The following is a 49699-nucleotide window of genomic DNA, read 5'->3' as shown; positions in this document are numbered from 1 at the left end:
ACCGAGCCGTCACCCACGACCGAGCCGTCACCCACGACCGAGCCGTCACCCACGACCGAGCCGTCACCCACGACCGAGCCGTCACCCACGGTCACCCCCTCGCCGACGGCGGCGCCGACGCTGCCGTCCCCCACGCCCTCCGCGACGCTTGCGGTCCCCTCGGCGCCGCGCGCCGTCCACCTCACCCCAGGGGTACGCCGGATCACCGTCACCTGGGACGCCCCCGGATCCGACGGCGGGTCGCCGGTCACCGGCTACACCGCCCGCGCCTACCGGGTGGCTGCCGGCGGCACCCCGGTGGCCACCTGCCAGGCCACCGGAGGCCGCGCGTGGTGCGTGCTCACCGGCCTGGCCGGAGGCGTGCGGCACCACGTCACGGTGTCCGCGGTCAATGCCGCGGGGAAGGGTCCGGAGCAGGCGCTCCGCCCGGCCGCCACCACCTGGACCGTGGCGGGCCGGCCCCGGTCGGTCGCCGCGAAGTCGGCCGGCCGGAAGGTCACGGTGACCTGGAAGGCGCCCGCCACCACCGGTGGCACGGCGATCACCGGTTACCGCGCGGAGCTGACCGGGCCCGGCACGCCGGTCCGCTGCACCGCCCCGGCCACCGGCCGCGCCTGCACCGTCAAAGGTCTCAAGACCGGCAGGACCTTCACGGTACGGGTGACCGCCGTGAACGCCGCCGGCGTCTCGTCCCCGTCGGCGGCCGTCAAGGTCAAAGTCCGCGGCTGAACCAGGAGCGACGTCATGGGAATCAGGTACGGCACCGCCGCCGCAGCAGCCGCGCTCGTCGTGGCGCTGACCCCGGCACCGGCCCGGGCCGGCGGCAAACCGGTCGCCGCCACCGGCAAGGCCTGCACGGTCATCGGCACCGTCGGCAACGACCGGCTGATCGGCACGCACGGATACGACGTGATCTGCGGCCTCGGCGGCGACGACGTGATCAAGGGCGGCGGCGGCAAGGACGTCGTCGACGGCGGTGACGGCGACGACGACATCGACGGTGAGGACGGCGCCGACACCGTGATCGGCGGTCCCGGCGTGGACACCGTCAAGGGTGGCAACGGCAACGACCAGGTCCGCGGCGGCGCCGACGCCGACGATGTCGACGGCGGTGAGGGGGCCGACCTGGCCGACGGCGGTGACGGCGACGACACCGTCGGCGGCGGGGCCACCGAGACCGACCCGGCCACCGGCGGGGACCGGGTGATCGGCGGTCCCGGCGCCGACACCCTAACCGGCGGGCCGGGCGCGGACACGCTCAAGGGCGGCGACGGCGACGACACCGTCGACGGCGGCGCCGGCAACGACGTGGCCGGTGGCGACGGCGACAGCGACACCGTCGGCGGCGGGGACGGCAGCGACCGTCTCGACGGCGGCGACGGCACCGACACCCTGGACGGCGGCGGCGGCAGCGACGGCGTCAACGGTGGTGGTGGCGACGACACCCTCGCCGGCGGGGCCGGCGACGACACGGTCCGCGGCGGGGACGGCGCCGACCAGGCCACCGGCGGCGACGGCAACGACCGGCTCAGCGGCGGCGGCGGCAACGACGTCATCGGCGGCGGTGTCGGTGACGACACCGTGGACGGCGGTGGCGGCGACGACACGGTCGCCGGTGGGGACGGCAGCGACACCCTGATCGGCGGCGACGGCAACGACGCGATGGACGGCGGCGGCGGTGACGACGCGATGGACGGCGGTGTCGGAGACGACCGGATGGACGGCGGCGCCGGCAACGACGACGTGGAGGGCGGCCCCGGCCTCAACGCCTGTGTGCCCGACGACAGCGACCTCGGCGAGGACAAGTGCACCGACCGGCACTCGCCGCGCGTCGACGTCTCCTCCCTGGAGTGGACCGCCGAGCCGGCGGTGAGCAACGACGAGGACGTGGAGGTCCGGTTGCGGGCCCACGTCACCGACGACCGCAGCGGTGTGACGGGCATGAGCGTGTCCTTCCAGAACCCGGAGGCGGAGGGGCCCGGCTTCTACCTGAGCGGTTCCACGATGGTCGGCGGCGCGATGCACGACGGGATCATCGAGCTCACCGGCACGCTGCCGAGGCAGTCGGTCCTCGGCGACTGGAGGATCTCGAGCATCTATCTGGACGACCGGGTGTACCGGAACTCGAGCTACCAGATCGCGGCGGACGGCTCCTACTCGCTTCACACCAGCGTGAACGGCTCGGTCGAGGCGAGCGATCGGTTCGCCGTCACCCCGCTGACCGTGCGCGGGGAGATCTTCGACCGGCAGCGGCCGGAGCCGGTCGCCGCCGGGGCCGCCTGGCAGACGCCGACCACCCTGGAGAACAGCACGGACCAGACCGCCACGCTGCGGATCGGCGCCACCGACGACCTGTCCGGGGTGACCTCGGTCGGCGCGCGGCTGGCCAGTCCCGACCCGCGTGACCCGTCGGTCTACCTGTACGGCGGCCTGCACTCCGGCACGCCCACCGACGGCGTCTTCGAGATCAGCGGCACGGTGCCGGCCTTCACCCGGCCCGGTGAGTGGAAGGTCGATTCGGTGTGGGCCTACGACCGTACCGGCCGGTCCGGGCAGATCTGGGCCGGGCAGGTGGAGTCCGGCTGGATCCCGTCGCTGACCGTCACCGGCGCGCAGGCCGACCTCGAAGCCCCGACGATCGACATGACCTGGGGCGAGTACGTGGGGCCCACCACCGCCGACAACAGCGCCGACCGTGAGGTGCGGCTCAAGGTCCGGGCCGCCGACGACGTCAGCGGCGTGCAGAGCATCTCGGTCGGCTACTGCACCACCGGCGCCAACTCCTACCTGAACTCGACCGGGCCCGGCGTGGACGGGGTCTGGGAGCTGAGCGGCATACTGCGGGCCACCACGACACCGGGCCAGTGGAAGGTCTGCAACATCACCGTCTACGACAAGGCCAACCGGTCCCGGAGCTACCAGGTGGACGCGAACGACGACTACACCGAGAGCAGTGGCCAGGACACCGGCCGCTCCGGCATCCCGAAGTTCACGCTCACCCTGCCCGGCGCCTGACCGCCGTGCCCGGTGCGGAGCCCGCGTTTGGCGGTCTCCGCACCGGGCAACGTCCACAGGTATGCCTGGACGTGACGAACTCCCCGACACCCTCAAGAGGTCGCCGAAGAAGGCGCAGGACACCTTCGTCAAGACCCACGACTCCGCCGTCGAGCAGTACGGCGAGGGTGAACGTGCCCACCGCACCGCCTTCTCCGCGGTCAAACACTCCTTCGAGAAGGTCGGCGACCACTGGGAGCCCAAGGAGAAGAAGGGTCCCAGCGACGCCAAGGCGGCCGGCGGCCGGGACACCAGGGCCGCGACCGCGGGCGGCGTCGACGCCAACGCGAGCAAGAAGCACCTGATGGACGTGGCCCGCCGCCTCGACGTCCCCGGCCGTTCGACGATGACGAAGCCGGAGCTGGTCGAGGCCATCCAGAAGGCCAACGCCCGGCAGACCCGCCGCGCGCGAGGCTGACACCGGCCCGTTCGCCGCTCGTGGGCGCGGCGGATCGCGCAGGATCCGGTGATGCGTACCGCTCTGGCCTCGCTCGTCACCGGGGTCCTGCTGTTGATGCCCGTTCCCGCCTCGGCCGCGGCTTCTCTCCCCGCGACCGCGGGCCCGTCGGCCACGGCCCTCATTGCCGGGACCGCGGACCCGTTGGCCACGGCGCTGGACCGGGTCCTCGCCGACGGCCGGCTGTCCGGCGCGACGGTCGCCGTCGACGTCCGCGACACCGCAGGCACGGTCCTCTACCAGCGTGATGCCGGTCGGCGGGTACTGCCCGCCTCCAACCAGAAGCTGCTGACCGCGGCCGCCGCACTCGAAGTCCTCGGTCCCGGGTACCGGTTCCGCACCACGGTCCGGGCCCGCGGCGGCGACCTGCACCTGCAGGGCACCGGCGACCCCACGATGACCTACGCCCGGTACGACCGGCTCGCCGCCGCCGTGGCCCGCGGCGCGACGCGACGGTTCCCGGGCCGGCTGATCGCCGACGACACCTGGTTCGACCGGGTGCCGCTCGGGCTGGACTGGTCCTGGGAGGACGAGCCGTACGGCTACAGCGCCCCGGTCTCCGCGCTCACCTTCGCCGCGAACGACCGGTTCGACGCCGCCGCCGTGGAGCTCCGCTACCGGGGCGTGGCCGGCGGCCGGCCGGTGCTGACGGTGTGGCCGCCCGGCGCCGGGGTGCGCCTGCTCGACCGGACCGTCACCGGCGCTACCGACACCGTCACGGCGGTCCGCGCCCACGGCACCGGCACGATCGTGGTGGCCGGGTCGGTGCCGGCCGGACGGCAGGGCGCCGCGCTGGTGTCCGTGCCCGACCCGGCGGCGACCGCGGCCCGCCTGTTCCGGGCGGCGCTGCGGCGACACGGGGTGACGGTCTCCGGTCGTACGATCAAGGGCTCCACACCCCCGGACGCCCGCGTCCTGACCGCCCAGACCTCGCCGCCGCTCACCGAGATCCTGCCGTCGTTCCTCAAACTCTCCAACAACGGCCACGCTGAACTGCTGGTCAAGGCGATGTCCCGGGCTTCCGTGCCGACGCGGCCGGGCAGTTGGCCGACCGGTCTGACCGCCGCCGTCACCGCCCTGCGCCGCCTCGGCGTCGACACCCGGCTGCTCACCATGGGTGACGGGTCGGGGCTGAGCCGCCGCAACTGGCTCACCGCCCGCCAGGTGACCACCCTGCTGCTGGCGGCTCGCCGCCGCCCGTGGTTCCCGGCGTTCCACGCCGCGCTGCCGCTGGCCGGCGACCCCGATCCGATGATCGGCGGCACCCTGCGCAACCGGCTGCGCGGCACCGCGGCCGCCGGCAACCTCCGCGCCAAGACGGGCACCCTGACCGGCGTCGACGCCCTCTCCGGTTACCTCACCGACGCCGGTGGCCGCCGGCTGGTCTTCGCCGCCGTCGTCAACGGCTCCCCCGCCCCGGCCACCGCCGTCCTCGACGGCCTGGCGGTCGCCCTGGCTCAGTCCGGGACGCGGGCGGTGACGACGAGGGCGCGGTGGGTCCAGCCGAGGGTCTCGTAGAGGGCGCGGCCGGCGTCGGTGGCCAGCAGCAGACCGCGCGACAGGCCGGCTTCGGCCCCGTGGCTCTGCAGGGCGGTCATCACCGCGGTGCCCAGACCGCGGCGGCGATGGTCCGGTGACGTCTCGACGCGGTCGACGATGCCGAAACCGCCGCCGGGGGCGAGGTACGCGGTCGCGGCCACGTCGCCGGACGTGTGGTGCGCGGCGGCCTTGACCACCGGGCCGTCAGTGGTGATCTCGATGCGGTAGCCGTCCGGGGTCTCGACCTCGGCGGGCCGGAGGACCGTGGTCATCAGATGACCGTCCTCGTCGATCACCCACTGATCGGGCAGGGCGGCGCGCAGGTCGTCCCGGGTGCCGACCACCTTGATCCAGCCGCCGGGACGCGGCTCGATGGCGGCCAGCCGGTCCGCGTCCCAGGTGTGCAGGATGTGCCGTTCGCTGTGGCCGGGCAGGTTGACCTCGGCGTACCAGCCGCCCGGCACCGGCACCGGCGGGCCGCCGCCCCGCGAGGTCGTCCAGCCGAGACCCCAGGCCATCACCAGCGCCGGAACATCAACTTCGAGATCGACAGTCACAATCGCGCAAGGGTACGGGTGAGCCAGTCCCGTTCGGCACGCGAGGTGGCCCGGGCGATCTCGAACATGCCCTGGCGGAACGGGTCGTCGACGTCGGCGGACGTCAGGCGCTGCCCGCCCCGGCTGAAGAATGTGGCGGGCGTCTCCAGGGAGTCCAGCCGCCACCCGGACGCCGATGCGGCTCGCCCTGATCGCCGGCGGGCTGCCGCTGGCCCTCGACCCGCTGCTGATCTACGGGGCCGGATGGGGCGTGACCGGGGCGCCGACGCCGACCACGACCGGACGGGCGGTCGCCCTCGAGGCCGGCGTCGTGCTGCGGCGGCGGCGCGGATACCGGGGAAGCGGCGGCGGGGCGGTGCGGGCGGTGGCCGTCACCGGCGCGCCGATCGCGGGGACTTCCTGCTGCGGATGGGCGGGGCCCTGGCGGTGGTCGCGGTGGTCCGCCGGACCGGTGATGCGCCGGCGATCGGCGATCGCATGCCGCCCGCCGGTCATGAGCGCCGGCGTCACGCTGCCCGAGCGTCGTGCCGGCCGGGCAGCGTGCGGTTCAGCCTCCTCGTCAAGGGCGACGGGACGCTCGGGGTGACACCGCGATTGCATCGGACGACCTGGAAGTACGGGAGCCGAACGTCACGAGACGATGATGATCGTGAATTCCTGATGTCCGAACACGAGAGATCGATTCCGGCGTGTATCGCGGTCAGTAGCTGGTCCAGGTCCCGGGCCTCCCCTCCGGCGCCGTCAGCGTTCCGGCCGCCTCGTACCGCAGCAGGTGCCGCCTCGGGTCCCGTCGATCGCACCGCCGTGCCGCCACAGCGGCCGTCCGTGACCGTAGCGGAGCCGAACATCGATAATGGCGCGCGTGGCTCTCTACTCCCGGTACAACAGCGCCGTGCACACCGTCTTCGCGGTCGTCTTCGGGGCGGGCGCGCTCGCGTCCGCGGTCGCCGCGTTCGTGCCGGATCGTGCCACCCTGGCGCCGCGGCTCGCGATCGCCGTGCTCGCCGCGCTGGCCTGTGCGGCGTTCCTGCGGATGAGCCGGCTGCGGGTGGTGCTGCACGACGATCACGTGGAACTGGTCAACCCGCTGCGGACCCACCGGATCCGGTGGGCCGACATCAGCGCCGTCGAGGCGTTCGTGCGCTCCGGCTGGCGGGTGCGGGTGTGGACCGGGAGCCGGGCCCGGCTCGCCTTCGGCCTGTCCCAGTACAGCAGGTACACCCCGGCACGCCTCGACGACGACGTCGATCAGCACGCCCCCGGATGGCTCCGCGACGGATACCACGAACTGGTGGCGTGCTGGCGGCGGCATCAGTCGTCAGGGGCGCCCGGACGGTAGAGCGCGGGCCCGCTCCAGAGGGGCGGTCAGCGCCGCGGCGGCCGCCGCGGCCGGGAGGGGTATGACACTTCCGGGCCGCGCCGGTCGTAGGGTGGGGCGGTGACCCGACCTCTGCTGGCCGTCGACGCCCCCAGCCTGTACTTCCGCGCGTTCCACGGGATTCCGGAGAAGGCGGCGCAGACCGCGGCCGGGGAGCCGGTCAACGCGATCCGCGGCTTCCTCGACATGCTGGCGCAGTTGATCCGCACCCGGCGGCCGGACCGGCTGGTCTGCGCGCTGGACGCGGACTGGCGGCCGGCGTGGCGGGTCGAGCTGGTGCCGTCGTACAAGGAGCACCGGGTGGCCCACGGCGACGTGGAGGAGGTGCCGGCGTCGCTGGAGAAGCAGGTGCCGGTGCTGCTGGAGACCCTCGCCGCGATCGGCATCCCGGCGTTCGGGGTGCCGGGTTACGAGGCCGACGACGTGCTCGGCACGCTCGCGGCGGGGCAGCCCGCGCCGGTCGAGGTGGTCTCCGGCGACCGTGACCTGTTCCAGCTGGTCGACGACGCCCGCGGCACCCGGCTGCTCTACTGCGGGCGCGGCGTGGCCAAGCTGGAGGACGCCGACGAGGCCCTGGTGATGGCGAAGTACGGGGTGGAGGCCCGCTGGTACGCGGACTTCGCCGCGATGCGCGGCGACCCGAGCGACGGTCTGCCGGGTGTCGCCGGTGTCGGTGAGAAGACGGCGGCGCGCCTGATCGAGCGGTACGGCGGGGTCGAACAGATCCTGGCCGCCCTCGACGACCCGGAGTCGGGGTTCGCGCCGGGCGTGCGCACCAAGCTGGACGTCTCCCGTGACTACCTGGCCAAGGCCCTGCCGGTCTGCCGGGTCGCCACCGACGTGCCGCTGCCGGACTTCGACCCGGCGCTGCCGCGGGCCCCTCGCGACCCGGATGCCCTGCTCGCCCTGGCCGAACGCTGGAACCTGGCCGGTTCGGCTCGCCGCCTGGTGGACGCCCTCGCCGGGTGACAATTCGGGTGCGGCTGCGGACCGGTGCTCAGAACGGCGCCGGAAACCCCGATACGGCGGTTCGGTAACCCCGGAACCTCCGATCGGAGTACGCATTGTCGACGCGAGCCGTGCAAGCGTGCTTCGGCGCTTGGATCCTGGCCGTGGCCGGTGTCTATTACGCCGTGCCGGACCAGCATCTCTACACCTGGGCAGCGCTCGGGTACTCGTGCGCCGCCGCGGTGCTCGTCGGTGTCCGGCTGAACAAGCCGTCCCGTCGCCTGCCGTGGTACCTGATCAGCGCCTCGATCGCCCTGTTCACCACCGGTGACAGCTATTACAACCTGCTGCTGGCGACCGGCGGCGAGCCCGGTTTCCCGGGTCTCGCCGACTGCTTCTACCTGGTGTTCTACCCGATGTTGACGGCCGGTCTGCTGATGCTGATCCGGGCCCGGGACGGCGGTGACGCCAACCGGGCGGCGCTGTTGGACGCGCTGGTGCCGACCGTCGGCCTGGGTCTGCTCGCCTGGGTGTACTGGATCGCGCCGTTCACCCGCGCCGACCACCTGTCGCTGCTGGAGAAGCTGGTCTCGATCGGCTACCCGCTCGGTGACGTGCTGGTGCTGGCGATGATCCTGCGGATGCTGACCGGCTCCGGCAAGCGCCTCGGCACGGTGGCCGTTTTCGGCATCGCCATGGTCGGGCTGCTGATCTCGGACGTCTTCTACGGCCAGTCGCAGCTCAACCAGGCGTGGGCGCTCGGCGGCCCGGTCGACCTGGGCTGGATCGTCTTCTACTCGTCGATGGGGTACGCGGCGCTCAAACCCTCGATGCGGGCGCTGTCCGAGCCGGTCGAGCCGGACCGTGCGGCCGTGGGCGGCCATCGGCTGTTCTGGCTCAGCTCGGCGGCGCTGATCGCCCCGGCGGTGCTCGCCGTCGAGTTCGTTCAGGGCCGGGAGGCGGAGATCGCGCGTGGTGGCGTGGTCGACGCGCCGGTGATCGCGGCCGCCGCGGCGGTGATGTTCCTGCTGGTCCTGGCCCGGGTGGCGGACCTGGCGACGGCGCAGCGGCAGGCGGTCGCCCGGGAGCGGGCGATGCGCGAGGCCGGCTCGCTGCTGTTCGCGGCGGCGACCGAGGAGGACGTGTCCAAGGCCGCTCGGGAGGCGGTCGACCGGCTCCTGCCGACCGACCAGCCGTACCACCTGGAGTTGCCGGCCCCGGTGCCCGGCGCCGTCGGCGACCGGGCGCAGGCCCGCCTGATCGCTGCCGCCGAACTGCCCGCGGGCATGTCGTCCGGCGGTTTCCGCAACGTCCTCTATGCCACCCAGCCGCTGCCCGACGGCCGGTCCGCGGTCGTGATCGTCGGCGCGAACGACGTGGTGCTGCGCCGGCTGCAGCCGGCGTTCGAAACGCTCGGCGAGCAGATCGCCGTGGTGCTGGAGCGGATCGTGCTGACCGCCGAGGTGAGCCGCCGTGAGGGCGAGGCCTGGTTCCGTACGCTGATCCAGAGCGCCGCCGACGTCATCCTGATCCTCGACCCGAACGGCGCCATCCGGTACGCGACCCCGTCCGCGGAGTCGCTGTTCGGCGCCGACCCGACCGGCGTCCCCCTGGCCCGGCTGATCGCCGCCGAGTCGCAGGACACGCTCCGTGAGATCCTCTACCGGGTGCGGTCCGGCGCCGGTGACCTCGACGACATCGAGCTGACCGCGATCCGGGCCGGTGGCCGCCGGGTCGACGTCGAGTTCGATCTGCGCGACCTGCGCAACGACCCCACGGTGGCCGGCCTGGTCGTGACGCTGCGCGACGTGACGCAGCGGCGCAGCCTCGAGAAGGACCTCACCCACCAGGCGTTCCACGACTCACTGACCGGGCTCGCCAACCGGGTGCTCTTCAAGGACCGGCTGGAACAGGCGTTCTGCGTGGCCGAACGGGACGGCGCCACCCTCGGGGTCCTCTTCGTGGACCTGGACGACTTCAAGGAGGTCAACGACACCCTCGGGCACGCCGTCGGCGACCAGCTGCTGCTCACCGTGGCGCAGCGGATCTCCGCGGTGACCGGCGCCGGCAGCACCGCGGCGCGGATGGGCGGTGACGAGTTCGCCGTGCTGGTCGAGCAGAGCGACAGCGTCGACGCGGCGGAGAAGATGGCGGCACGGCTGGTGGAGCAGCTGTCGGGGCCGGTCGAGGTGGTCGACGCCGCCGGTGTCACCCATGTGGTCAGCGGCAACTGCAGCGTCGGTGTCGCCACCAACCGGGACGCCGAGAACGCCACCGAGCTGCTGCGCCACGCCGATCTGGCGCTGTACCTGGCCAAGGGCAACGGCAAGGGCGGCTGGCAGCGGTACCAGAGTGACCTGCACACCGCGATGATGGAGCGGCTGGAGATGCGTACGGCCCTGCACGAGGCGATCGAGCAGGAGCAGTTCGTGTGCCAGTACCAGCCGATCGTGGAACTGGCCGACCAGCGGGTCACCGGCGTGGAGGCGCTGGTCCGGTGGCAGCACCCGGTCCGCGGGCTGCTCGGGCCGTTCCACTTCGTGGAGGCGGCCGAGGAGAGCGGCGCGATCGTCGGGATCGGCTCGTGGGTGCTGCGGGAGGCGCTGCGGCAGTTCGCACAGTGGCGTGCCGACGACCCGGAGACCACGCTGCGTTACGTCAGCGTGAACGTGTCGGCCCGGCAGTTCCGCAACGCGGACTTCGCCGAGCAGGTGCGCCAGGCCCTGGCCGAGACCGGTGCACGGCCCGAGTGGCTGCTGCTGGAGATCACCGAGAGCCTGGTGCTGCGGGACGCCGACAAGGTCCTGGCGGACCTCAAGGCGCTGCGGGCGCTGGGGGTGCGGATCGCGATCGACGATTTCGGTACGGGCTACTCGTCCCTGAGCTACCTGCGGCAGATGCCGGTGGACGTACTGAAGGTGGACAAGTCGTTCATCGACGACATCCTGCACAGCCGGCAGCAGCACGCCCTGGTCGACGCGATCGTCACCCTGTCGCACAACCTCGACCTCGCCGTCGTCGCCGAAGGCATCGAGGAGGCCGCCCAGCGTGCCGCCCTCGACGCCATGGGCTGCCAGTACGGCCAGGGCTACCACTTCGCCAAGCCGCTCTGGCCCGCCGACATCCCGGCCCTGGCCGTCCGGCCCGAACCGCATCCGGCGATGCAGACCGTGTGACCGGTGTGGGGAGTCCGGCCGTCCGGCACGCCCGCACTCCCCACACTGACGGAACCCGACAGCGAAGCGGGCGGGTGGTTCGCCCGTTATCTACTGGCGCGAACGGCGCGTTGCAGGCAGGGTCGAGGTTGTGTTGAACAACCCTGTGTGGGCCGCCCTCACCGGGCCGCAGGCGTGTTTCGCCGAGGCCGCGGGCAACGCCGCCCGATACCTGCCCGAGATCGCCCCGTTCGCCGCGCTGAGCGACCCAGCCGACCCGGAGGCCTGGCGTGACCTGGCCACCATCACCGACTACGCCGTGCTGACCGGCCCGTCCCTCACCCCGCACGCCGGGTGGGAGCAGGTCGAGGTCACGCCCGGCGTGCAGATGGCCGGCCAGAGCATGTCCGGCGTCGAGGACCCCGAGGCCGTCGTCCTCACCGAGAAGGACGTGCCCGAGATGCTCGACCTGGTCGAGCGCGCCCAGCCCGGCCCGTTCCTGAAACGGACCGTGGACCTGGGCCGCTACCTGGGCATCCGGGACGCCGACGGCCGCCTCATCGCGATGGCCGGGGAACGATTCCGGCTGCCCGGCTGGACCGAGGTGAGCGCCGTCTGCACCGACCCGGCATGGCGCGGCAAGGGTCTCGGTGCCCGGCTCACCCTGGCGGTGGCGCACGGCATCCTGGCCCGCGGCGAGCTGCCGTTCCTGCACGCCCTCCACGACAACGCGAACGCCATCCGCCTCTACGGCAGGCTCGGCTTCACCCACAGCGCCGACGTCATCTTCGCTGCCTATCGGCTGAGCTAGCTGGCTGGGCTAGCTGGCTGGGCTAGCTGGCTTCGCTTCGCTCCGCGGCAAAATGCCTGGTAACCGGTGTCGAGGCGGGCGATTTTCCGCCACCCAGAACCCCACTGGGCGTCGGAAAATCACTCGCCTCGACACCGGCGGCATTTTGCGGGCAGTTCTGTGGCCAGGGGCGCACTGAAGACAATGGGGTCATGGGCGAGGCGGCGGTTCATGGCCGTGGCCGTGGCCTGTGGGTGGGTCAGAGCTGGCCGTGGTTGGGGGGTAGTTGGTCGGCGAGGTCGTAAGCGGCGATGTGGGCGTACTTCCAGTCCATCGGATCGTGGACGCTGTGGGTGCGGGCGTTGCGCCAGTGCCGGTCCAGGTCGTACTTCGCGGCGGCCGAGCTGGTGCCGCAGAGCGTGAACAGCTCCGACCCGGCCTCGACCGCGATCTCGCTGGCGAAGGCCTTCGCCGCGGCGACGGCGAGCGATCCGCGTGCGGCGGCCTCCGCGTCGGCCGGGATCAAACCCACTTCCTCGAGGGTACGGGCGGCCGACTCCAGCAGCGCCTCAGCAGCCCGGACCCGGCTGACCAGACGCCCGTACCGGTGCCGCACGTGCGGGTCGTCGGCCGCTGCCGCCGCGCCGTGCCGCACCGCCTCGCTCGACGGCCGTGCCTTCTCCCGCAGGAACCAGCGGGCGTCCCGCAGTGCCGCCCCCGCGATGCCCACCTCGATCGCCGTGTGCACCAGCTGCGCCCGCGCGCCGAGTTGCTGCGGCACCTGGTAGGCGCCCGCGTAGTCGATCCGCAGCCCCGGCTCCACCGCCACCCGGGTGAACGTCGCCGTGCCGCTGATCGTCGCCCGCTGCCCGACCACGTCCCAGTCGGTGTCCACCGCCACGCCGTCGGCGTCGCGCGGCACCAGCGCCAGCACCAGCCGGCCGTCCTCGTCGAGCGCGCTGACCGCGATCCACGCGCTGGTCAGAGCACCTGTCGTGTAGTACTTCACGCCGTCCAGCAGTCCGCCGCTGATCCGCGTCCGCAGATCCTGGGCGTGTTTGCCGCCGCGTTCGGCGAGGGCGTTGCCGAGCCGCCGGCCGGCCGGCACCTCACCGAAGATCCGTTTGCGGGCCTCGTCGCCGCCGTGCACCGCGATCACGTCGATCATCAGGAAGTGCCCCTGCGGCACCTGGGCGATCGCCGGATCGGCGGCGGCGATGATCCGGATCACCTCGGCGAGCGTGCGCGGGCCCAGGCCGGGCCCGCCGTCGGTGGCCGGAATCGTGATGCCGAGCAGGCCGGAGGCGTCGAGGGCGGCGAGCGCCTCGGCCGGGACGACGTCCGCGCCGTCCCGGTCCCGCTGGATCGCCCCGGGTTCGAGGAGACCGGCGAGGGCACGGGCGGCGGCGAGCGCCTCGTCATGTGTCTGGGGTACGGCCATCCGCTGATCCTATGACCCCTCAAGTAGCGGTTCGCGGGACCGATCAGCACCGGCATGCTGGCGCTCACCTGGTACGAGCAGATCGCTGAAGGCACCCGGTTCGCCCTCGGCGTCTTCGGTGTGGCCGCGGCCGTCCGTGCCGCGCGGACCCGAACCCTGCCGCCCCGGCTGCGGCAGGCGTGGGGCGCGGTCGCCGCCTGCTTCGCCGTGCTCGTGGTGACCGTCCCGCTGCCGATGGTGCTCGGCGGATCGCGCTGGGACGACGTGACGCACGTGCTGTTCGTCGGCGCGCTGCTGATCGCCCTGCAACGGTTCCCGCTCGCCGTGGGCGACCGCCGCGGCCGGCTCAAGGCGGCCATCGACGCGCTGACCGTGATGGCCGGCGGCTCGGTGGTGCTCTGGTACACCACGATCGGGCCGCAGCTGCGCGACTCCGGTTCCATCCCGCTCACCGACGTGTTGTTCCCGCTGGGTGACCTGGCGCTGCTGTACAGCGCGGCGCGAGCGCTGCTGCGCGGCGCCGAGGAGTCCGCCCAGCGGCCGTTGCGGCTGCTCACCGCCGCGACGTTCATCCTGTTCACCGGCGACGCGCTGCACGGCCGTCTGACCGCGATGCCGGAGTCCTGGCAGTACGTCTGGTGGATCGCCGCGGACGCGCTGCTCGCGGCGGCCGCCGTCGCGCAGACCCGGCCCCGGGTGGGCCGGGCCCCGCGCCGGACCGTCGCCGCCGGGCGGTACCTGCCGTTCACCGCGGTCGCCGTCGCGCACCTGCTGATGCTGGCGCAGGCCTGGCAGGACGGCTCGTTCCACCCGTGGGGCGGACTGGCGCTCGGCAGTGCGGCGCTCAGCGTGCTGGTGCTCTACCGGCAGACGCTCGTGCAGCGGGAGAGCGACGAGCGGGCCCTCACCGACGGGCTGACCGGGCTCGGCAACCGGAGCATGTTCCGGCAGGTGTCGTACCGGACACTGGCCCGGGGCACCCGCACGGGCATCCTGGTGATCGACATGAACGGTTTCAAGGAGATCAACGACACCCTCGGGCACAAGGTCGGCGACCGGGTGCTGGCCGAGTTCGCCGGGGTGCTGCGCCGCAGCGTGCCCGCCTCGGCGATCCCGGCCCGGCTGGGCGGCGACGAGTTCGCGGTGGTGCTGCCCGACATTCACCGGCCCGAGGAGGCGTACGAGGCCGCGGGGCGCCTGGCCGCCGCCCTCGGCCCGGTCGTCGTGGACGGCCACCTGATCACCCTGGCCGCCAGCATCGGCGTCGCCGTCACCGACGCCGGCCGGCTCACCCACGACGAGATCGTGCACCGCGCCGACCTGGCCATGTACAAGGCGAAGTCCCTGGGCCCGCAAACCCGCTGGGCGATCTGGCAGGAGTCCCTGGAACCATCCTCCGCCGACCTCCCCCTGGCCGCCTGACGACTTCGCGGTCACCACCACACCGCCCTCCCTCAACACCGTCCTTCCACCACCGCACCGCCTTCCGCCGCGACCCTCCTCCGCGCGACCGGAATGCGGCCGGGACCGCCCGCTCCACCTCCGGCGACCCGGACCGCCCGCTCCACCTCCGGCGACCCGGGCCGGTCGCCGCGGCGGGGCGCGGGCGGCGGTCACTCGTTGTGCAGGACCCGGGCGATCGTCAGGCGGGCCGCGGAACGTGCCGGCAGCAGCGCGCCCAGCACCGCGATCAGCACCCCGCAGAGGACCATCAGGGCGAGCGTGACCGGGTTCCACACGGCCATCACCGAATCCGGCAGGGTGATCTTGGCGGAGTCGGCGGCCATCGGAATGACCAGCCGGTGTGCGGCCAGGCCGAACGGGATGCCGAGCAGGCCACCGACCACACCGAGCGCCGCCATCGACGTCACCAGCATCGTGATCACCTGGCGTGGCGTCATCCCGATCGACTTGAGCATGCCCAGATCACGGCGGCGGTCCAGGACGTCGAGGGCGACCGTGTTGAGCACCCCGAGCGCCGCCACCGTGGCCAGCAGCAGCGCCAGCACCGTGGCGAACGTGGTCACCACCGGCGTCACGTCGTCCCCGCCGCTGTTGTCCCACGGCGACAGGCCGGGATCGGCGGCCCGGACCGCCCCCATGTATCCCGCCAGGTCGGTGCCCTCGGCGACCTCCACCTGGTAGTAGTAGTCGTCCGGGGTGGCGCCCGGCACCTCCCGCCACGGCGCGAACAGCGCGTCGTCGCCGGAGCCGGGCAGCCCCATCATCGTCACCCCGACCAGGGTGACCGTCATCCGGTCGCCGGCCACCTCCAGGGTGAGCGTGTCACCGACCTTCAGGCCGCGCTCGTTCGCCATCTCGGTGGGCGCCACCACCTCACCCGGCGCCGACATCCACCGGCCCGCGATGAGCTGCCTCTCATGACCCATCGCCGCGACGTCACCGCGGACGAAGTCCACCTGGACCGGGCTGCTCTGCCCCACCATCGCATAGCTCCGGGTCACCGAGATGCCGATCCGCTCCGTGCCCGGCAGGCCGCGGAGCAGCGCCTCGACCTCCTGATGGGTGCGGGTGCTCATCGTCTCGTTGAAATCAGGGTTGCCGGGACGGATCCCGATGTCCCCGCCCGCCTCGGTGCCCAGGGCGGCGACCCGCAGGAGCGAACCGGACAGGCCGGTCGCGAACGTCACCGTGATCACCCCGAGCAGCAGCGACGCCATGGTCAGCGCGGTCCGCGCCGGCCGGGCGAACGGCAGGCCCAGCCCGAGGCTGACCGAGCGCGGCAGTCGCGTACCACTCAAGGCGCGCTGGACACGCAGACCGCGACCCCGCCGCGGAGCGCTGCCCGCGCTGATCGCCTCGGCGGCCGACAGCCGGCCGGCACGCCGGGCGGGCACCAGCGCGGTCAGCAGCACCAGCCCCGGCACGCCGAGCAGCCCGGCCACCCACACCCACGTCGGCACGCCGGTCTGCCCGTAGCCGAGATCGCGGAACGTGTCACTGAGCAGCGGGTATGCCCCGGCCACACCCAGGGCCGTGCCGAGCACCGCGCCCGTGACCGCCGGCACCGACACCATGGTCAGATAGACCGCGACGACCTGCCGCGGAGTGAAACCGAGGGACTTGAGCACCCCGATGTGCCGGAACCCGGAGACCACCGCGCCACTCACCACGTTGCCGACGATGAGCACGGCGACCAGCAGGCCGAGCACCCCGAACGGCCCCAGGAACGGCAGGTAGACCCCGGCGGTCTCGGCCGCCTCGTCCTTCATCACCTGGTACGGCTGAGCCGCGAGCAGGGACCGGCCGGGCAGCCCCGTGGTCACCCCGGACAGTCGCTGCCGCACGGCCTCCCGGCTGGAGACGTCGCCGGAGAACCGGTAGAGCATCTGGGTGCCGGCCGGATCCAGCTGCGCCACCTGCGCGGGAGTCGCCCAGGCGTCCGCGGAGGCGCTGACGCTCCACGCCCACCCGACCACCCGCAGCGTCGTCCCGCCCACGGTGACCTCGCTGACCGCGGACAGCGGCCCTTGTGCGAACCGCTCCCCGTCCGCCGGCACCGCGTTGAGCACGACCTCGCCCGGCCCGGTCGCCCATCGGCCCTGCCAGACGTCCAGGCGGTCCACGTCACCGTCCGGAGCGGCCCGCCCGACCACCCGCAGCGGCCCGCGCAGCCAGGGGCCCGGATCGTCGCTCTCCAGGCTGACGGTCGCCTGCGCGAACGGGCCCGCCGACGCCGCCACCCCCTCCCGCGCGCCGGTGAGCTGCGCGTCGCTGACCAGCGCCCGGTCGAACGCCGCCACCGCGTGCGCGCCCCGCTGGGCGGCGAAGACCCGGTCGAACGGCGTAGAGGTGGCATCCAGCAGCGCCAGCGACACCACCACGGTGGCCGTGCAGAGGAACGCCACCAGCCCGATCACGAACGTCTGCAACCGGCGCCGGCGGACCGCGGCCCGCGCGGCCGCCCACACGGCTCTCACACCCGGTCCAGGGTGGACTCGGCCGCGATCCGCCCGTCGGCGAACTCGACCAGGCGGCTGGCGCAGCGGTGCGCGAGCCGCTCGTCGTGGGTGACGATCAGCAGCGTCTGACCGATCTGGTTGAGGTCGATCAGCAGGTCCATCACCTGCTCACCGGCCCTGCTGTCGAGAGCGCCGGTGGGCTCGTCGGCCAGCAGCAGGGCCGGCCGGTTCATCAGCGCGCGGGCGACCGCGACCCGCTGGCGCTCACCGCCGGACAGGGCGGCCGGATAGAGGTCGCGCCGGTCGGCGATGCCCAGCTCGTCGAAGAGCTCCAGCGCCCGGCGCCGGGCGGTGCCGGCCGGCGAACCGGTCAGCTGGGCGGCCAGAGCCACGTTGTCCAGCGCGGACAGATCGTCGAGCAGATTGAAGAACTGGAAGATCATGCCGAGGTGGTGGCGGCGGAACAGGGCCAGGCGCGTCTCGCTCATCAGGTCGAGGCGCTCGCCGTGCACGGTCACCTCCCCGGAGGTCGGCCGGTCCAGGCCGGCGACCATGTTGAGCAGCGTCGACTTGCCACAGCCGGACGGGCCCATCACGGCCACGGCCTCGCCCCGGCGGATCCGCAGGGAGACGCCGTCCAGGGCGGCCGTCTCGCCGTACTCCTTGCGCACACCATCGAGGCGCACCACCGTCTCTGTCGTCATGTCGCTGCACGCTACGGACGTCCTCAAGCCAAGCGCATCGGCTGCCGGATGGAATCGGGCCGTGGTAGTCATACCGGGGATGTACGGGCCACCGACCACGGGATGATGCGCCCGGCCATCGCTGTCTGGCACTGTTCCGTGCGTGGGAACGTGGATGCTCGTCGTGGCGCTCGTGACGGCCTCCCTGGCCGCTGCGGGCCTCGGGCTCGCGCTGCGCCGGGCCCGGCAGCGGCACGAGCGGGCGCTGGGGGAGCGGGGCTGGCTGCTCGAGCGCGAGCGGGAGACCGCGGCGCGGGCCGCCGTCGGTGAGGAGCGTGCCCGCATCGCCCGCGAGCTGCACGACATCGTCAGCCACAACGTCAGCGTCATGATCGTGCAGGCCGGCGCGGCCCGCGAGGTCCTGGCCACGATGCCGGACGAGGCGGGCGCGGCGCTCGCCGCGGTCGAGCGCGCGGGCCGCGACACGATGACGGAGCTGCGGCATCTGCTGGGCCTGCTGGCTCCGGCCGCCGACGGCGACGATGACGACGACGAGGGTACGGTGTTCGCCCCTCAACCCACCCTGACCAGGCTCGGCCCGCTGGTGGACCGGATCGCCTTCGCCGGCCTGCCGGTCGAGGTGCGGATCGCGGGCGAGCCCCGGCCGCTGCCGACCGGCATCGACGTCACCGCGTTCCGCATCGTGCAGGAGGCGCTGACCAACGCTCTCAAACACGGTTCCGGCGGCAAGGCCGAGGTCACCATCCGCTACGCCGGCCACTCCCTCCGCGTCGAGATCCTGACCACCGGCCCCAGCGTCCTGACCGCCGGCCATCCACGCCGGCCGTCCCGGCCCACCCGCCCCGCCACTCTGTCCCCGGGGCCGGGCCGCTTGAGCGCGGGTGCCGGCAGGGAGGAGCGGAGCGGAACCACCGACGGCGCCGGCCGTCCCGGTGGCGCCGACGGCCGGGAGGAGCGCGGGACCGGGCGCGGTCTGGCGGGGCTGCGCGAGCGGGTCGCGCTCTACGGCGGCGACCTCGACGCGCGGCGCAGGCTCGGCGGCGGCTACCGGGTCCGCGCCCGCCTGCCCTTGGACGCGAGATGAGCGATATCGGGCCGCGGGTGCTGATCGTCGACGATCAGGAGCTGATCAGGACCGGGTTCCGGATGATCCTCACGGCCCGGGGCATCGACGTCGTCGGTGAGGCCGGTGACGGGGCTGCCGCGGTCGAGGCCGAGCGGCGGCTGCGGCCCGACGTGGTGCTGATGGACATCCGGATGCCCGGCCTGGACGGCATCGAGGCCACCAGGCGGATCCTGGCCCGTACCCGCGACTGCCGGATCCTCATGCTGACCACGTTCGACCTGGACCGTTACGTCTATGCCGCGCTGACCGCCGGTGCCAGCGGTTTCCTGCTCAAGGATGTGACCGCCGACCACCTGGCCGCCGCGGTCCGTCTGGTCGGCACCGGCGACGCCCTGCTCGCCCCGTCGATCACCCGCCGCCTGGTGCAGCGGTTCGCCACCGAGAGCGAGACCCCGGCGCTGCACCGTGACCTGACCGCGCTGACCCCCCGCGAGCTGGAGGTTCTGACCATGCTGGGCCGCGGCCTGTCCAACACCGAACTGGCCGAGGCCCTCACCCTGAGCGAGGCGACCGTCAAGACGCACGTCGCCCGCATCTTCGCCAAACTCGACCTGCGCGACCGCGCCCAGGCCGTCATCCTCGCCTACGAGACCGGCCTGATCACCCCGAGCGCATGATCCCCACTGGGCTGATCCCCACCGCGCGGGAGGCGGGACCGGGGAGCGGTGCTGCCGCCGGGTCGGCGGCTGTGGCTGTCAGGTGTTTCTGCGCCGGCGGCGGACGGCGGCCAGCCAGAACAGCAGCGGGGTGAAGACGATGGCGAGGCAGGCGAGCGGCACCAGGGCCCACGCGATGATGGGGCGCGCCGGGAACGGTCCGGCGGTGGGGACCGGCCCACCGAAGCGGCCGGCCTGCACCAGGTCCTGGGCCACGTCCAGGGTCAGGACCCCGTCCGGTGGGTCGAGCAGGACGCGGGTTCCGCCGTCGGTGCCGAGACCCAGCAGGGTGACGTGGCCGGTCTCCCACCAGCCGGTGTCGTCCCAGGCGCGATCGGCGCCGCGGGAGGTGTCCCGGTAGGCGTCGTGTTCGGGCTCGTGGCGCAGCACGACGAGGTCACGTCCCTGGCTCCAGCCGACGGCGCGGACCGCCATGCCGGTGACCGCGGGCAGTTCCGGGCCGGTGGTGGGTGCGCCGGTGGCCGCGTCCCGGTAGGTGATCGTCCACCGGCGGGCGGCGAGCGCGGCGGCGTCGCAGTCCTCCAGGCAGCCGTCGAGGTTGGCGATCGCGATGCGGGTGCCGTCCGGGTGGAACGCCCCCGTGCCGGCGAGATAGGCGCGCGGGCCGAGGTCGACGGTCCAGCGTGTGCCGCCGTCGGGGGCCGTCAGCCGCAGCGACGAGCCGTGGGACACGGCGATGCCGCGGCTGTCCGGGGCGAACGCGCCGCGTGACGCGGCCCGCTCCGACCCGTACGGCTGCTTGTCGTCGAGCGGCTGCACGGCGCCGCTGCTCAGATCCACCCACACCAGCTGGGTCGCGTCACTGCCGAACGTGTACGTCTCGGCGAGCATCGACCGGCCGTCCGGCGCCCAGGCGACCGGCCCGGCCCAGCGCAGGTCTTCGATGGAACCGGCCAGCGAAGCCGGGCCACCGGACGAGACGGAACCGCTGGGCGACGCCGAGCTGCCGGGCGAGGGGGAACCGCTGGGCGACGCCGAGCTGTCGGGCGAGGGGGAACCGCTGGGCGATGCCGGGCCACCGGGGGAGGGGGAACCACTGGGCGACGCCGGGCCGCCGGAGGAGGCGGGGCTGCCGGCCAGCGAGGTGGCGCCGACCAGGGTGGTGGCGCCGGTGGTGAGGTCGATGATCTCGAGGGCGTTCTGGTAGGCGGAGGGCTGGGCCAGCCGCCGCCCGTCCGGGGACAGCAGCACGTCCTCGCCGGCGGAGATGTCGTCCCAGCCGCCGTGCAGGGTCATCCGGTAGTCGCCGTTGCGGCCGACCACCGCGATCTTGCCTTCGGAGTCGATGATGTCGGTGCCGCGGAAGCCGAGGGTGTCGCCGCCGGCCAGGACGGAGGCGGGGCCGGGCGGGTCCATGTCGACGGTGGCCTGCCACATCCACGGCAGGTCGAGGCCGCCGGGGACGGTCTCGCCGGGCGGATCCTGCCAGGGGCGGCCGGCCAGCACACCGGCGCCGGCGATGGCCGGCAGGACCAGCCCAATGATCAGAATCGCTTTCCGCACCCGGGCGAGTATGCCGGACCGGCGCAACCGCCTCGTGCCCCACAGGGCGGAAGTCGCGAGGGTACGGGTCACACCATGGGATCTTTCTTGAACGCTCGTTAAGCTGACTCCCATGACCGTGGACCGACTGCTTCCCACCCCGGAGGCACACGACCTGCTCGACCTCACCACCGAGCTCGCCACCCGAGAGCTCGCCGGCAAGGTCGACGACTTCGAGGCGCGGGGCGAGTTCCCCCGCGAGATCCTCCGCACGCTGGGCCGTTCCGGGCTGCTCGGCCTGCCCTACCCCGAGGCCGACGGTGGCGCCGGCCAGCCGTACGAGGTCTATCTCCAGGTTTTGGAGATCCTGGCGGGCACCTGGCTGGGCATCGCCGAGGCGGTCAGCGTGCACACCCTCTCCTGTTTCCCGGTGGCTTATTACGGCACGCCCGAGCAGCGCAAGATGCTGCCGGAGATGCTCGGCGGCGAGCTGCTCGGGGCGTACGCCCTCTCCGAACCGCAGGGCGGAAGCGACGCCGCCTCCCTCGCCACCCGCGCGGTCGCCGACGGCGACGACTTCGTCGTCAACGGCACCAAAGCCTGGATCACGCACGGTGGGCGGGCCGATTTCTACAACCTCTTCTGCCGTACGGGTGAGCCCGGCGCCCGGGGCATCTCCTGTCTCCTCGCCGACGCCGCCACCCCCGGCCTCCTGCCGCAGGCCCCGGAGCGGCTGATGGGCCTGCGCTCGTCCGCTCCGGCCCAGATCGTCCTGGAGGACGCCCGCATCCCGCGGGACCGCCTGGTCGGCACCGAGAACCAGGGTTTCGCCATCGCCATGAGCGCCCTGGATTCGGGCCGTCTCGGCATCGCCGCGTGCGCGGTCGGCCTGGCCCAGGCCGCCGTCGACTACGCCACCGGTTACGCCAAGGAGCGTGAGCAGTTCGGCCGGCCGATCGCGGAGTTCCAGGGCCTCGGGTTCATGCTCGCCGACATGGCCACCCAGGTCTCCGCGGCCCGCGCGCTGCTGCTCGCCGCGGCCCGGTCGAAGGATGCCGGCCGCCCGTTCTCGATCGAGGCGGCGAAGGCGAAACTGTTCGCCACCGACGTCGCCATGAAGGTCACCACCGACGCGGTGCAGATCCTCGGTGGGTACGGCTACTCCGCCGACCATCCGGTGGAGCGCTGGTTCCGGGAGGCGAAGGTGCTGCAGATCGTCGAGGGCACCAACCAGATCCAGCGGCTGGTGATCGCCCGTTCGATGACCGCCGGCTGAGACGCGCGGTGGGCGATCCCCGCCGGTGACTGAACGAGCAGTAATGTCACGAGTGTGGAAGAGATCGACCAGGCGATCGTGTCGGCCCTGACCGCGGACGGACGGTTGTCGTACACCGACCTGGCCGAGCGGGTGGGCCTCAGCGTCTCCGCCGTGCACCAGCGGGTCCGCCGCCTCGAACAGCGCGGCGTCATCAACGGCTACACGGCCAGGGTCTCGTACGAGGCCCTGGACCTGCCGTTGACGGCGTTCGTGGCGATCCGCCCGTTCGACCCGTCGCAGCCCGACGACGCCCCGGACCGGCTGGCGCACCTCGCCGAGATCGACTCCTGCTATTCGGTCGCCGGGGAGGACTTCTACCTTCTTCTGGTACGGGTGAAGAGCCCCGCCGATCTCGAACGGCTCCTGCAGGACATCCGGACGGCCGCGAACGTCACCACCCGCACGACGGTGGTGCTGTCCACGCCGTACGAGAACCGCCCTCCCCGGATCGCCGCCCCGCCCGCCGGCTGACCCGCGGCCGTGGAGAGCCTCACCAAGAACCGGCAGGCGCCCGGCACGCTGCGGGCCATGATCGAGCGCGCCTACGGCCCCGGCGAGACGCTGGACTCCGCCGAGGAGCTCGGGCACGGCTGGTTCAACGTCGCCTACCGGATCCGGCTGCGGCTCGCCTGGACCCGGGGCCGGCTCGACGAGTCGGTCGTCCTGTTCGGCTGACTCAGTCGACGTCCCTGGACAGCATCTCGTACGCCGACGGCGGCAGGACCGGCGCGTCCTTCGGGGCCGTGGGCGCGGCCGTCTCCCCGTACCCCGAGATCTTGATGACCAGCGGCGGCTCCGGCTCGTGACCGCCGGCCGGTTCGGAGGCGAGCTGGCCGGGCATCGTGACGGTGAACTCGGTGAGCCGCCCCTGACCGTCCAGCACCGCCTGGTACGACATGGTCTTCGCCGCCGGACCGTACAGATGGGTGGGGTCGCTGAACAGCAGGTTCAGATCCGGGTCCACCTTCGTCGCGTCGAGCGTCCCGGTGATCGTGTCCCCGGCCCGCGCGGCGGTCGTCACCGCGGTGACCAGCCCGCCCGCGCCCGGAACGTCGTACTCCCCGGGCTTCGGCAGCGGGGCCATGTAGTCCAGGCCGCTCTGCTCGTCGATCGCCGCCGCCGCCACCAGTTCCTTCGCGTCGGCGCGCACCCACCGTTTGCCGTCCAGCAGCGCGTAGATCTTCTCGATGTCCTTCAGTTGGGCCGCCGTGGCGCCGTGCTGCTTGTACAACTTCATGTACTGATCGCGCATCTCGGCGCTGCCGTGCAACAGGTACCGCAGGTAGACGACGTCGCCGACCCGCATCGCCGCTCGCTGCTCATGCTCCAGCAGCACCCCGTCCGGCAGGTGGACGTCACCCCGCTGCACATCCTGCGACAGGTAGGCCCCGGTCCGGCTGAACGAGTAACTGCCCGTCTTCAGCGCCTCCGCCGACTTCAGCAGCGCCGCCCGGGCGTCACCGGACGGCGTGGTCCGACCCGTCGACGGAGCGGCTCCGGGTTTCGCGCACCCGGCCACACCGAGCACGGCGGCGAGCGCGACGGCGAGCATTCTCGAGGTTGTCACCGTCCCAACATAATGACCTTGCTCAAGTGGCCCGCCGGGCGCACCCTGACCGGATGCCTGCCGTCCCGCCCGTCCGCCGTGTCCGTTTCGAGGTCCGTCCGTGGTCCACCGCCCGGGAACTGCTTCCCACCGTCGACGGCGTCAGCCTGGTCGACCTGGTCGCGGGCTACGAGCGCGCGTCCGGCTTCGACGTTCCCGGAGCGTACGCCGGGCTGGTGCTCGATGACTTCGACGCCGCCGACCTGACCGGCTACCTCACCGGGCGGCCCGAGACCGCCTACCGGGACCGGCAGGGCGTGATCGCTCTCCTGGGCTGCGACTGCGGCGAGGTCGGCTGCTGGCCGCTGGAGGCGCAGGTGCTCACGAAGGGTGATCTGGTGATCTGGCGCCACTTCACCCAGCCGTTCCGCCCCACCCGCGACTACGGCGACTTCGGCCCGTTCCTCTTCCACCGCACCCAGTACGACGACGCGGTCCGGGAAGCCGCTGCCACTCCCCACGCGAGGTAGCCGCCACCCATCACCCCGGGCCGGCCGATCCGTCCCGCCGGATTGATCTCGTAGACGGCATCGGCGACCATCGGCAGGTGAGCGTCGATCGGAATCCTGTGGAACTGCAGATCAACGAGGTTCGGAACTCCCAGTGGGCGGAAGCGACCGTGACCGTGCGCAACCTCGGCGGCACGGTCTTCCGCGGTGCCAGATTCCACCGAGTCGACGGCGCGGAGCACCTGATCGACCTGGAGCTGACCCGCATCATCCACTACCAGAGAACGGTCGACGAGCTCTCCGGCGGCCACACGGCCCTGGTCACCCTGAGCGGGTCCGGCGCACGCGTCCTTCGGTCGGGCACTCTGGCCGACGGCTGGCAGTGCATCGAGGGCCACAACGGTCCGACTCCCGGTGCGCCCGATCAGTGACCGGTCGCGCATGCACGAATCCTTGCCGCCCTGCCCGGAAGGAGGCCGGAATCGCCGGCGCGCAACGTCCACTGGCGACAATAGCCCGGCGGTAACCGCGTCCGGATTGACGGAAGCGCTATTCATGGGCCAATACATTGACCACATGACCATCCGGGTCCTTGACGAAGAATCGCCGGACACCCCATGGTTCATCGGTCAGTTCGTGCACGATCTCGGCCCCGGCGGCACGGGCGGCTTGGTAGCTGGCATCGACGTCGTCGACCTGGACCGAGGCGACGGGGACGACCGGCGCCGTCGCGTCATGCGTCATGATGCTCAACTGCACCTCGGGCCGCTGCGGATCGGCGAGCGTCACGATCCAGCCATGATCCATCACCACCCGCAGGCCGAGGACACGGGTGTAGAAGGCGACGGCATCCTTCATCGACCGAGTCTTGAGGTCGGGCACCACGCGATTGACTGTCACGCGCGGATCGTATCCCTGACCGGCGCCCACGGCGGTCCGAAGTGCAACGCACCGTCATGCCGCCGTCCGGTTGTGCCGGGCGGGTGTCGTGGCCTGCTTCGGTGCGGCTACGGCCGGTAGGTGAAGGCGCCGCAGTACTCCAGTGAGGAATCGCGCGGTGTGGCGATCACGTTCGGCGGGAAGACGCAGACGGCGCTGTCCGCCCACCGTCCCGGGTCGAGATCGGGAAGCCATTGCTCGGCCCACGACGCGTCGCGCAGCAACTGCCGAACGGGCATCGCCTTGCCGGCGTGGGTCGTCTCGATGGTGGACGGCTCGTACTCGTGGAGGCCGATCTCCTCGATGAATCGCGACGGCACCGCATCGCCCTCGGCGGTGTACGTCGGCTCGACGAAGGTTCGCAGTTCCTTCTCCGACGGGAACCGGCCGGTCGAGACGAAGACATGAACGATCGCCATGTTGCGATCCTAGATCTCGCTGTTCGGCAGCGTCCTGATCCGGCGCTCGGGCGCCTGGTCCGCGGCCAGACGAGTTCGTCGCCGTTCGATCTCCGCCGTGTTCCGCCGGATGGTAGCGGGGGACAGGAGCGGGTCCGGATGTGTCTTTCCCGGTTCAGGCGGAGGGGCGTGCCGCGAGGAACCGGCGCCGAGTCCGGTACCGGCCGGGCACGACAGCGGATCCCGGTGGAGGCCGGACCGGTCCTGCCCGGCGGTGACCGGGTCATCGCGGCGAGGTGGCGGCGCCGGGCAGGAGAAGCCGCCCCACCGGCGGTACGTGGCTACGCCGGGAAGGCGGCGCGGGACTACTGCCGGTACGTGGCGAGGAACGTGCCGAGGCGGCCGACGGCGTCGTCGAGGACGTCGACCGGTGCCAGGAACACCACCCGGAAGTGGTCCGGTGTGTCGATGTTGAAACCGGTGCCGTGCGACAGCAGCAGGTGCTGCTGCTCCAGCAGGTCGATGATCATCCGCTCGTCGTCGCGGATCTTGTGGACGGCCGGGTCCAGGCGGGCGAACAGGTACAGCGCACCCTCCGGTTTGACGCACTCCACGCCGGGGATCGCGGTCAGCGACCGCCACGCGTGCTCACGCTGCTCGTGGAGGCGCCCGCCGGGCCGGACCAGCGCGTCGATGCTCTGGTAGCCGCCGAGCGCGGTCTGGATGGCGAGCTGGGCCGGCACGTTCGGGCACAGCCGCATGTTCGCGAGCAGCTGCAACCCTTCCAGGTAGTCGGTGTCCCGGCCGGTGAACCCGGTGACCGCGAGCCAGCCGGAACGGAACCCGGCGGCCCGGTGCGTCTTCGACAGGCCGCCCATGCTGATCATCGGCACGTCCGGGGCGAGCGCGGCGGCGGAGTGGTGCACCGCCCCGTCGAACACGATCCGGTCGTAGATCTCGTCGGTGAGCACCAGCAGCCCGTGCCGGCGAGCCAGGTCGAGCATGCCCTCCAGGACCTCCCGCGAGTACACGGCGCCGGTCGGGTTGTTCGGGTTGATGATCACCATGGCCCGGGTGTTCGGGGTGATCCGGGACGCCAGATGCTCCAGGTCGGGCTGCCAGCCGGCCGACTCGTCGCAGCGGTAGTGCACGGCCCGGCCGCCGCACAGCGACACCGCGCCGGTCCACAACGGGTAGTCGGGGCTCGGCACCAGCACCTCGTCGCCGGTGTCCAGCAGCGCCTGCAGCGTCATCACGATCAGCTCGGAGACGCCGTTGCCGAGCATCACGTCCTCGGGCTGCACGCCGGTGGCGCCCTGGTTCTGATATTTCTGGGCGACCGCGACCCGCGCCGAGTAGATGCCGCGCGCGTCGCTGTACCCCTGCGCCGACGCCAGGTTGTGCACCACGTCGTTGATGATCGGGTCGGGGGTGGCCAGGCCCCACGGCGCCGGGTTGCCGATGTTGAGCTTGATGATCTGGTGGCCTGCCGCCTCCAGCTCCTGTGCCCGCCGCAGGACCGGCCCACGGATGTCGTACCGGACAGCTTTCAGCCGCTGCGCCTGCTTCACCAGCACACTCTCCCACGATTGACGTCGTCGTCCTGGCAGCCTGACACATCGGCGATCGGCCGGGCGACGGCCAATCGCCGGTTCATGGCTTGCCGAAGATCCGGTCGAGTTGCGCGTCCAGAGCCGCACGGGCCTCACCGGCGGTGTACTGCCCGCCGAGCAGATAGACCCCGAGGCCCTCCATGAGGGCGAGCAGGCCGCGGGCTTCGACCTCTTTCCCCGGTACGGGCAACAGGCCGGCGATGAAGTCGACCATCTGCGCCGTCTCGTCCCGCAGCGCCGCCGACGCCGCCGGCCGCACGGCCGTGTACGCCAGGAACGCCATCGCCACCTTCGCGTCGGCGCGGGTGTCCTCGGACAGCGGCAGCAGTGTGCTGATCAGGGTGTGCAGCAGATCCCGGGGCGCCGGCCGGTCGCCCAGTCCGGTGATGGCGGCGGTGACCCGCTCCTGGTTGCGTTCGCGCACCACGTCCATCGCGAACGTCATCATCTCGTCCTTGGTGCGGAAGTAGTGCTGCACCATCCCGGCGGACACGCCCGCCTCGGCGGCCACGTGCCGCAGGCTGACCGCTTCCAGGCCCTGTTCGGCGGCGACCCGCATCAGCGCGTCGGCGATCAGGGTGCGGCGCTGCAACCGGTCGACCTTCTTGGGCATGCCGTCGATGCTGTCACGCAGGAGGGGCGGGACGGACGGTGGGGACGCCGGGGCGGAACCAGCATTGTCCTAGGACGCTGTAGCGGGTGTGACGTTTCGCGGCGGGCCCGGCCGGGAAACACCTGATCGAGAAGAAGATGACGACACCGGCCGAGGAGGTCTGACCCATGAGCTTCACCGACAAGGTCAAGAACAAGGCCGAGGAGATCGCCGGCAAGACGAAGCAGGGCGTCGGCGAGGCGACCGACAACGAGCGGCTGTTCGCCGAGGGCCAGGCCCAGGAGGCGTCGGCGCACGCCAAGCAGGCGGGCGAGCACGTCAAGGACGCCGGCCGGGACGTCAAGAACGCCCTGAGCTGAGCCTGAGTCCGACCGGAGTGGACGTGAGGGCGGGCACCACCCCCGGGTGCCCGCCCTCCTGCTATGCCGCCTGCTGTTTACGCCACCAGGCCTGACCCGACTCGGGCAGGGTGTCGATCGGGTCGTAGTAGGCGTACAGCTTGGTCAGGGCCTCGCTGTCACCCGCCTCCAGGGACGTGCGGTAATTCTTGGTCCAGTACGAGATGCCGTGCTCCCGGTCGTAATCGGCGATCATGTGCACCCACCGTTTCCCGACGAACGGCACGTCGCAGACGATGCGCGGGGTCGCGTACCCCGGCAGGTAGCCCATCAGGTCGTGCTGCAGCTGCTGGGCGTGCCAGACCGGGACGCGCCAGTGCTCCGCGTTCGGGATCATGTCGCACATGTAGAAGTAGTAGGGCAGGATGCCCGCCTCGCCCTGCAGCGCGAAGCAGAGATCGAGCAGGTCGTCGGCGGTGGCGTTGACCCCGCGCATCAGCACGCCCTGGTTGCGGACGTCCCGGACACCCACCTCCAGGAGGGTGCGCACCGCGCGCGCGACCATCGGCGTCAGCGAGTTCACGTGGTTGACGTGGGTGTGCACGGCCAGGTTGACGCCGCGCCGTTCGGCGGTGACGGCGACCCGGTGCATGCCTTCGACCACGTCGTCCTGCAGCCAGTGCTGCGGCAGGCCCATCAGCGCCTTGGTGGCGAGCCGGATGTCGCGCACGGTCGGCACCGACAGCAGGCCCATCAGGTACGCCTCGAGCTGTCTCCACGGCACGTTCGCCACGTCGCCGCCGGAGACGACCACGTCCCGGACCCCCGGGTGGGCCTTGAGGTAGGTGAGGTGGGCCTCGTACCGGTCGGCGGGTTTCTGCACGAGTTTGAGCTTGGCGACCGCCGGGGTGCTGTTGCCGACCAGGTCCATCCGGGTGCAGTGGCCGCAGTACTGCGGGCAGGTGGACAGCAGCTCGGCGAGCACCTTGGTGGGGTAGCGGTGGGTGAGTCCCTCGGCGACCCACATGTCGTGCTCGTGCAGTGAGTCGCGCGCCGAGTGCGGGTGCGACGGCCAGTCCCGGCGCCGGTCGGAGGCGATCGGCAGCATGTAGTTGCGGATCGGGTCGGCGGTGAACGACGCGGTGTCGGGCGCGGCGTCCGGGACCATGGTGTTGAGCATCTGCGGCGGGATCAGCATCGACATGGTTGCCAGGCGCTGCTGGTCGGCCTCCAGGTCGGCGTAGAAGGTGTCGTCGACCAGGTCACCGAGGACGGCGCGGAGCTGCTTGACGTTCTTGACGCAGTTGACCCGCTGCCACTGGGCGGACTGCCACTGGGCGGCGGTGACGTCGCGCCAGCCGGGGAATCGGGTCCAGTCCGGCTCGACCAGCTCACGCCGCCGGTATTCGTAGGGCTGTCCCGCTGCCGTCTCTGCCACCGGATCCTCCTGACTCTGGACTGCCGATCAACGTACTGGATATTCTCCGGTCTAGAAAGCGTGAAGCCGGAGGATTTACGGTGAGACGGCGCTTGTTCACGATTGTTTTATGGGGTGGAGGTCGGGGATGTCGGGGTCGACGGGTTTACGGCGGGTGCTCGAGCCGGCCGGGGTGCTGCCGCAGGCCGCGTGGCGGCTCGACGCCTCCCCGGAGATCGGGCCGGACGAGGTGCGGATCCGGGTGCGGCGGCTCAACCTCGACGCGGCCAGTTACCGGCAGCTGTCGGAGAAGCACGGCGGTGACGGCGCGGCGATCCGGGCCGAGGTCCTCGACATCGTCGCGACGCGCGGGAAGATGCACAATCCGGTCACCGGGTCGGGCGGGATGCTGATCGGGGTGGTCGACGAGGTCGGGCCGGAGTCGCCGCTGCCGCTCAAGCCGGGGGACCGGGTGGCCACGCTGGTGTCGCTGACGCTGACACCGTTGCGGATCACCGACGGCCTCGAAGGCTGGGACGGGCTGAGCGAGCAGGTGCCGGCCGCGGGGACGGCGATCCTGTTCGGCCGGTCGGTGGCCGGGGTGCTGCCCGACGATCTGCCGCCGGAGCTGGCCCTGGCCGTCTACGACGTGTGCGGGGCGCCGGCGCTGACCGACCGGGTGATCCGCGGGCACGACCGGTGGCGGGGGCAGGCCGGCGTCGAGGGCGAGGAGCCCGGGCGGGCGGTCAGCGTGGCGGTGCTCGGCGGGGCGGGCAAGAGCGGGTCGCTCACCCTGGCGGCGGCCAAGCGCGCCGGCGCCCGTACCACCGCGGTGGTCCTCGACGAGGCCGAGCGCGACGCGCTGCGGGGGACCGGTCTCGCCGACCGCATCGCGATCGCCGACGCACGGGACCCGGTCGCCGTCAGCGAGGCCGTCGGCGAGCCCGCGGACGTCACGGTCGTCTGCGTGGACGTGCCGGGCTGCGAGCATGGGGCGATCCTGGCCACGGCCGAGGGCGGCACCGTGATCTTCTTCTCGATGGCGACCAGCTTCTCCGCCGCCGCGCTCGGCGCCGAGGGACTCGCGGCGGACGTGACGATGCTGGTCGGCAACGGTTTCGTGCCCGGGCACGCCGATTTCGCGGTGGACCTGCTGCGGCGGGTTCCCGCGGTGCGGGCGTTGTTCGAGGCGCGGCTGGCGGCAGACTGAGCCGCATGACGAACACTCCCTCCGTCCGTTACGTGAACGGCCGCTTCTACTCGGCCGCGGAACCGCGCGCCACCGCCATGGTCACCAGCGGCGACACGATCGCCTGGCTGGGCGACTCCGCCGACGCGCCGTTCGCCGACGTCACCGTCGACCTGGACGGCGCGCTGGTCACGCCCGCGTTCGTGGACGCGCACGTGCACGCCACCGACACCGGCCTGGCGTTCGACGGGCTGGACCTGTCGGCGGTGCGGTCCCCGGGCGAGCTCCTGGAGAGGGTGGCGGCGTTCGCGGCGACCCGGCCGGCCGACGGGGTGGTGCACGGGCACGGCTGGGACGAGTCGACGTGGGCGGACCAGACGCCGCCGACCGCGGCCGAGCTGGAACGTGCCGGCGGCGGCCGCCGGGTGTACCTGTCGCAGGCCTCGGTGCACTCGGCGCTGGCGTCGTCGTCGCTGCTGCCGGCCGCGGCGGGGGTGGCCGGGTACGACGCGTCCGGCTGGGTGCGCGAGGAGGCCCACCACGCGGTCCGGGCGATCGCGCTCGGCGCGCTGACGCCCGCGCAGCGGACCGCGGCGCAGCGGACCGCCCTGGCGCGGGCCGCGTCGATGGGCATCGCCGCGGTGCACGAGTGCGGCGGGCCGGGCACGTCCAGCGAGGCCGATTTCCAGTCGGTGCTGGCGCTGTCCGGTCAGGGCCTGCCGCAGGTGTTCGGGTACTGGGGTGAGCTGGGCGGCGCGGAGCGGGCCCGGGAGCTGGGCGCGCACGGGGCGGCCGGTGACCTGTACGCCGACGGCGCGCTCGGGTCGCGGACGGCATCGGTGCGGCAGGCGTACCTCGACGGCGACCACGGCTGCGGTGAGGCGTTCCTGACCGCCGACCAGGCCGCCGAACACCTGCTCGACTGCGTCCGGGTCGGGTTCCAGGGCGGCTTCCACGCGATCGGCGACGCGGCCATCGAGACCGTCCTCGAGGGTTTCGCGATCGCCGCGAGGAGTGTCGGCGTGGACCGGCTGCGGTCCGGCAACCACCGCATCGAGCACGTCGAGCTGATCGACAAGGCGATGATCGCCCGGATGGTGGAGTTCGGGGTGATCGCCTCGGTGCAGCCGGTGTTCGACGCGCTGTGGGGCGGCGCCGACCGGATGTACGCGCAGCGTCTCGGCGTGGACCGGGCGCTGGCCAGCAACCCGATCGGGGCGATGCACGCGACCGGGGTGGCGCTGGCGTTCGGGTCGGATTCGCCGGTGACGGCGCTGGACCCGTGGGCGGTCGTGGTGGCGGCGGCGGCCCCGCGCAACCCGCGGTTCCGGATGACGGTGCGGTCGGCGTTCGCGGCGAGCAGCCGCGGCGGCTGGCGCGCGGCCGGGGTCGGCGGGGCGGGCGTGCTCAAGCCGGGCGCGTCGGCGACGTTCGCCGTCTGGGAGACCCCGGGCGGCCTGGCCGAGGGGCTGCCGGCGCTGCTGCCGGACGTGGACGGCGCTGTTCCGGCGCGGCCGGTGTGCCGGCGCACGGTGCTGCACGGCGAGACGATTTTCGAGGAATAGAGGAGAGCATCGACGTGGCGGGGAAGCTGGATCTGGACGCGGCCGTGGTCGCGCGGGCACGGGAGTTGGCCGCGCGGGCCGGGCAGCCGGTCGTCGACCTGGCGCGGTCGCACACCACGGTCAGCGTGGAGCGGGCCGTGCTGCGGCTGGCGGGAGTGCGCGGCGCCGACCCGGACGGCATCCCGTGGGTGAACCGCCTCGTCGACGCGGTCCGTGCCGACGTCGGTCTCGAGCACGGGGTGGCGGTGCCGGTGTTCCACGCGCTCGCCGGATCCGGTGTCGAGGACGTGACGGTGCTGGCGCAGAAGGCGGCGGCCGGGTCGGTGCGGTTCTCCCTGCCGTCGGGGAAGGCCGCGACGACGGCGCGGCGGCTCGCCAAGCGTGCCACCGCCGCCGGGCTGAGGACGGTGGACCGGCGGCGGGCCGAACGAGATCGGATGATCAAGCGGTACGGGGATCCGCGGCAGCGCCCGTGGATCTACCTGATCGTCGCGACCGGCGACATCCACGAGGACATCCCACAGGCGCAGGCCGCCGCCCGGGCCGGGGCGGACGTGATCGCGGTGATCCGGTCCACCGGGCAGTCGCTGCTGGACTACGTGCCGGAGGGCGCGACCCGGGAGGGTTTCGCCGGCACCTACGCCACGCAGGAGAACTTCCGGCTGATGCGGGCCGCCCTGGACGAGACGTCCAAGGAGGTGGGGCGGTACGTGCGGCTCACCAACTACGCGTCCGGGCTGTGCATGCCGGAGATCGCCACCCTGGCCGGGCTGGAACGCCTCGACATGATGCTCAACGACTCGATGTACGGGATCCTGTTCCGGGACATCAACCCGATCCGCACCTTCGTCGACCAGCGGTTCTCCCGGCAGATCCACGCCCGCGCCGGGATCGTCATCAACACCGGCGAGGACAACTACCTGACCACCGCCGACGCTGTCGACGCCGCGCACACGGTGACGGTGTCGCAGTTGCTCAACGAGTTCTTCGCGCACGAGGCGGGCCTGGCGGACTGGCAGCTCGGCCTCGGCCACGCCTTCGAGATCAACCCGGATCTGCCGGACTCGTTCCGTCTCGAGTTGGCGCACGCGCTGCTGGCGCGGGAGCTGTTCCCGGAGGCGCCGCTGAAGTGGATGCCGCCGACCAAGCACATGACCGGTGACGTGTTCCGCGGCAACCTGCTCGACGGGTTCTTCAACCTGGCCGGGGCGCTGACCGGTCAGGGCATCCTGCTCGTCGGCATGATGACCGAGGCGGTGGTGACCCCGTGGCTGTCCGACCGGGACATCGCTCTGCAGAACGTCCGCTACGTCCTCAACGGCGCCGGGAACCTGCACGAGGACTTCACCCCCGGCCCGTTCATCCGGGGCCGGGCCGACCAGGTCCTGTCCGAGGCCATCGGCCTGCTGGAACGCATCGTCGACGACGGCCTGCTGAACGCCATCGCGGACGGCACCTTCGGGATCATGAAACGGCCCGCCGACCGGGGCAAGGGGCTCGACGGGGTCGTCGCGACCGGCGCGGACTACTACAACCCGGTATCGGAGGAGCTGTGATCATCCGCCCGTACGGCGACACCACCGGCGACGGGATGGTGCAGCTCTCCTTCACCCTGCCGATCCCGCACGACAAACGCGCCGAGGGCGCCGCCCTGCAACTGGCGAACCGGATGGGCATGGACCCGGCGATGCTGGTGCACGCCAAGCAGATGGGCGACGGCTACACCTTCTTCGTCGTCTACGGCAAGGTCACCCACCTCGTCGACACCGACCAGGTGCAGGTCGTCGAACGCGACTTCCCGCTGCTGAGCGCGAAGGAGGTGAACGCGGCGGTGAAACGGGGGCTGCGGCGGCGGCTCAGCGTCGTCGGCGCGTGCATCGGCACCGACGCGCACACCGTCGGCATCGACGCCATCCTCAACCTCAAGGGCATCGCGGGGGAGAAGGGCCTGGAGTCCTACCCGGAGCTGGCGGTCACCAACATGGGCGCCCAGGTGTCGGTGCCGGACCTGGTGGAGACCGCCCGGGAACGCAAGGCCGACGCGGTGCTGGTCTCCCAGGTGGTCACCCAGCGCGACGCGCACCTGCACAACACGCGGGCCATGTCGGCGGCGTTCCGGGAGGCGCTGCCGGCCGGGAAACGGCCGCTGCTGATCGTCGGCGGGCCCCGCTTCGACGAGCTGATGGCCGCCGACCTGGGCGTCGACCGGATCTTCAGCCGTGGCACCACTCCCCGGGAGGTCGCCTCCTATCTCGTGCACGCTCTCGTCGGAGGCTCGAAATGATCACTGTGACGCATCGCCGGTATGTGCCGTACGCGCACGCCCACTACGCCGGCAACCTGGTCGACGGGGCCTACTCGCTGGGTCTGTTCGGCGACGTGGCCACCGAGATCTGCATTCGGCTCGACGGCGACGAGGGGCTGTTCGCGTCCTACGACGACGTGCAGTTCAAGGCGCCGGTGCGGGCCGGGGACGTCCTGGAGATCTCCGGGACGGTGACGAAGACGGGCACCCGGTCGCGGAAGATCGCCTTCGAGGTACGGGTGGTCTGCCGCGGGACGGGCGGCTCGGCCGCCGAGGTGCTGCCGGAGCCGATCGTGGCCACCACCGCCGTCGGGACGGTCGTCGTGCCCGCGAAGCCATGACGGCCGTCGTGTGTGTGGACGTCGGGTCCACGTACACCAAAAGCATCAAGATCGATCTGGACGGCGCGGAACCGGTCGGCCGAGCGGAGGTGCCGACCACCTCGTCCTCCGATGTCCTGGCGGGTCTGGACGCGGCGGTGGCCGCCGTGGGCGGCGGTGACGAGCTCTACGTCTGCTCGTCGGCGGGCGGCGGGCTGCGGCTGGCCGTCATCGGGTACGAGACGCTCGTCACCGCCGAGGCCGGGCACCGGGTCGGCCTGTCCGCGGGCGCGCAGGTGGTGCACGTCACCGCCGGCCCGATGACCGGTCCCGATCTCACCCGGCTGCGGGCCGCCCGCCCGGACGTGCTGCTGCTGGTCGGCGGCACCGACGGCGGCGACGGCGAGATCCTGCTGCACAACGCGCGGCGACTCGCCGCGGCCCGCATCCGGTTGCCGGTGGTCCTGGCCGGCAACGCGGAGGTACGGGCGGACGCGCTCGCGATCCTGACCGGCCGCGGTGTCCCGGTGACCGCGTGCGCCAACGTGCTGCCGAAGATCGGCGTCCTCGACCCGCTCCCGGCCCGCGCCGCCATCCGGGAGGTGTTCCTGCGGCACGTGATCGGTGGCAAACGTCTCTCCCGGGGTCGCCGGTTCGCCTCGCTGGTGCGCGCCGCCACCCCCGACGCGGTGCTCGCCGGGGTGGAACTGCTGGCCGATCTGACCGGTTTCGGCATCCTCGTCGTCGATGTGGGCGGCGCCACCACCGACGTGTACTCGGCGCTCGTCCCGGACGCCGAGGCCGAGACCGGGCCGCGCCGCGACGTGGCGGGCACCCTGTGGCGGGCCCGTACCGTCGAAGGCGATCTCGGGGTCGCCGTCGGTGCCGACGGCACCAGAGCCGCCGCGGCGGCCGAGCGGCTGCCCACCCCGGCCGGGGACCGGGAACTGGCCGCGGCGGCCGCCGTGGTGGCTCTGCGGCGGCATGCGCGGGGCCGGCCGGGGCTGCGTGACGCACGCCTCGTCGTCGGTTCCGGTGGGGTGCTGCGGCACGGCGGCGCAAAGCCGGTCCTCGATGCCGTCCTGACCGACGTCGGGGGCGGTTGGGCGCCGCCGGAGAACGCCCGTGCCGTGGTGGACGAGCACTATGTATTGGCGGCCGTCGGTCTCCTCGCCGCCGATCACCCCGGTGTCGCCGGGCGTCTTCTGGGTAACTCGATCCGGTACAGGAGATGACACGCCCATGGATACGACACGCCGGAACGCGGGGGAGACGGTTGACAGGACCGCGGGGGCGGGACGTACCGTCCTTAGGTCCAGTTCCACGGCGAGCGGTCATGATCCGCTTCGCTCTCTCACCCACTGGCCGCAGCCCTCGCGGGGGTCGCGCGTGCAGCCAGGTCCAGGGGGTGAGGGCGCGCGGGGCGGTGCGGACCGGGCCGCGTTCAGGTGTCCCCTCCGGGGATCGGGGCTTTGGCCAGTAGACAACGGCACGGCGCGGGCATCCGGCGCGCGGCGGGTCGGTCCGAAGGTCACAGCCAGGTCACCGGATCTCACCGGCTGCGGAACCGGCAGGAGCACCCGGAGGGGCGTGGTCGAACCGTGACCGCGCCCCTCCGTCGTCGCAGCTCGCAGGGGGGTAGCCTGCCACGCGTGGAAATGACACTGCCCCCGCCGGAGCTGGCCGAACCAGCCGCCGGCCCCGCCTCGGCGGACCGCCCGCTGCGGCTGCCGCTCGCCGTGGCGTTCGCCGTCGCCGCCGGCCTGGCGCTGCTGCTGGCCCAGCCGCCGTACGACCTGTGGGTGCTGTCACCGATCGGGATCGCCCTGCTGGCCGTCGCGGTGCGCCGGCGCCGGCTGCGCGCCGGTTTCGGGCTCGGTGTCCTCGCCGGGGTGGTGTACTTCTTCCCGCTGCTGCACTGGACCACCATCGCCGGCGACTGGCTGCCCTGGGTGATGCTGTCGCTGCTGCAGTCGCTGTACATCGGTCTGGCCGGGCTGGCCGGCGCGTGGCTGTCCCCGCTGGCCGACCGCTGGCCGGCGCTGTGGCCGCTGCTCACCGGCCTGATCTGGACCACGAGCGAGTTCCTGCGCGACCGCACCCCGTTCGGCGGGTTCCCGTGGGGGCGGATCGCGTTCAGCCAGGGCGACGCGCCCACCCTGCGGCTCGCCGCCTACGGCGGGGCCCCGCTCGTCACGTTCGCCGTCGCCGTGGCCGGTGGTGTCTGGGCCGTCCTGCTCTGGCGCCGCGACACGTCGTGGCGGTCCGCCGTCCTCTCGGGCGCCGGGATGCTGATCCTGTTCGGGCCGCTCCTGCTGCCGCTGACGGCCGCGAGCGGCCCCACCGCCACCGTCGCCATCGTGCAGGGCAACGTGCCCCGCCTGGGCCTGGACTTCAACGCCCAGCGCCGGGCCGTGCTCGACAACCACGTCGGCGCCACCCTGCAACTGGCCGCCGACGTCGCCGCCGGCAAGCAGAAGCAGCCCGCCCTGGTGGTCTGGCCGGAGAACTCCAGCGACATCGACCCGCTGCGCAACGACGACGCCGCCGACCTGATCCAGAAGGCCGCCGACACGATCAAGGCGCCGATCCTGGTCGGCACCCTGCAGCGCACCGACGTGCCGCGCAACAACTACAACGTCGGCCTGCTGTGGAACCCCGGCACCGGCCCCGACCGGGCCCAGCAGTACGCCAAACGCCACCCGGTGCCGTTCGCCGAGTACATGCCGTTGCGCTCGATCGCCCGGCACGTCAGCGACAAGGTCGACCTGGTCGCCAACATGCTCGCCGGCAACACCCCCGGCGTGATCGACACCGGCGCCGTCACCGTCGGCGACGTGATCTGCTTCGAGGTGGCCTACGACGGCCTGGTCCGTGACGTCGTCGACGGCGGCGCCCAGATCCTCACCGTCCAGACCAACAACGCCACCTTCGACGAGGCCGAGGCCCGCCAGCAGCTGGCCATGGTGCGGCTGCGGGCCGTCGAGCACGGCAAGGAGGCGCTCATGGTCTCCACCGTGGGCGTGTCCGGATTCGTGGACAGCGAAGGCGCTGTGTACGGTTCGACCGGGTTCAACACGGCTGCGGTGGTGGTGCGCGACATGAACCTGAGCGGACCGCGTACGCTGGCGACTCGTTCGGGCATCGGGCCCGAGGCGGTGATCGTCTCTGTTACGGTCGTCGCCCTCATCGGTGTGCTGCCCCTGCGCCGCCGGTGGACGGCCAATGACAGGGATGTTGTGAAGGGTTCGGAGGAACGGTGAGCGAGGCGGAAGGCTACCCGGGAGTGGGACGGGTCCTCGTGATCATCCCCACCTACAACGAGGCGGACAACGTCCGGCTGATCACCGAACGGACCCGCACCGCGGTTCCGTCCGTGGACATCCTGATCGCCGACGACAACTCGCCCGACGGCACCGGCGCGATCGCCGACGAGCTCGCCGAGGCCGACGATCAGATCTTCGTCATGCACCGGGCCGGCAAGGAAGGCCTCGGCGAGGCCTACAAGGCCGGCTTCCAGTGGGCCAAGGACAAGGGCTACGACGCGGTCGTCGAGATGGACGCGGACGGCTCGCACGCCCCCGAGGAACTGCACCGGCTGCTCGACGCCCTCGCCGACCACGACGCGGTCATCGGCACCCGCTACATCGCCGGTGGCAGCGTGCACAACTGGCCGCTGCGGCGGCTGCTGCTGTCGCGGGGCGGCAACCTGTACATCCGGATGGCGCTGGGCATGCCGTTCAAGGACGCGACCGCCGGCTACCGGGCCTACCGCATCGCCCTCCTCGACAAGATCGACGTCTCGACGATCGCCTCCACCGGCTACTCCTTCCAGGTCGAGATGACCTGGCGGTCCTACAAACAGGGCTTCCGGATGATCGAGGTGCCGATCACGTTCACCGAACGCGAAATCGGCGTGAGCAAGATGAGCGGCAACATCTTCAAGGAACAACTGCTCAGGGTCACCCTGTGGGGCGCACAGGCCCGCAAGGAGAGCCTGCTCGGCCTGCTCAACCGCAAACCTCGGCAGGGCAACTCCTGGCCGTGAGGTGTCATGCTGGGAGGAGCCCGTCGTGAGACGGGCTCGCGACACCCCCGGAGGATCTTGCGATGCGCCGTAGCAGGCTGGCCTATCTCCCGATCGCGTTCCCGCTGCTGGCCCTGGCGGAGTTCGCGGTCTTCGTGTCGGTGGCGCACGCCATCGGCTTCGGCTTCGCGCTGCTGGCGCTGGCCCTCTGCAGCATCGCCGGCATCGCCCTGCTGCGCCGTGAGGGCATCCGCGGCTGGCACGCCTTCCAGGAGGCGGCGCGTGCCGGCCGGCCACCCGGCGCCGAGGTCAGCAACTCACTGATCGGCCTCGGCGGCGCCCTGCTGCTGGCCCTGCCCGGCTTCGTCACCGGCGTCGCCGGCCTGCTGCTGCTCCTGCCGCCCGGCCGGGTGCTGGCCCGCCGTGGCGTCGAGCGCCTCGCCGAGCGCAGCCTCGGCGGCGCCGCCACCGGCGACCTGTTCGGCCCCCGCCGCGTCCGCGTCCACCAGGACGCCCCGGTCACCGTCGTGGTCGTCGACGAGCAGCAGCCCCGCCCTCCGGCCGCCGCCATCGAGGGCGAGATCATCCGCTGACCCCCGGCGCCCCGTCAGCCGTCGGGGCGCGCACCCGCCGCCGATGCGCGCGGCGTCCGGGGCCGATGCGCGCGGCGTCCGGGGCCACCGAGCCGGCGCGGACTCGGGCCTTTCAACATGCCGCAGCGGGCCGGCCGCCGGTGTCGTGGTCGTGCCGCCGACCGCTGCCGACGGCGCCCGACCGCTGCCGACGGCGCCCGCCCGCTGCCGACGGCACCCGCCCACTGCCGACGGCACGTGCCCGGGCGGGTGGGTGGGCGAGGATCAGGCCTGTCCGGCGCGCTGCGCGCCGGTGACCGCCGAGGCGCCCAGGTCGGGCTTGGGCAGCGACCGGCCCGTCGTGACGGCGCCGGACCAGGTCGCGGTGTCGGCGACGGCGGCGAGGTTCGAGTCGAGCAGGGCCATCAGCGTGGTGTGGATCGTCTTTGCGTCGGCGAAGCCGGCCTCGTTGGCGATGTGGATGGCGCCGGTGGCATCGGCGAGCACCTCGGCGGCCAGCCCGTGGGTTTCGGCCTCGGCGGCGGACGCCAGCACGCAGTTGTTGGTCATGTAACCGACGAGGGTGATCGTGTCGATGCCGCGTTCCCGCAGCCAGGGCAGCAGGTCGGTGCCGGCGAACACGGTGCCGTACCGCTTGACGACCGACTTCCACTCGTCCGTGCGGCGGCTCGCGACCTCCGGGTGCAGCTCGAAGCCGGGCCCGGTGGGATCGAACACGGGTGCGCCCTCACCCGCCGTGTGCTGCACCGCGACGACGGGAATGCCCGCGGCGGTGGCCGCGTCGATCGCTTGCGCGATCCGGGGCAGCGAGTCGGCGTGCGGCGGATACCGGATCTCCAGCGGGCCGCTGAAGTACTCCTGCTGCACGTCGATGACGATGAGGGCGCGGCGTGGGGTGGTCATGGTCGGTGAGCTCCTTGATGTCGGTGCCGCCGCATCGGTGGCGACCTGTCCAGTGTGCGGGCGTGGGACGGGGCGGACCATTGGCACAGGTGCGTCGTTACGATGGATTCGTGCCAACCGCTGAGGGTGTTCTCCGCGTCGCCGTCCACGCCTTCGACGGCGTCACGATGTTCCATCTCGCCGTGCCGCAGCTCGTCTTCGACGAGGTCCGGCGGCAGGGACTGGGTGACTGGACGACGGTGCTCTTCGCCGACCGTGCCGGGTCGGTCCGCACCGCCGAGGGCTACCGCATCGGGGACGTCCGAGGTCCCGCCGCGGCCGAGCAGGCCGATGTCGTGGTCGTCCCGTCCTGGTTCGAGGACGGCCGCGCCGCGAGCCCTGTGCTGCGGCGCACCCTCCAAGCAGCCCACGACCGCGGCGCCGTGATCGCCGGACTGTGCCTCGGCGCCGTCGCCGTGGCCGACGCCGGACTGCTGTCCGGGCGGACCGCGGTGACGCACTGGCAGGGAGTCGACATGCTCACCGCCCGGCACCGCGACATCAGCGTGGACTCCTCCGTGCTGTACATCGACCACGGCGACGTGCTGACCTCCGCCGGCACCGCCTCGGCCCTCGACGCCTGCCTGCATCTGGTCCGCAGCCGGCTCGGCGCCGCGGCGGCCAACCGGGTCGCCCGCAGCCTCGTGGTGGCCCCGCACCGCGAGGGCGGGCAGGCGCAGTACATCGAACGGCCGCTGCCCGTGCAGTCGGTGAACGATCCGATCGCCGTCGTGCTCGAGTGGGCGTTGCGGCACCTGGCCGAGCCGCTGCCGGTGGAACGGCTGGCCGACGTCGCGCACCTGAGCCGGCGGACCTTCATCCGGGCGTTCCAAGCCTCCACCGGGGTCACCCCCGCGGTGTGGGTCAAGCGCCAGCGCCTCGACGAAGCCCGCCGGCTGCTGGAGTCGACCGACCTGCCGGTCGACCAGGTCGCCGCCGCCAGCGGCTTCGGCAGCACCGTCACCCTGCGGCAGAGCTTCGCCGCGGCCTTCGACACCTCGCCGTCGGAGTACCGCAGGCGCTTCGACGCCCGTACCGCGCACAGCGCCGCCGGCCACCGCGATCGGTAGCGCCGGCGCCGTTGGGGTCGGGGAACACGAACACCTCATCCGGGACGACGTCCAGGTTCAGGGTGCCGAGGGCGGTCAGACGACCGTACCGTCTGGTGAGGCAGGCAGGCAGCGTGCAGCGCAGGATGTCGCCGGTGCGGCCGGCCTCCCGTCGGTTGGCCCGGCCGAACAGGTGACGGTGCTGGTGAGGCGGTGTGGGGGCCGCGAGGCCCTTCCGGAAACGGGCACGGCGATCACATCGCCGACCAGGCTTCCCGGCGCACCTGCCCACGCACCCACCGTGCCTCGTCAGGGACGGCGGCGATTCACGGCACCGCGGGATGCTGAGGGGTCCGGCGAGTGGACGGGCGCCGCTACCGTGACGACATCGACCCCGACGAAGGGGGCAGGATGCCACCGCCCACGACGATCGCCAAATCACGCAGGGTCTGGGACAGGCAGGCCGCCCGCTACGACCGGGGCATGCGCTACGTCGAAGCCCGGCTCCTCGCCGGCGGCCGCGAATGGGTCGCCTCCCGCGCCACCGGCCGAGTCCTCGAAGTCGCCGTCGGCACCGGCCTCACCCTGCGCCACTACCCGGCGGACATCCAGCTGACCGGCATCGAGCTCGCCCCGGCCATGCTCGACATCGCCCGTCGCCGCGCCACCGCCCTCGGGCGCCCCGCCGACCTGCGCGAAGGCGACGCGCACGCCCTCTCCTTCCCCGACGAGTCGTTCGACACCGTCACCTGCGTCCTCTCGCTGTGCGCCATCGCCGACAGCGCCACCGCGCTCACCGAGATGCGCCGCGTGCTGCGGCCCGGCGGCCGGCTTCTGCTGCTCGATCACGTCGCCAGCACCAGTCGTGCTCTTCACCTGCTGCAATGGCTCGTCGAGCGCGTCACCCTGCCGCTGCAGGGCGAACGCTTCACCCAGCGCACCCTTCCCCTGGTCCGCGCGACCGGCTTCGACATCATCGAGCAGGAACGGCTGAAAGCCGGCGTCGTGCAGAGGATCCACGCCCGCAAAGCGCCGTCGGGATGACGGCCGTCCTCTGCCGGCGCGGACGTGTCCGCCCGGCTCAGAACGCCCCGCCGGCCACGTGGACACGTGCGGCGGCTTCGAGGGCACGGCGCAGCTCGGCGGGCGGGCACGGGGCGGCGGGGGCCTGCATCATCCGGTCGCCGGGGGGTGGCGGGGTCGGCGAGGTAGAGGCGGGTGTACGCCGTGGTCTCCGGGTCGATGCGCCAGCTCTCGGCGAGTGTGCCGGCGTCGACGGTGTCGTAGCCGAGCCGGTCGATCAGAGTCGCCGCGGCGGTCTTCAGTGCTGCTCGGCGACCTGCAGCAGATGCATCCGGTTGCGCTGTTTGTCCCTGCGCGGCCGGTGCCCGCTCGCCTCCGTGCTCCCGCTTACGTCTCCACGCCCTTCCCCTGAGGGAAAGGATCGCGCCGGCCGCCTACCCGGCGCCCGCGGTGCAGTGACGGAGCCGTCCTCCTAGACCGCGCCACGGCCACCCTCCGGGTCGGTGTCGAGACCGAGACGGCGGCCGGAGACCACGTGCTCACCCTCCTGTACGTGCACGCCCCTCGTCTTCTCCGGCAACCGCCTGCACGACCTCGCGGCAGCTCGGGACGTCGGCTCGACGGGGCCGTGACCGGGGACCCGCGCCGGGAACGGTGGCGGCGGACGGCGGTGTTCTCTAGGCTCGGCAGGGTGGAGCGGCCTGTTTTCGACGAGATGTTCCCGATCCTGAGCACGCCGGACCTGGCCCGCTCGCTGGGGTTCTACCGGGACCTGGCCGGCGGTGAGGTCTTCTACCGGTTCCCGCCCGAGGGCGAGCCCGCCTACGTCAGCGTGCGGATCGGCAGCACCCGGTTGGGCATCGGCCAGCAGGATCAGCCCGGCACACTGGTCAACGACCGGGTCACCCTGTGGTTCTACACCGGCGACTGCGATGCCGCCGTGCAACGCCTGCGCGACGGCGGCACCCCGGTGCTCGAGGAGCCGGCCGACCAGCCGTGGGGCGAGCGGATGGCCACCGTCACCGACCCCGACGGCAACCGCGTCATCATCGCCTCCCGCGCACCCGGCGCCTGAGCCGCGTCACCCCGGTCCGCAGGCGGGGCGAGTGTTCGGGCATGCGGAGAAGGCCGCCCCGGGACGGGACGGCCTTCTCGTCGTGAATCGCGTGCGTGGCTAGCGGCCGCGGCGGGTGCGGACCTCCTGCAGCCGCTCGTTGAGGATGTCCTCGAGCTCGGCGATCGAACGCCGCTCCAGGAGCATGTCCCAGTGGGTGCGCGGCGGCTTCGCCTTCTTCTGCTCCGGCTCGCTGCCGTCGATCAGCCGGGCGACGCTGCCGTCGAACTTGCACTCCCAGGTGGTGGGCACCTCGGCGTCGACGGCGAACGGCACCTCGAACTGGTGACCCTTGACGCACAAGTACTCACGGGTCTGCCGGGGCGCAAGCTCGGTGTTACGGTCGGACTCGTAGCTGACTGCGCCAAGACGGCTGCCGCGCAGCATGCGTTCGCCCATGATCGGCTTTCCCCTCGCTCGTGGTGCTGCTCTCGTTGGTGTAACGAAAGGGACGGCCGCCGGATTCCTCCGCCGGGCCCCCGGCGCCACCAAGTCTGTTCGCACCGCCGGTATCGGCGGTGTTAACGCTATGAGCGTAACCGGCCACTCACCCCAGCTCGCAAACCGAACCGGCGTCCGAGTGGACCTTGGTCCACTTTATGGTTCTTTGACGCTTGTACGGGCGGTGCGATGTCGGTCACTCGCTCAGATTCACCCGCAATTCACGGAACCGTCGGTCACCCGCCGGTGCGCACACCGTAGTGATCGGCTATCCCGGGCGCCACTGAAGCATTCCGCAACTCCGCCGGGACATCCGCCGAAGGTGAGAAGGTTCACGCCGCCCCGGTTCAGTACCCCGGACCCCACCGGGTACACCCGATCGTCCCTGGAGCGCCCCCCATCGTCCCCGGCCCACCGGAGCAGCAGAGCGGGCCACGGTTGGACCTCCGGGCCCCGGTCGGGTAGAACACCAGGCTCAGGTGTGGTGGGACGGAGCACGGGACGACATGACCGATGAGGTACGGCCCGGGCAGCCGGCCGCCGATTTCGCCGTCGATCCGTACCCGGGCCGACGCCCGGCCGGGTCCTGGGTGGTGGACCGGCATGAACGGTGCTGGCCGGTACGGCCGGACGAGGGCCGTCCCAGCGGCTGGGCCGTCGTGCTGTCGGCGATCGAGCGGATGTGTCTCGACGACTGGCTCGCCGGGCAGGGGGCGACCCGGATCGCCGAGCGGGTTCCGCTGCTCAGCTACGGTTCCAACGCCTGCCCCGGCAAGATCTTGAGGAACGGCACGTCGCTGCCGGCCGTCAACCTGGCCTGCGAGATCGCGGATCTGGCCTCGGTGTGGTGCACCGGCACCACCCGGGCGGGCCGTCTCCCCGCCACCCTGGCGGCGGTGCCCGGCCACGTCGAGACCGCCGTGCTCACCCTGGCCGATCCGGGGGAACTGGACCGCCTCGACATGATCGAGGGCCGTTCCACCGGCTGGTACACCCTGCAGCTGCTGCACACCGGCCGGGTGACCCTGGAGAACGGCGCCCGCGTGCTGCGCCCCGCCGCCTACATCGGTGGCCGCCCGGAACGCCGGCCCGCCCTGCTGCACGGCCGTCCCGTCCCGCTGACCAGCGTCGACTACGCCGCCGTCGCCCCGCTGCGCACCCTGTTCACGGCCGGGGCGCCCGAGCCGATCGGCGACGAGGTGCCCGACGGCACGTACCCGCATCCCGGCGAGTGCACCCCCGCCGTGTTCGCCTACGGCACCCTGATGCCGGGCCGCAGCCGCGCCCACCTGCTCGCCCCGCGCCTCGCCGCCGAGCCGTGGGCGGCCACGGCCTACGGCGACCTGCGTGACACCGGCTTCGGCCATCCGGCGCTGAACGCCGCCGCCGACCGCAAGGCCCCCGGCGTCCTCTGCATGCTGCGCCCCGAGACGATCGGTGCGACCCTGGCCGTCCTGGACCAGGTGGAGGGAGCCGCGACGGGCCTCTACAGCCGTCAGTTGCGCACCATCGACGGCACCCTGAGCTGGGTCTACATGGCCGACGGCTGCGCCGGCACCGGCGTGCCCATCGACGCCTGGCGGTGACGCCGGGCGGGTCAGCTGTTGCCGGAGGCGGTGGGCTGGGCCGGGGCCGGGGCCGGGGCCGGGGCGGCCGGGCGGGCCGCGCCGAGCGAGGCCAGGGCCGCCGCCAGGTCACTGACCTGGGACGTCAGCTGGGCGGCGCGGTGGTGCGCGGCGTCGGCGTCGGCGCGGGCGGACGCGAGGCGGCGTTCCAGATCCGCTTGCTCCCGCGCGGCGCGCTCCGCCGACCTCTCCAGATCCTCGGTGGTACGCCGCAGGCCGTCCCGTTCGGCCACCGCCGCCACCAGGGCCTCCTTCGCGGACCGCACCTCGGCGAGCGCCTGACGTGCCTGCTCGGCGGCCTCGTCACGGTCCCGTTCGGCGGCCTCGGCCCGCTGCCGGTCCCGGGCGGCCTCGGTGGCGAGACGTTCGCTCTGCTCCCGCGCGGCCGTCAGTTCCTCCCGCGCACGACTGAGCGCCTGCTCCGCCGTACCCCGGAAGTCGGTGAAGTCCGCCAGTGCCGTCTTCAGATCGCGTTCGGCGGTGTCGCGGTGGCCGCGGACCTCCTGCAGTTCCCGCCGTGCCGTCGCCAGGTCCGCGGCCGCCGCGTCGCGTTCGGTCTCGGCGCGTTCCCGCAGGGCCGCCGCCGCCGTGGCCGTACGGACCGCCTCGTCCCGGGCGGCCGCCGCCTCCTGCGCCCGTTTCCCGGCCTCCTCGGCGTTGCGCTGCGCGTCCTGGGCCTGCCGGCGGGCCTCGTCGCGTTCGGCCGTCGCCGCCGCCGCGATCTGCTGGGCCGCCACCGCCGCGGTCGCCGCCTGCTCGGCGTCCCGGCGGGCGTCGTCGCGTTCCGCATGGGCGGCCGCGACCTGCCCGGACGTCTCCGCCCGCACCTCGGCGACCTGGCGTTCCACCCCGGCCGGGCTCATCTCCGAGTGCAGGGCCTCACTGAGCGAGCCCACCAGCTGATCGAGCCGGTCGACGACCTCCCAGGTCCGCGCCACCTGCCCGGCCAGCCCCGGCGACGAACGGTGCCGCATCCGCACGTTGCGGGAGGCACGCTGGCACTCGCCGTCGTTGTCCCGGCAGTAGCGGAACGGCCGCCCGGCGGACGCGCGCTGCGGCACGGGGCGCCCGCAGTGGGCGCAGGGACGGGTCTCGGTTTCGGAATCCTGCGCAGTCATAGCACCCCCACCCTAGGCCCGCCCCGGTCCCGGCCCCGGCAGCGACACCGGAAGATCCGCCGGACGCCCGCGCCGCGATGGTCGCCGGGGTTTCGCCTGCCCGGCCGGGCCCGGCACCGCCTGCGGCCCGCCGTACGGCGGTGTCGTTCGCGCGCGGCGGCGGCGTGATCCAGCGCCGTGGCCAGTTCGTGGTGGAGGCTGTCGCGGGCGGCGACGGCGCGCCGAGCGTCGTGGCGGACGGTCTGTTCCGCGGCGGCGGCCTGCCGGTAGAGGTGGTGGCGGACCGCGGCGATCGCCCGGTGCAGGACGAGTTCCTGATCCACCGGGTGCAGGCGGGGATTCCAGCCGCCGTCGCCGGACGCCAGGTCGGTGAGCACCGTGGTGGGCAGGTCGCCGCGTTCGACGGCGGCGGCCACCGCGCGGTGCAGGAAACGTTCGCGGGCGGCGAGTTCGGCGACGGTACGGCGACTGCGGGGTGGGCGGAACGCGGCAGCGGCCCGGGTACGGTCCAAGCGCTCCTCGGCGTCCCGCCACGCCTGCCAGGCGTCGTCGGTGTGCTCCTCGGCCTGCCGGCACGACTCCTGCCAGCGGTCCGCTGCTCCGGCCGCCCGCACGGTGGCCACCCGCAGTTCGTCGGCGTAACGCTGCGTGTCGGCGGCCGCGGCCAGGCGCTGGGCGCGTTGCTCCCGGCGGCGGCGCACCGCGGGAATCCGCGGCAGTGCCGTCCACAGCCCCCGCGCCAGCAGCGCCGTCCACAGCCCCCGCGCCAGCAGCGCCGTCCACAGCCACCGCGCGGTACGGCGGGCCGTCACCAGACGGAGAACGGACGTGCGCAACAGCACTGCCAGGACGTCGTGCCGTTGGGTCCGGGAGGGCGACGGTGTGGGGGCGGGGCTTCGGGGCGGGGCACTCACGCTGATGGGAACCTCACTCGCTCGGCCTCGGGTGTTTCCGGTGCGGGCCGTGGTGTGCGGCAGGGGACGGGCCGTGGTGTGCGGCAGAGGGCGGGCCGTGGTGTGCGGCAGGGGACGGGCCGTGGCGTGCGGCAGAGGGCGGGCCGTGGCGTGCGGCAGGGGACGGGCCGTGGCTTGCGGGTGGGCGGGACGGGATGCAGCCTGGCGGGCCACCCCGGGAGGGTGGGCGAAGGACCGCGGCAACGGCTTCGACGGTACCGGCCGGACGGCGATCCCTCATCGGCTGCCAACCGTGATGTGCGCGGCATCTTCCCAGTTCAGGGCAGATACGGGCATGCGGTTACGGCCGGGGTGGGGCGTTCGTCCGGAGCTGCGGAGCGGGGTGGGTGTGTCACCCGTACCCCGAAAGAATTAGGGTCTTGCCGTGGAACGGACCGTGCTGGTGACCGGGGCCTCGTCGGGGATCGGGAAAGCGACGGCGGCGGCGCTCGCCGGGCGTGGGCACCGTGTGCTCGGGACCAGCCGGAACCCGGAGGCGCTGACCGGCGACCAGCGCGCCCCCGGTGTCGAGTACGTGGCGCTCGACCTCGGCGACGAAGCCTCCATCGAACGGCTCGCGCCGCTGCTCGCCGGGGTGGACGTGCTGGTCAACAACGCGGGGGAGAGCCAGTCCGGGCCGCTGGAGGAGCTGCCGGGCGAGGCGCTGCGGCGGATCTTCCAGGTGAACGTGCTCGGGCCGGTACGGCTCACGCAGCTGGCGCTGCCGGGCATGCGGGAGCGGCGGTACGGCAGGGTCGTGATGGTCGGGTCGATGCTGGCGTCGTTCCCGCTCGCCTACCGCTCGTCCTATGTGGCGTCGAAGGCGGCGGTCAAGGGGTTCAGCACCGGGGCGCGGCACGAGCTGAGCCCGTTCGGGGTGTGGCTGACCACCGTCGAGCCGGGGTCGATCGCGACCGGGATCAGCGAGCGGCGGACGAAGTACATCGGCGGCGAGTCGCCGTACGCCGCCGATTTCGGCACGATGCTGGCCGCGCTGGACCGCAACGAGCGGGCCGGGATCACCGCCGAGCGGGTGGCGGCGACGATCGTGACGGCGATCGAGGCGAAACGGCCGAAGGCGCGGTACGCGGTGGGCAGCAACGCGCCGTTCGTCTTCGCGCTGCGCCGGCTGCTGCCCGGCGGTGTCGTCGAGAAGGTCGTCCACCGCAGGCACGATCTCAGCCGCTGACCCGCTCGCGCCGCCGCCGGAGCAGGCCGCGGACGGTGCCGACCGCGCCGGTCGCGCCGAGCGCCCACAGCACCAGCAGCGGCTGGAAGAACAGCCGGGCGAACCGTTTCGTGTCGGTGTCCAGGCCGAAGCCGTCCTTGTGCTCCAGCCACTGTGCGATGTTCCCCGGGAAGACCACCACGAAGAACGTCGCCGCGGCCGCCCCCACCAAGCCGCGGGCCGGCTGTCTCCACATCGTCAGCAGGGCCGCGCCCAGGCCGATCTCCACCACGCCGGAGGCCAGCACGACGAAGTCGTGGTCGATCGGGAACCAGTCCGGCACCT

The 49699-nt window shown here is 72.7% G+C and carries 48 protein-coding genes (1 of these 48 cut by a window edge); 31 read left to right on the top strand and 17 right to left on the bottom strand.

Annotated features, from left to right (window positions below; all coding sequences use genetic code 11):
* From Aut01nite_RS01785 to dacB, 4 genes are all read left to right on the top strand, one after another.
* Positions 1–729: fibronectin type III domain-containing protein (locus tag Aut01nite_RS01785; protein WP_204037399.1), on the top strand; the 729-nt coding region annotated here is incomplete at its 5' end.
* 15 nt (positions 730–744) lie between these two features.
* A complete protein-coding gene (locus tag Aut01nite_RS01780) occupies positions 745–3015 on the top strand; it encodes a calcium-binding protein (protein ID WP_204037397.1) in 2271 nt (756 codons plus the stop codon).
* A gap of 61 nt (positions 3016–3076) precedes the next feature.
* Entirely contained in the window at positions 3077–3472 is a 396-nt protein-coding gene (locus Aut01nite_RS01775; protein ID WP_043524812.1) for a ChaB family protein, read from the top strand.
* A gap of 51 nt (positions 3473–3523) precedes the next feature.
* A complete protein-coding gene (gene dacB, locus Aut01nite_RS01770; protein WP_052163661.1) occupies positions 3524–5029 on the top strand; it encodes a D-alanyl-D-alanine carboxypeptidase/D-alanyl-D-alanine endopeptidase in 1506 nt (501 codons plus the stop codon).
* Here dacB and Aut01nite_RS01765 read toward each other — a convergent pair.
* The gene (locus Aut01nite_RS01765) at positions 4969–5607 is read right to left on the bottom strand and encodes a GNAT family N-acetyltransferase (RefSeq protein ID WP_152628672.1); all 639 of its coding nucleotides are present in this window, start codon (positions 5605–5607) and stop codon (positions 4969–4971) included. The two genes, dacB and Aut01nite_RS01765, sit on opposite strands and share 61 nt — an antisense overlap.
* Before the next feature lie 231 nt (positions 5608–5838).
* Positions 5839–6117 carry a hypothetical protein gene (locus tag Aut01nite_RS01760; RefSeq protein WP_043524816.1) on the bottom strand — a complete coding sequence of 93 codons (279 nt, stop codon included), beginning with the start codon at positions 6115–6117 and terminating at the stop codon, positions 5839–5841.
* Between the two features lie 352 nt (positions 6118–6469).
* On the opposite strand from Aut01nite_RS01760, the gene Aut01nite_RS01755 reads away from it, so the two are divergent.
* From Aut01nite_RS01755 to Aut01nite_RS01740, 4 genes are all read left to right on the top strand, one after another.
* Positions 6470–6946: a PH domain-containing protein gene (locus Aut01nite_RS01755; RefSeq protein ID WP_043524817.1), complete on the top strand. Its 477-nt coding sequence runs from the start codon at positions 6470–6472 to the stop codon at positions 6944–6946.
* Positions 6947–7045: 99 nt separating this feature from the next.
* Positions 7046–7954 carry a 5'-3' exonuclease gene (locus Aut01nite_RS01750; RefSeq protein ID WP_043524819.1) on the top strand — a complete coding sequence of 303 codons (909 nt, stop codon included), beginning with the start codon at positions 7046–7048 and terminating at the stop codon, positions 7952–7954.
* A gap of 143 nt (positions 7955–8097) precedes the next feature.
* Complete coding sequence (locus Aut01nite_RS01745; RefSeq protein ID WP_236642681.1) at positions 8098–11109, top strand: putative bifunctional diguanylate cyclase/phosphodiesterase; 3012 nt, start codon at positions 8098–8100, stop codon at positions 11107–11109.
* Positions 11110–11239: 130 nt separating this feature from the next.
* A complete protein-coding gene (locus Aut01nite_RS01740; protein ID WP_043524821.1) occupies positions 11240–11899 on the top strand; it encodes a GNAT family N-acetyltransferase in 660 nt (219 codons plus the stop codon).
* 238 nt (positions 11900–12137) lie between these two features.
* On the opposite strand, the gene Aut01nite_RS01735 is transcribed toward Aut01nite_RS01740, so the two are convergent.
* Entirely contained in the window at positions 12138–13319 is a 1182-nt protein-coding gene (locus Aut01nite_RS01735; protein WP_043524822.1) for an acyl-CoA dehydrogenase family protein, read from the bottom strand.
* 54 nt (positions 13320–13373) lie between these two features.
* Between Aut01nite_RS01735 and Aut01nite_RS01730 the strand changes: the two genes are divergently transcribed.
* The gene (locus Aut01nite_RS01730; protein ID WP_052163663.1) at positions 13374–14741 is read left to right on the top strand and encodes a GGDEF domain-containing protein; all 1368 of its coding nucleotides are present in this window, start codon (positions 13374–13376) and stop codon (positions 14739–14741) included.
* A gap of 191 nt (positions 14742–14932) precedes the next feature.
* Here Aut01nite_RS01730 and Aut01nite_RS01725 read toward each other — a convergent pair whose 3' ends face one another.
* Together Aut01nite_RS01725 and Aut01nite_RS01720 are read right to left on the bottom strand one after the other, a co-directional pair.
* Entirely contained in the window at positions 14933–17260 is a 2328-nt protein-coding gene (locus Aut01nite_RS01725; RefSeq protein WP_173476673.1) for an ABC transporter permease, read from the bottom strand.
* Positions 17257–17946 carry an ABC transporter ATP-binding protein gene (locus tag Aut01nite_RS01720; protein ID WP_043524824.1) on the bottom strand — a complete coding sequence of 230 codons (690 nt, stop codon included), beginning with the start codon at positions 17944–17946 and terminating at the stop codon, positions 17257–17259. The genes Aut01nite_RS01725 and Aut01nite_RS01720 overlap by 4 nt, the downstream gene beginning before the upstream one ends.
* Before the next feature lie 154 nt (positions 17947–18100).
* Here Aut01nite_RS01720 and Aut01nite_RS01715 point away from each other — a divergent pair, with 154 nt between their 5' ends.
* Positions 18101–19030 carry a sensor histidine kinase gene (locus tag Aut01nite_RS01715; RefSeq protein ID WP_043524826.1) on the top strand — a complete coding sequence of 310 codons (930 nt, stop codon included), beginning with the start codon at positions 18101–18103 and terminating at the stop codon, positions 19028–19030.
* On the top strand, positions 19027–19689 hold the full coding sequence (locus Aut01nite_RS01710) for a response regulator (protein ID WP_043524827.1): 663 nt from the start codon (positions 19027–19029) through the stop codon (positions 19687–19689). The genes Aut01nite_RS01715 and Aut01nite_RS01710 overlap by 4 nt, the downstream gene beginning before the upstream one ends.
* 78 nt (positions 19690–19767) lie before the next feature.
* On the opposite strand, the gene Aut01nite_RS01705 is transcribed toward Aut01nite_RS01710, so the two are convergent.
* Complete coding sequence (locus tag Aut01nite_RS01705; RefSeq protein ID WP_043524829.1) at positions 19768–21252, bottom strand: TolB-like translocation protein; 1485 nt, start codon at positions 21250–21252, stop codon at positions 19768–19770.
* A gap of 112 nt (positions 21253–21364) precedes the next feature.
* Between Aut01nite_RS01705 and Aut01nite_RS01700 the strand changes: the two genes are divergently transcribed.
* From Aut01nite_RS01700 to Aut01nite_RS01690, 3 genes are read left to right on the top strand one after another with little or no spacing between them, the layout of a single operon-like run.
* Positions 21365–22507, top strand: coding sequence for an acyl-CoA dehydrogenase family protein (locus tag Aut01nite_RS01700; protein WP_043524830.1), 1143 nt, complete (start codon positions 21365–21367; stop codon positions 22505–22507).
* A gap of 54 nt (positions 22508–22561) precedes the next feature.
* Entirely contained in the window at positions 22562–23020 is a 459-nt protein-coding gene (locus tag Aut01nite_RS01695) for an Lrp/AsnC family transcriptional regulator (protein WP_043524832.1), read from the top strand.
* A 9-nt stretch (positions 23021–23029) separates the two neighbouring features.
* Complete coding sequence (locus Aut01nite_RS01690; protein WP_043524833.1) at positions 23030–23224, top strand: hypothetical protein; 195 nt, start codon at positions 23030–23032, stop codon at positions 23222–23224.
* Between the two features lies 1 nt (position 23225).
* On the opposite strand, the gene Aut01nite_RS01685 is transcribed toward Aut01nite_RS01690, so the two are convergent.
* A complete protein-coding gene (locus Aut01nite_RS01685) occupies positions 23226–24116 on the bottom strand; it encodes a hypothetical protein (protein ID WP_152628674.1) in 891 nt (296 codons plus the stop codon).
* A 53-nt stretch (positions 24117–24169) separates the two neighbouring features.
* On the opposite strand from Aut01nite_RS01685, the gene Aut01nite_RS01680 reads away from it, so the two are divergent.
* Together Aut01nite_RS01680 and Aut01nite_RS01675 are read left to right on the top strand one after the other, a co-directional pair.
* Complete coding sequence (locus Aut01nite_RS01680) at positions 24170–24625, top strand: hypothetical protein (RefSeq protein WP_236642682.1); 456 nt, start codon at positions 24170–24172, stop codon at positions 24623–24625.
* A gap of 77 nt (positions 24626–24702) precedes the next feature.
* On the top strand, positions 24703–25035 hold the full coding sequence (locus Aut01nite_RS01675) for a hypothetical protein (RefSeq protein WP_152628675.1): 333 nt from the start codon (positions 24703–24705) through the stop codon (positions 25033–25035).
* 118 nt (positions 25036–25153) lie between these two features.
* On the opposite strand, the gene Aut01nite_RS01670 is transcribed toward Aut01nite_RS01675, so the two are convergent.
* From Aut01nite_RS01670 to Aut01nite_RS01655, 4 genes are all read right to left on the bottom strand, one after another.
* On the bottom strand, positions 25154–25504 hold the full coding sequence (locus Aut01nite_RS01670) for a VOC family protein (protein ID WP_043524836.1): 351 nt from the start codon (positions 25502–25504) through the stop codon (positions 25154–25156).
* A 107-nt stretch (positions 25505–25611) separates the two neighbouring features.
* Positions 25612–25962 (bottom strand): immunity 22 family protein, encoded by a 351-nt coding sequence (locus Aut01nite_RS01665; RefSeq protein ID WP_043524837.1) that lies wholly within the window; start codon positions 25960–25962, stop codon positions 25612–25614.
* Between the two features lie 344 nt (positions 25963–26306).
* Positions 26307–27512: a pyridoxal phosphate-dependent aminotransferase gene (locus Aut01nite_RS01660; protein WP_152628676.1), complete on the bottom strand. Its 1206-nt coding sequence runs from the start codon at positions 27510–27512 to the stop codon at positions 26307–26309.
* A gap of 82 nt (positions 27513–27594) precedes the next feature.
* Positions 27595–28167: a TetR/AcrR family transcriptional regulator gene (locus tag Aut01nite_RS01655; RefSeq protein WP_043524839.1), complete on the bottom strand. Its 573-nt coding sequence runs from the start codon at positions 28165–28167 to the stop codon at positions 27595–27597.
* A 167-nt stretch (positions 28168–28334) separates the two neighbouring features.
* Between Aut01nite_RS01655 and Aut01nite_RS01650 the strand changes: the two genes are divergently transcribed.
* The gene (locus tag Aut01nite_RS01650; protein WP_043524840.1) at positions 28335–28526 is read left to right on the top strand and encodes a CsbD family protein; all 192 of its coding nucleotides are present in this window, start codon (positions 28335–28337) and stop codon (positions 28524–28526) included.
* A 61-nt stretch (positions 28527–28587) separates the two neighbouring features.
* Here the strand turns inward: Aut01nite_RS01650 and Aut01nite_RS01645 are convergent, their stop codons facing one another.
* Positions 28588–29943, bottom strand: coding sequence for a KamA family radical SAM protein (locus Aut01nite_RS01645; protein WP_043524841.1), 1356 nt, complete (start codon positions 29941–29943; stop codon positions 28588–28590).
* Between the two features lie 127 nt (positions 29944–30070).
* Between Aut01nite_RS01645 and kdd the strand changes: the two genes are divergently transcribed.
* The 9 genes from kdd (at position 30071) to Aut01nite_RS01600 (ending at position 39921) form a co-directional block, all read left to right on the top strand.
* Positions 30071–31132, top strand: coding sequence for an L-erythro-3,5-diaminohexanoate dehydrogenase (kdd, locus tag Aut01nite_RS01640; RefSeq protein ID WP_043524842.1), 1062 nt, complete (start codon positions 30071–30073; stop codon positions 31130–31132).
* Positions 31133–31137: 5 nt separating this feature from the next.
* The gene (locus tag Aut01nite_RS01635; RefSeq protein ID WP_043524843.1) at positions 31138–32676 is read left to right on the top strand and encodes an amidohydrolase; all 1539 of its coding nucleotides are present in this window, start codon (positions 31138–31140) and stop codon (positions 32674–32676) included.
* Between the two features lie 14 nt (positions 32677–32690).
* A complete protein-coding gene (gene kamD / locus Aut01nite_RS01630) occupies positions 32691–34232 on the top strand; it encodes a lysine 5,6-aminomutase subunit alpha (protein ID WP_043524844.1) in 1542 nt (513 codons plus the stop codon).
* Complete coding sequence (kamE, locus tag Aut01nite_RS01625; RefSeq protein ID WP_043524845.1) at positions 34229–34960, top strand: lysine 5,6-aminomutase subunit beta; 732 nt, start codon at positions 34229–34231, stop codon at positions 34958–34960. The genes kamD and kamE overlap by 4 nt, the downstream gene beginning before the upstream one ends.
* Positions 34957–35322, top strand: coding sequence for a 3-aminobutyryl-CoA ammonia lyase (gene kal, locus Aut01nite_RS01620; protein ID WP_043524846.1), 366 nt, complete (start codon positions 34957–34959; stop codon positions 35320–35322). The genes kamE and kal overlap by 4 nt, the downstream gene beginning before the upstream one ends.
* Positions 35319–36536: a glutamate mutase L gene (locus tag Aut01nite_RS01615; protein WP_043524847.1), complete on the top strand. Its 1218-nt coding sequence runs from the start codon at positions 35319–35321 to the stop codon at positions 36534–36536. Before kal ends, Aut01nite_RS01615 begins: the two co-directional genes overlap by 4 nt.
* 423 nt (positions 36537–36959) lie before the next feature.
* Positions 36960–38564: an apolipoprotein N-acyltransferase gene (gene lnt / locus Aut01nite_RS01610; RefSeq protein ID WP_052163664.1), complete on the top strand. Its 1605-nt coding sequence runs from the start codon at positions 36960–36962 to the stop codon at positions 38562–38564.
* A complete protein-coding gene (locus Aut01nite_RS01605) occupies positions 38561–39349 on the top strand; it encodes a polyprenol monophosphomannose synthase (RefSeq protein ID WP_043524848.1) in 789 nt (262 codons plus the stop codon). Before lnt ends, Aut01nite_RS01605 begins: the two co-directional genes overlap by 4 nt.
* 62 nt (positions 39350–39411) lie before the next feature.
* Positions 39412–39921: an FxsA family protein gene (locus Aut01nite_RS01600; RefSeq protein ID WP_043524849.1), complete on the top strand. Its 510-nt coding sequence runs from the start codon at positions 39412–39414 to the stop codon at positions 39919–39921.
* A gap of 264 nt (positions 39922–40185) precedes the next feature.
* Here the strand turns inward: Aut01nite_RS01600 and Aut01nite_RS01595 are convergent, their stop codons facing one another.
* Positions 40186–40824 (bottom strand): isochorismatase family protein, encoded by a 639-nt coding sequence (locus Aut01nite_RS01595; RefSeq protein ID WP_043524850.1) that lies wholly within the window; start codon positions 40822–40824, stop codon positions 40186–40188.
* Positions 40825–40934: 110 nt separating this feature from the next.
* On the opposite strand from Aut01nite_RS01595, the gene Aut01nite_RS01590 reads away from it, so the two are divergent.
* The 3 genes from Aut01nite_RS01590 to Aut01nite_RS01580 all read left to right on the top strand — a co-directional run bounded on the left by Aut01nite_RS01590 (position 40935) and on the right by Aut01nite_RS01580 (position 44010).
* Positions 40935–41933 (top strand): GlxA family transcriptional regulator, encoded by a 999-nt coding sequence (locus Aut01nite_RS01590; RefSeq protein ID WP_236642683.1) that lies wholly within the window; start codon positions 40935–40937, stop codon positions 41931–41933.
* Between the two features lie 390 nt (positions 41934–42323).
* Entirely contained in the window at positions 42324–42956 is a 633-nt protein-coding gene (locus tag Aut01nite_RS01585) for a class I SAM-dependent methyltransferase (protein WP_043524968.1), read from the top strand.
* A 670-nt stretch (positions 42957–43626) separates the two neighbouring features.
* Positions 43627–44010 (top strand): VOC family protein, encoded by a 384-nt coding sequence (locus Aut01nite_RS01580; RefSeq protein ID WP_236642684.1) that lies wholly within the window; start codon positions 43627–43629, stop codon positions 44008–44010.
* 99 nt (positions 44011–44109) lie between these two features.
* Here Aut01nite_RS01580 and Aut01nite_RS01575 read toward each other — a convergent pair whose 3' ends face one another.
* A complete protein-coding gene (locus tag Aut01nite_RS01575) occupies positions 44110–44448 on the bottom strand; it encodes an RNA polymerase-binding protein RbpA (protein WP_014444861.1) in 339 nt (112 codons plus the stop codon).
* Positions 44449–44996: 548 nt separating this feature from the next.
* Here Aut01nite_RS01575 and Aut01nite_RS01570 point away from each other — a divergent pair.
* Positions 44997–46076 (top strand): gamma-glutamylcyclotransferase family protein, encoded by a 1080-nt coding sequence (locus tag Aut01nite_RS01570; RefSeq protein WP_052163666.1) that lies wholly within the window; start codon positions 44997–44999, stop codon positions 46074–46076.
* A gap of 11 nt (positions 46077–46087) precedes the next feature.
* On the opposite strand, the gene Aut01nite_RS01565 is transcribed toward Aut01nite_RS01570, so the two are convergent.
* Both Aut01nite_RS01565 and Aut01nite_RS01560 read right to left on the bottom strand, forming a co-directional pair.
* On the bottom strand, positions 46088–47233 hold the full coding sequence (locus tag Aut01nite_RS01565; protein WP_043524852.1) for a coiled-coil domain-containing protein: 1146 nt from the start codon (positions 47231–47233) through the stop codon (positions 46088–46090).
* Positions 47230–48069 (bottom strand): hypothetical protein, encoded by an 840-nt coding sequence (locus Aut01nite_RS01560; protein ID WP_161790628.1) that lies wholly within the window; start codon positions 48067–48069, stop codon positions 47230–47232. The genes Aut01nite_RS01565 and Aut01nite_RS01560 overlap by 4 nt, the downstream gene beginning before the upstream one ends.
* 502 nt (positions 48070–48571) lie before the next feature.
* Between Aut01nite_RS01560 and Aut01nite_RS01555 the strand changes: the two genes are divergently transcribed.
* Positions 48572–49375 (top strand): SDR family oxidoreductase, encoded by an 804-nt coding sequence (locus Aut01nite_RS01555; protein ID WP_043524853.1) that lies wholly within the window; start codon positions 48572–48574, stop codon positions 49373–49375.
* Here Aut01nite_RS01555 and Aut01nite_RS01550 read toward each other — a convergent pair.
* On the bottom strand, positions 49365–49699 hold the 3' portion of the coding sequence (locus Aut01nite_RS01550) for a DoxX family protein (RefSeq protein WP_173476674.1). 100 nt of this gene lie beyond the right edge of the window; the window shows 335 of its 435 coding nt (coding positions 101–435); the start codon falls outside the window, past its right edge; the stop codon is at positions 49365–49367. The genes Aut01nite_RS01555 and Aut01nite_RS01550 overlap by 11 nt on opposite strands.

The sequence above is a fragment of the Actinoplanes utahensis genome (assembly GCF_016862455.1).
Lineage (GTDB): Bacteria > Actinomycetota > Actinomycetes > Mycobacteriales > Micromonosporaceae > Actinoplanes > Actinoplanes utahensis.
The sequence above is the reverse complement of the archived record's forward strand: the minus strand, read 5'-3'. Positions and strand labels throughout refer to the sequence as shown.

Excerpts from the sequence above, each read along its gene's own strand:
- Aut01nite_RS01595 (WP_043524850.1), bottom strand. The coding sequence starts at position 40,824 with ATGACCACCCCACGCCGCGCCCTCATCGTCATCGACGTGCAGCAGGAG.
- Aut01nite_RS01570 (WP_052163666.1), top strand. The coding sequence starts at position 44,997 with ATGACCGATGAGGTACGGCCCGGGCAGCCGGCCGCCGATTTCGCCGTC.
- dacB (WP_052163661.1), top strand. The coding sequence starts at position 3,524 with ATGCGTACCGCTCTGGCCTCGCTCGTCACCGGGGTCCTGCTGTTGATG.
- Aut01nite_RS01665 (WP_043524837.1), bottom strand. The coding sequence starts at position 25,962 with ATGGCGATCGTTCATGTCTTCGTCTCGACCGGCCGGTTCCCGTCGGAG.
- Aut01nite_RS01710 (WP_043524827.1), top strand. The coding sequence starts at position 19,027 with ATGAGCGATATCGGGCCGCGGGTGCTGATCGTCGACGATCAGGAGCTG.
- Aut01nite_RS01680 (WP_236642682.1), top strand. The coding sequence starts at position 24,170 with ATGCCTGCCGTCCCGCCCGTCCGCCGTGTCCGTTTCGAGGTCCGTCCG.
- Aut01nite_RS01735 (WP_043524822.1), bottom strand. The coding sequence starts at position 13,319 with ATGGCCGTACCCCAGACACATGACGAGGCGCTCGCCGCCGCCCGTGCC.
- Aut01nite_RS01730 (WP_052163663.1), top strand. The coding sequence starts at position 13,374 with ATGCTGGCGCTCACCTGGTACGAGCAGATCGCTGAAGGCACCCGGTTC.
- Aut01nite_RS01650 (WP_043524840.1), top strand. The coding sequence starts at position 28,335 with ATGAGCTTCACCGACAAGGTCAAGAACAAGGCCGAGGAGATCGCCGGC.
- Aut01nite_RS01700 (WP_043524830.1), top strand. The coding sequence starts at position 21,365 with ATGACCGTGGACCGACTGCTTCCCACCCCGGAGGCACACGACCTGCTC.
- Aut01nite_RS01775 (WP_043524812.1), top strand. The coding sequence starts at position 3,077 with ATGCCTGGACGTGACGAACTCCCCGACACCCTCAAGAGGTCGCCGAAG.
- Aut01nite_RS01600 (WP_043524849.1), top strand. The coding sequence starts at position 39,412 with ATGCGCCGTAGCAGGCTGGCCTATCTCCCGATCGCGTTCCCGCTGCTG.
- lnt (WP_052163664.1), top strand. The coding sequence starts at position 36,960 with ATGACACTGCCCCCGCCGGAGCTGGCCGAACCAGCCGCCGGCCCCGCC.
- Aut01nite_RS01575 (WP_014444861.1), bottom strand. The coding sequence starts at position 44,448 with ATGGGCGAACGCATGCTGCGCGGCAGCCGTCTTGGCGCAGTCAGCTAC.
- kal (WP_043524846.1), top strand. The coding sequence starts at position 34,957 with ATGATCACTGTGACGCATCGCCGGTATGTGCCGTACGCGCACGCCCAC.
- Aut01nite_RS01655 (WP_043524839.1), bottom strand. The coding sequence starts at position 28,167 with ATGCCCAAGAAGGTCGACCGGTTGCAGCGCCGCACCCTGATCGCCGAC.
- Aut01nite_RS01635 (WP_043524843.1), top strand. The coding sequence starts at position 31,138 with ATGACGAACACTCCCTCCGTCCGTTACGTGAACGGCCGCTTCTACTCG.
- Aut01nite_RS01615 (WP_043524847.1), top strand. The coding sequence starts at position 35,319 with ATGACGGCCGTCGTGTGTGTGGACGTCGGGTCCACGTACACCAAAAGC.
- Aut01nite_RS01720 (WP_043524824.1), bottom strand. The coding sequence starts at position 17,946 with ATGACGACAGAGACGGTGGTGCGCCTCGATGGTGTGCGCAAGGAGTAC.
- Aut01nite_RS01585 (WP_043524968.1), top strand. The coding sequence starts at position 42,324 with ATGCCACCGCCCACGACGATCGCCAAATCACGCAGGGTCTGGGACAGG.
- Aut01nite_RS01715 (WP_043524826.1), top strand. The coding sequence starts at position 18,101 with ATGCTCGTCGTGGCGCTCGTGACGGCCTCCCTGGCCGCTGCGGGCCTC.
- kdd (WP_043524842.1), top strand. The coding sequence starts at position 30,071 with ATGTCGGGGTCGACGGGTTTACGGCGGGTGCTCGAGCCGGCCGGGGTG.
- Aut01nite_RS01565 (WP_043524852.1), bottom strand. The coding sequence starts at position 47,233 with ATGACTGCGCAGGATTCCGAAACCGAGACCCGTCCCTGCGCCCACTGC.
- Aut01nite_RS01780 (WP_204037397.1), top strand. The coding sequence starts at position 745 with ATGGGAATCAGGTACGGCACCGCCGCCGCAGCAGCCGCGCTCGTCGTG.